The organism is Halalkalibacter oceani (assembly GCF_023715605.1).
In the GTDB taxonomy this organism is placed as follows: Bacteria; Bacillota; Bacilli; order Bacillales; family Bacillaceae_D; genus Halalkalibacter; species Halalkalibacter oceani.
The window spans coordinates 1-57,671 of record NZ_JAMBOL010000008.1; the positions used below are offsets into that span (position 1 = coordinate 1).

Here is a 57,671-nt window from a genome sequence, read left to right on the forward strand (position 1 = left end):
TACGAGTCCTCCTTGGTTACTAATTTAAGGGTCCATTTTTGCTTCGAAGCTTTGGACACCTCGTATAATACCAAGAGGGCTCTTTTTTGTTCAATCCTCAAATTTCTTCATTACAGGAATGCTCCTTATCAGAAGTTATTGTTATGGTGCCCTTTCATCGTTTTACGATGCCGTCACACGAGAAAAAAGAGCTGGGGCCACAGGTAACATCAACCTGCTTATCCCAGCTCCATTAGCTTTCTTTTAGTCCTCTGAAATCATTTCCTTGTATTGCTCCGCTGTCATCAGCTTGTCAATTTCTGAAGAATCGCTTGGCTCGACAACGATCATCCACGCTTTTTCATAAGGGGATTCATTGACAAATTCAGGAGAATCATCAAGCTCTTCATTCACTTCAACAACCTTGCCGCTTATAGGAGCATAAAGCTCAGAAACCGTTTTGACCGATTCTACGCTGCCAAAAGGCTCGTCCGCTTCGATGTCGTCCCCGACTTCCGGAAGCTCGACAAACACGATGTCGCCAAGCTCGGATTGAGCGAAGTCCGTAATCCCGATACGAACTTTATCTCCTTCAACTTTTACCCACTCATGCTCTTCAGAATACTTTAACTCATTTGGTAAATTGCTCATAAAAAATCCCTCCATCATGATCCACTGTTTTTTCTAATTATACCTACTTTTTCAATAAAACAAAATGAATTATTGCCAAACCTGTTCAAATTGTTCTTCCTTAAATCCAACGGTTACGTTCTCTCCGTCGGTTGTGAGCGGGCGCTTGATCAGCATCCCGTCAGAGGCCAGAAGTTCCAGAGCCTCATCCTCTGACATTCCCGCAAGCTTGTCCTTTAAACCTAATTCGCGATACTTTTGCCCGCTTGTGTTAAAGAACTTCTTTAATTCCAATCCACTCTTCTTCCACATTGTTTCCAGTTCATTTTTTGTCGGCGGATGATCGACAATATGTATGTCTTTCACGGCAATCCCATGCTCGTCCAGCCATTTTTTGGCTTTTCGGCAAGTCCCACATTTTGGATAGTGGTAGAAGCTAATCGTCATCATACCCCTCCTTTCCATACGCCTGCTTTCATTATTGCCGATCTGCTTTTTTTGTACAATGATTTTGCCTATCATTTTCTTTCAATCTTATGACAACTCTTTTTCGCCACATCCTCATTGTCCCACTTTCCTGCTATTTCATACTTTGGAACTGTCTTTTAAAAAAACTGAAGGGGGAGCGGGAAGGTTGATTTGTCACCTTTTGCCCAGCCCCACCCTCTTTTCAAATCTCCTAGCTGATATAGCCGCTCTCCTCGAGAACCGCAGCGGCAATCAGCCGTTTTTTCTTTACCACATCAATCGCTTCGTGCCGTGTCAGCTTGCGCAAAATACCGAGCAGCATCCGCCGCTGATCGCCCTCCTCCATCATAATCAGAGATTCCTTTGCGTTGGCCTCAATCCGCTGAAACGCTTCCTGGCAGAAGATTTGCGTCATGATAAGCTTCCGGTCCCCTTTGTCGTTCGCCCCGCTTCGTGCCTTTTCCGTCCGTAAAATAGCTGACTCCATCTGATAAATATCATTGACAATATCGGCGACATTGGCAAGCAGCTCCTGCTCCTGCTGCAATGCTTCGCCGTATGTTCGAACGCCCAGACCCGCAACAAAAAGAAAGATCTTCTTCGCCATTGAAAGCAGCTGCTTTTCCTGTTCGAGCGGCCCTGACCCGACCTCGGCCGGAAGCAGCTGAACAAGCTCCTCTTGCAGCGCTCCCGCTTTTTCCAAAAGGGGAAGCTCGCCTTTCATCGCTTTGCGCAGCAATGTGCCGGGGACGATCAGCCGGTTGATTTCATTCGTCCCTTCAAAAATCCGGTTAATTCGTGAATCACGATACATCCGTTCCACTTCATATTCCGCCATATACCCATAGCCGCCATGGATTTGCACCGCCTCATCGACAACAAAATCAAGCAGCTCTGAGCCGGCAATTTTATTCAGTGAGCACTCAATCGCATATTCGGCGATCGCCCCTGCGACAGCGCGCCCGCTTTTCTGCTCCTCCTCTGTTAAGCTGCCGAAGCGTTGCTCGATTAATCCCCCGGTCCGATAGACCGCGCTTTCTGTCGCGTATGTCGCGACCGCCATTTCCGCCAGCTTCTCCTGAATTAAGCGAAATTGTCCGATCGGCGTGTTGAATTGTTTACGCTCATTTGCATAGCCGGCCGCCAGCTCAATCGCCCGTTTGGCGCTGCCTACACAGCCGACTCCAAGCTTAAATCGTCCAATGTTCAAAATGTTGAAGGCGATCAGATGACCTTTCCCCGCTTCTCCAAGCAAATTCTCCTTCGGCACCTGGGCATTTTCCAAAATAACAGTCCGAGTCGAAGAGCCTTTAATGCCCATCTTCTTCTCTTCTATCCCTGTCTTCACACCTTCGAAATCCCGCTCAACGATAAAGGCGGAGAATGCCTTGCCATCGATTTGCGCATAAACAATAAAAAGATCCGCAAAAGCTGAATTGGTAATCCATTGCTTTTCCCCGTTTACTACATAATGTGTCCCCGCTTCATTCAACACCGCCGTCGTTTTCGCACTGAGCGCATCCGATCCCGAGCTCGGTTCAGTTAATGCGTAAGCGGCAATCCGTTCTCCTGTCGCCAAGGAAGGGAGATACTTTTTCTTTTGCTGTTCATTTCCGAAAAAGACAATCGGCAAAGAGCCGATGCCGACATGCGCGCCATGGCTTAAGGCAAAGGAGCCTCCACGCGCCAGTTTTTCGGCGATCAAGGTCGAGCTGATTTTATCAAGCCCGAGGCCGCCATATTCCTCAGGAATGTCAGCGCCGAGCAGGCCAAGCTCGCCTGCCTGTTTCAGGAGCTGAATGGTATGCGAGAATTCATGCTGCTCAATCTTATCGAGCAGCGGTACGACTTCATTGACGGTAAAATCAGCCGTCAGCTTGGCGATCATTTTTTGTTCATCAGTGAAATCCTCCGGAGTGAAACTATCTGCTGCCGCATCCTCAATTAAAAAGCTGCCGCCTTTCACGGTCCGATCCGACGTTTGCCCCATCGTTTTCTCCTCCTTTTTTCGCTACCAGTTAGCCGATTAATTCAAATACGCCGGCTGCTCCCATCCCGCCGCCAATACACATCGTCACAACACCAAACTGCTGCCCGCGCCGCTTCATCTCATGCATTAACGTCAGCGTCAGCTTTGTTCCCGTACAACCGAGCGGATGGCCGAGAGCAATCGCCCCGCCGTTGACATTGACCTTTTCTTCATCAAGCTTCAGCTCGCGAATGACTTGAAGTGCCTGAGCGGCAAACGCCTCGTTCAACTCGAACAGCCCAATGTCCTCCAGCTGCAAACCGGCCATTCTTACCGCCTTCGGAATTGCCTCTACCGGGCCAATGCCCATGATTTCCGGGGCAACACCCGCCACGGCAAAGGAACGAAACTTTACGACAGGACTCAGCCCTCTGGCAACGGCCTGATTTTTCTCCATCACCAGGACCGCCGCCGCTCCATCACTCATTTGCGAAGCATTGCCGGCTGTTACAGTCCCTTTTGGATGAAATACCGGTTTGAGCTGCTTGAGCACCTCAACAGTCGTCTCCCGCCTTACCCCTTCATCAACCGCAAAGGTAAACGGTTCCTCGACGAGCTGCTCCTGATCAACGGCTCGTTTAACACCCTCAACGGCGATGATTTCCTCGTTAAACCGCCCCGCTTCCTGGGCAGCGCCGGCGCGTTTATGACTTTCAGCAGCAAACGCATCCTGATCCTCGCGCGAAACACCAAAGCGGCGCGCGACTTCTTCCGCCGTATGTCCCATTGTCATATAATACTCAGGCTGTTCGCTGATCAGACGGGGGTTGGCGGCAATCACATGACCGCCCATCGGAATCATGCTCATCGACTCGACTCCTCCCGCGATGATCGCATTCGCCTGACCGAGCATAATTTTTTCCGCCGCAAACGCAATGCTTTGCAGGCCGGATGAGCAATAACGATTCACGGTGATCGCCGGCACGCGATGCGGCATTCCGGCCAGCATCGCGATCGTGCGCGCGACATTCATCCCCTGCTCGGCCTCAGGCATCGCGCAGCCGATGATCAGATCATCAATGTCAGCGGCATCGAAATGATTTGCCCGCTTTAACGTCTCCTCGACGGTTAAGGCGCCTAAGTCATCGGGCCGTACAGCGGCAAGGCTCCCGCGCTTTGCTTTTCCGACCGGCGTCCGTGCACCGGCAACAATAACTGCCTCTTTCATATGCCATCCTTCCTTTCTCCTTTAATTGCGAAGCGGTTTTCTTTTCAGTAGCATATGCTGCATCCGCTGCTGTGTCTTCGGTTCTCCGATCAGGCTTAGGAAAGCCTCGCGTTCAAGGTCAAGCAAATATTGTTCATCGACATACGCGCCTTTTGCCACCCGTCCTCCGGCGATGACAAAGGCAAGCTTATCGGCAATTTTTACATCATGCTCAGAAATTCTCCCGCCGGTTTTCAGCGCTTTGGCACCGAGCAGCATCGTCGCGTAGCCGGTTTCCCCGACGACGGGGATCGGCCGCTTTTGCGGAGGGCGGTAGCCTTTTTCAGCCAGATGAATGGCCTGCCGCTTCGCTTCGGCAATGATGAAGGCCTGATTGGCAATCCAATCATCACGTTCGCTGAAAAATCCGATCTCTCTTGCTTCCTCGGCCGAGGTGGATACTTTCGCCATCGCGACCGTTTCAAAAACAGCATTGGCGATTGGCTGCAGATCGAGCTTCACTCCTGACGGGAGCCGTTCCAGCTGACGAAGATACAGCTCCTTATTTCCACCGCCTCCCGGAATCAGGCCGACACCGACTTCGACTAAGCCGATATACGTTTCCAATGCGGCTTGAATGCTCGCTGACGGAAGGCATATTTCAGCACCACCGCCAAGCGTCATCCCGTACGGCGCCGTCACAACTGGAACAGCGGCATAGCGAATCGCCGCGGATGCCTGCTGAAATTGCCGGACGACATAATCAATCTCCGGATAGTTGTCATCCTGTGCTTCCATCAGCAGCAGCATCAAATTCGCGCCAACACAAAAGTTTTTGCCGTAATTGCCGATCACAAGCCCCTGATAGTTCTGTTCTACCTCGACAATCGACTTGCGGATCATCTGAATGGCATCAAGCCCGATTGAATTGGTCTCAGAGTGAAATTCCAGCAAGGCGACCCCGTCGCCAATATCATGAAGCGACGCTCCGGCATTTTTCATAATCAGCTTATCCGCTTTTGACAGATGAATGATTTTTTCTGATACAGCCGGTAGCTCATACTGTCCCTGATTGTAAAAGCTGTCCTCATGATAAAAACGATCAAAACCTTTATCGAGCATCTCCTTGATCCAATCGGGTACCGTTTCGCCTTCCTTCTCCATCCGCGTCACAGTTTCGGCGACACCGAGGGCATCCCAAATCTCAAAAGGACCCAGCTCCCAGCCGAACCCCCATTTCATCGCCTGATCAATTGATTGAATCTCATTGGCGATTTCATCAACCTTTTCCGCCGAAAATAACAGCAAAGGCTTGAGAATGGCCCAGACGAGCCGTCCGGCGCGATCCTCGGCAGCCGCCATCATCTTTATCTTTTCCCGTGCGTTTTTTGCTTTCTTTGCCTGCTCAACAGACGGAGCCTGCAGCTTTTTTCGTCGTTCGTATTCAAGCGTATGAGGGTTAATTTCAAGAATGCCGTCCGGCTGTTTTTTGTAAAAGCCTTGCCCAGCCTTAGCGCCGATCCAGCCCTTGTCAACCATCTCCCGGATAAAAGCGGGCGGTGTCATAACTTCGCGTTCTCTGCCGCTGGCGACCTTTGTAACGTTTTGCGCCACATGCAAAAACGTATCGAGGCCGACAACATCGAGCGTGCGAAAGGTCGCGCTTTTCGGTCTACCAAGCAGAGGCCCGGTAACAGAATCGACTTCCCCAATCGAATATCCATTGGCAAGCATCTCGTTGACGGTGCTGAGCAGTGAAAATGTCCCGATCCGGTTAGCGATAAAATTGGGCGTATCTTTACATAACACAACCCCTTTTCCGAGTGTCGTTTCAGCAAACGCTTTCATAAAAGTCGTGATTTCGTCATTTGTGCGTGATGTTGGAATGAGTTCTAGTAAAGGTAAGTATCTGGGGGGATTGAAAAAATGAGCACCAAGAAAATGGGCAGAAAACTCGTCAGAACAGCCGGCTGCTATTTCCTCAATTGAAATTCCGGATGTATTCGAGGTAACAATTGCATCTTGCTTCCGCACCGGCTCAATCATCCGCATGATCTCTTTTTTAACATCAATATTTTCGACGACGGCTTCAATAATCCAGTCAACGGTTTTCAGCTTATGCAAATCATCTTCGAGGTTCCCTGGTTCGATGTAGGATAGACGTTGTTTACTGACAAGAGGGGCCGGTTTTTGTCCTTGCAGTTTGTTGATTGCTTCAAGGCTGTAGCGATTACGCACGCTTTGATCAGCAAGTGTGGCGCCATGCTTCTTCTCCATTGGTGTCAGTTCTTCTGGAACAATATCGAGCAGAATCGACGGAATTCCAATGTTGGCTAAATGGGCGGCAATTCCCGAGCCCATAACACCAGAGCCGATCACTGCGGCTTTACGAATACGACGCATCATCATATCCTCCTTTTGAGCAGGCTAGATCGGATTGAATGAATATTCATTCAGTTTAGTTTAGGATACCGGAATGCTGCCCGTTTTGCAAGGAAGATTCTGAAAAAAATGTAATCTCCTGTTTCCTCGCTAATAACTGGAACTTACTCCTCGTACTGACTGGATAAATGTCACTCGTTTTTTTCACACTATAACATGTATCCGTCCAACGGATATGTCTTTGACAACAAAGGGGGATTCTCATGCAACAGCAGCAAATGAATCAATTTCAAGCCAATCAGCAGCAACCGATTATGCCTGAGCCGCCGGCTGTTATTTCAACGAAGGATCAGCTTTATCTTACAGATATGCTGTCTTGGAACTTACTTGCGATGAAAAAAGCCCACTTCTTTGCTGAACAATGTCAGGACCAGGAAATTAAGCAGGTCCTTGATCAAGCAGGTCAAATGCACCAGCGTCATTACACAAAGATCTTGAACCATCTGCAGGCGACAAATCAGCAAGCTGCATCGCTTCAATAATTTTTCACTATTCGTGAGGAGGCTATTCCATGAATCAACAGCAAAAGATTCAAAATCCGGAAATGCAAGTTCCAAAAACCCCGCAAATGTCAGAGCGCGACTTTCTCAACGACCAACTGTCGACTGAGAAATATATGACTTCCGGCTACGGCATTTTTTTAAATGAAGCCAGCCATCAACAGCTGTATCAGGATATTGCAGGCATTTTCCAGGAAACCCAGGACTGCCAGCGCCAGCTCTATACTACGATGTTCCGTAAAGGGTTCTATGCGCTTGAAGCAGCCGACCAGCAAAAGCTGTCTCAGGAGTACCAACAGTTTTCTGGATATAGCAACCAATTTCCTTATCAGCAGTAGAGAAAAGGACTAAGATGAAAAGCCTGGGTCAGAAAGGTGAAAATCAGCCTTTCTGGCCCAGGCTCATGCTATACTAAGGGCAAAAAGATGAACGCTACGAAAGGAATGTGACACATTGCGCTTAGACTTTTCCCATAAAGATGAACATATCGATGAGCATATGATCAAGCTGGAAGTTAATCTTGATGATATGTCGCCCGAATGGCTTGGTCATTTGCTTGATAAACTGCTCGAAAAAGGGGCAAACGATGTCTTTTACATACCGATCTACATGAAAAAAAACCGGCCGGGTGTGATGCTGCAGCTTCTTTGTGCCGCGAATAAGCTGGACGAGCTTAAGACGCTTATTTTCGCCGAAACGACGACGCTCGGCGTCCGCTACTACCCGCTCCACGTTCACCGGCTTGAACGGCGCTTTCGCCAGGTCGAGACTCCCTGGGGCGCTGTGACGATCAAGGAAGGACTCCATAACGGCCAGGTCGTCCAGGCCGCGCCGGAGTATGACGATTGCAAGCGTCTGGCCGAAGAAGCGGCGATTCCGCTCAAGCATGTGTTTCAGGCTGTTTGGAAGGAGTTACCGCGCTATCAGCGCGATTGACCTAATACGACACGAAGGACATTTGGGTGGTGCGGGAAATCCTTTTCTCCCGCCCCATAACCGATTTTTTCCACGGTCATGCTCGGCATCGGCCCAAATTCTGAGACAATCCCTTTTAAAATTCCCGCGCCTGTCGGTGTCGTCAGTTCGCCACGGATCGTCGTGCTTTCGACAGGGATCTCCGTCAGCATTTCCAATGTGGCCGGTGCAGGAATCGGATAGACGCCATGATCGATATGGATCGTCCCGGAACCGACAACGACCGGCGCGGCGACTATTTTTTCGACCTCCAGCTGTTCCAGCGCGAGTGCCGTCCCGACAATATCGACAATGGAGTCAACCGCGCCGACTTCATGAAAGTGAACCTTTTCCAACGAAGAATGATGAATCTTCGCTTCCGCCTCGGCGATCGGTTGAAAAATTTGCAGGCTCAGCTGCTTGACATTGTCAGAAAGCGCTTCACATTCTTCGATCATTTTTTTAATCGTAGAGAAGTGACGATGATTTGTCGCGCGCTCGTCTTCCTTTTCAATCACTTTAAATTGCTGGGCGTAGATGCCTTTTTTGATGACGCCCTCAGCCTTTATCGTAAATGGCTCAATCGGCAGGCTCGACAGCTTTGCTTCAATCTCGGCCACATCGGCGCCAAGATCGATTAACGCTCCCATCGTCATATCCCCGCTAATGCCGGACAGGCTGCAATCGATATATAACGTTTTCATTTGCTGTACTCCTATTCTTTTTTTATTCGTGAAATGAGCGCAGCCTGATACGCCGCACCAAATCCATTATCTATGTTCACAACCGAGACGCCGGACGCGCATGAATTAAGCATCGTCAAAAGAGCGGCGACCCCATGAAAGCTCGCCCCGTAGCCAATGCTTGTCGGCACTGCTAAGATCGGCTGCTGGACAAGTCCGCCGACTACGCTGACCAGCGCTCCTTCCATTCCGGCAACGACAATTAATACATCACATGTGCGAATTTGCTCAAGCTGATCAAAAAGACGGTGGATGCCAGCGACGCCGATATCATAAAAGCGGGCGATTTCAAGCCCCATTGCCTGGGCCGTTATCGCCGCTTCTTCGGCGACAGGCAGATCACTCGTCCCGGCGCAAAGCACGCCAACTTTGCCATAGCTGCGGAAGCTTTTTCGCTCGTCATAGAGCAGCGTTCGGGAACATTCATCATAGGTCACATGGACAAGCTGTGGCACTAATTGTTCAGCCTTCTCCTTTGATATTCTCGTCGCTAAAACGGTTTCATGATGGGTCATTAAACGGGAGAAGATCGCTTGAATTTGCTCCGCTGTTTTTCCTTCCCCATAAATCACCTCGGGAAAGCCTTTACGCTTTACCCGCTGGACATCGATCTTGGCAAAGCCGTCAATATCCTCATAGCCTTTTATTTGTTCATAGGCTTCCTCTGCCCGAAGCTCTCCAGCTTCGACCTTTTTCAGCCATTCCTTGATTTCATTGCTCATGCATTCTGCTCCTTACTACCTGCTGCCAGTACTTCATTCATGCTTCCGGTACGATACCCTTGAAGGTCAAGTGTCACATACTGAAAGCCGATTTCTTTAAAACGTTTATGAATCGTTTCATGATAATCAATCACTTTTTGCAATTCATTCGGCATCACTTCAATTCTCGCCAGCTTCTCATGATGGCGGACACGCACCTGATAAAAGCCAAGCTTTAATAAAAAGTCTTCCGCGAGGTCGAGCTGATCAATCGCTTCCTGTGTAATTCGTTTACCGTAAGGGATTCGCGAAGACAGGCAGGCGAATGACGGTTTGTTCCACGTTCGCAGATTCATTTCTTTTGAAAGATCTCTAATCTCCTGCTTCGTTAACCCGGCTTCAAGCAACGGGCTTCTCACCCCTTGCGAGCGGGCCGCCTTCATCCCCGGACGATAGTCACCGACATCATCACGGTTTGCGCCGTCAAGAATAAATGGATACCCTTCCTTTTGCGCCAGCTCATTTAAATGCTGATACAAGCCGTCTTTGCAGTGGAAGCAGCGGTCCGGTTCGTTTTTCACAAAGTTCTCGTTCGCCAGCTCACTTACCTCGGTTTTCATATATTTAACGCCCATCTCTTGCGCAAGGGCAATCGCTTCATTGAATTCACGTGTCGGGAACGTTTCTGAAGCTGCTGTTACAGCAATAACTTGATCCCCCAATACTTCTTTGGCACGCGCTAATAAAAACGTACTATCTACTCCTCCGGAAAAGGCCACCAGCACGCGCTCCATGGAACGTAAAATGTCATCGAGATGCGCAAGCTTTTCTGCTGTTGAATGGGTTTGTTCCATCTATCCTACACTCTCCTTTTTCACTCTCTTATGTTTGTATAGGCAAGAGCCTCTTTATACCAAAGAGGCTCTTATCATACGTTATCTTTATTTTAACATAAGTACGGGATAGAACGGGAATTGAAAGATTGCTTATTTACCATTTCCATAGATCTCATCATTCACAATATGAGTCAGCCGCTCCCCCGCCAAGCCTTTTTCAATATTTTCGATCGCCAGGGTGGCCATTTTCATTCTTGTTTCGACATTCGCACTTCCAATATGAGGAAGAGCGATCACATTGTGAAGCGTCAGCAAAGGATGATCGTTTGAAATTGGTTCTGTTTCAAAAACATCCAGACCGGCAGCAAAGATTTTTTCTTCTTTTAACGCCTGATACAATGCTTCTTCGTCAACATTCGTGCCGCGTGATGTATTAATAAAAACAGCGGTCTTCTTCATCATCTCAAATTGCTCATGAGAAATCATGTTTTTCGTTTCCGGAGTCGACGGGGCCAGCAGTACGACGTAATCCGACTGTCGCAGCAGCTCCTCAATGGAACAATACACAGCGCCCAATTCAGCCTCGGCCTCCGGCTTGCGCGAACGGTTATGGTAAAGAATGTTCATATCGAACCCTTTGGCGCGTCTTGCCACACCTTGTCCGATTCTTCCCATGCCGATGATGCCGATTGTCGCTTTGTAAAGGCTTTGCCCTGTTAGCAAAAACGGGCCCCAGCTCTGCCACTCATTGCGCCGGATTACATCCATTCCTTCCACAATTCGCCGGCTCGTCGCGACCAAAAGGGTAAAGGTTAAATCGGCTGTCGCTTCCGTTAACACACCGGGAGTGTGTCCGACCGCAATGCCGCGCGCCGTCGCCGCTTCCATATCAATATTGTCATAGCCAACCGCCATTGTACTGATCACTTTCAACGAAGGTGACTGCTCAATAAGCTGCTTATCAATACGGTCGGCAACATTTGTAAACACCGCGTCAGCATCCTTCATCTCCTGAAGCAGGCGTTCATAAGGCATCGGCTCATTTTCCCGATCCCACATGAAAATATCATATTTTTCTTTCAGAGGCTCTACTAATTCAGTCGGAATCTTTCTCGTAAATACAATCTTCACAGCTCCAGTTCCTCCTTCGTCCCTTACCCGCGTTTTGGCGCTAAATCAATTGCTTGACGCATCGCTTCGATCAAGCTTTGTTCGCTCGCAATTCCTTTTCCGGCAATATCAAAGGCAGTTCCGTGATCGACACTTGTACGAATGATCGGCAGCCCAACTGTAATGTTGACGCCAGCTTCTAAGCCAAGCACTTTGATCGGTCCGTGTCCTTGGTCATGATACATCGCAACCACAATATCAAAGTCGCCACGGTTCGCGCGGAAGAACAGTGTATCAGCCGGAAGTGGACCGACAACGTCGATTCCTTCCTCTTGCGCTTTTTCCACAGCCGGTACAATCTTTTCTTCCTCTTCTCCGTAGCCGAAAAGCCCGTTTTCGCCAGCGTGAGGGTTGATTCCACAGACGGCGATCTTAGGCGCCTTAATTCCGGCACGCTTCAATGTTTCATCGGCAAGCTTAATCACTTTATACGTTCGTTCTGGATTGATCAGCTTCACTGCATCAAGCAGCCCGACATGTGTCGTAACATGAATCACTCGCAATGTCGGCGAGGAAAGCATCATCGCAAAGTCCTTTGTTCCCGTCAGCTCAGCCAAAATTTCCGTATGGCCGGGGAAAATATGTCCCCCTTTATGAAGAGCCTCCTTGTTTAAAGGCGCGGTACAAATTCCTTCAATCTCTCCATTGTTAGCCAGGGCAATCGCCTTTTCCAAGAAACGGAAGGAACCATCACCGGCAACAGCGGAAATTTCACCAAACGGCAAATCAGCAGGGAGTAAATCTAAATCGATACAATCGACTGTGCCATATTCAAATGCAGCCTCTTCGACTGATTGAATCGAACGAACCGTCAAGTTTGTCTTAACGACCTCATTCGCCCGCTTGAGGATTTTCGCATCTCCTACGACGAAAGGAGCACAGCTCTCATAGAGCGATTGATCGGCCAGGGATCTCATAATGATTTCAGGTCCGACCCCCGCTCCATCCCCCATCGTAATGGCAATTCTTGGTTTTTCACTCATGTCCATTCCACCTTCACACTATTAATAAGCTTGCTTTAACAATTCAACCAGGCTGGCTTGATTCGGAACGCGTGGGTTGTTACGCACTAAACGCTCGATTGGCAATGCTTTTTCAGCAATGCTTTCAAGATCTTCTTCTTTCACGCCGATCTCGGACAGCTTCGTCGGAAGGTTAATATCTTTTAGAAGCTGAAGAACCGCTTCTGAGGCTGCTTCTGCGTATTCTCTTGTTGTTTTTGAGCCTTGTTCGATACCGAATGCCTGAGCAATTTTGACCATTTTGTCTTGCTCTGTAGCTGTATTATACTTCATTACATAAGGAAGTAGTAGTCCTGTCAGCTCACCATGAGGGGATTTTGCTTTTCCGCCAATCGGGTACGCAAGGGCGTGCGCTAAAGCTGTTCCGGCATTCGAGAACGCTAAACCGGCAAGCAGGCTTCCAAGCAGCATATTGCCGCGCGCTTCTAAATTACTTCCCTGTTGAACCGCGACCGCCAAGTTACCGGCAATAAGCTCGATCGCTTGAAGCGCAAGCGCATCTGTAATTGGCAAAGAGCCTTGGAACAGAAGCTTTTCTTTTGATTGAATATAACGGAAATCTTTTGCTGTATATGCTTCTACAGCGTGAGAAAGCGCGTCGATTCCTGAACATGCCGTTACATAAGGAGGCAATCCTACCGTTAATTCCGGATCAAGCAAGGCGACTGCCGGACGAAGGAAGTTATCGGAAATCCCTACTTTGATATTGTTTTCCGTATCGGTAACAACCGCTACTGACGTTACTTCCGAACCAGTACCAGCCGTTGTTGGGATCGCGATTAACGGCGCAATCGGTCCAGGTACGAGGTTTTCGCCGCCGAAATAATCTGTCGGGTGTCCGCCGTATTCCATTAACAGGGCCACAACCTTCGCCAAGTCGATACTGCTTCCCCCGCCAAGTCCAATGATGACATCTGTCTTCATTTGTGATTTTGCAAATTCATACGCTTCGACAACACTTTCAATCGGCGGCTCCGGAATCGCTTTATCATACACAACCGTCTGGTAACCATGCAAATCCAATTGCTCAGTCACTTTCGCTAAAATGCCCGCCTGAGCAACTCCTCTGTCTGTGATGACGAAAACATTTTTAGCCTTTAATCGCTTTAACGCTCCATCAAGTCGAGTAATGGCTCCATTTCCAAAAATAATATTCTCAGTTGAAAAATATTCCCATGTGTTTCTCATTCTCGCTCATCCCTTCAGGTTTGTTTGTCTTTTCCTTTTCTATCGAAGCTGTATGTAGGTTTGATCCGGAAGGCATTCCTCCCCTCCGGATCAGAAAGAAAGCGACAGCTCCAACCTACCACGCTCTTAAAGCTGGATTGTAATTAACTTCTCGTCTGTCATTTCTTCCACCGCGCTGCGTGGACCTTCTTTGCCGACACCGCTGTCCTTCACGCCGCCATATGGCAAAATATCAACGCGGAAAGTGGAGACATCATTGATGTTAACACCACCGAATTCAAGCACTTGAGCAGCCTTCATCGCAAGCTCCAGATTTGACGTGAAGAAGCCGGCCTGCAAGCCGAATTTCGAATCGTTCGCCGCAGCGAATGTTTCATAAATATCATCATAAGGAATGATGCTGACAATCGGCGCAAAGACCTCTTCACACATAACCTTCATTTCTTCTTTTACATCCGTCAATACAGTCGGCTGGAATAACGCTCCATCGCGCTTGCCGCCCGTAATGATGCGCGCTCCATGCTCAGCCGCTTCCTGCACCCATTTCTCGGCACGTTCTGCTTCGTTGATACTGATCATTGGTCCGATGTTCGTTGCTTCGTCCTCCGGATTACCAACGACAAATGCTTCTGCGACTTTTTTCGCTTTTTCGAGTACCTCTTCGTAAATATCACGGTGAACATAAATGCGCTGAACTGAAATACAAGCTTGCCCGGAGTTTACATACCCTCGTGATACACAAAGCTCGACAGCACGGTCAAGATCAGCAACATCATGATGAATAATATTCGGGGAGTTATTTCCTAATTCAAGAGTCACCTTACGAATCCCTGTCTGACTCTTAATCATTTTTCCAACAGTCGGACTGCCGGTGAACGTGTACATCGCAATGCGCTCGTCTTCAAGCAAAAGTGGCCCTACTTCATGACCGAAACCATTGACGACATTTAAGAAGCCTTTAGGCAAGCCGGCTTCCAGGAGGATTTCTGCCATCTTGATTGCGGATACCGGCGTTTTTTCAGCAGGCTTCAACACAACCGTATTGCCAGCTGCGATCGCAGGAGCAACTTTGTGAGCAGTTAAATTAAAAGGGAAGTTAAATGGGGTAATCGCACAGACAACACCAACAGGAACGCGGATAGAAAACGCCATTTTCTCTTCGTTGCCCGGTTGACCGTGAATCGGCATTCCTTGACCGGTAATCCGTTTTGCTTCCTCGGCGGATGCGATAAATGTCGCGATTCCGCGATCTACTTCACCGCGTGCATCTTTAATCGTCTTACCTACTTCGCGCGTAATCGCCAGGGCAATATCCTCTTTCCGCTCTTCGAAAAGCTGAGCCGCCTTCATTAAAATTTCGTAGCGCTTTGTCGCAGGAAGCTTGACAGAGTTAAATGTCTCTTTCGCATTCGCGACCGCTTTATCAACTAATGCTTTATCTGCTTTTGCAATTTCTGCATAAGGCTCATGAGTGTATTTGTTTTCGACCGTAAATGTCTCAGTTCCTTCGATCCATTGACCATCTACCAGGTTTCCGTAGGTAACCACCTTGTCTGTTTGTGTATTCATTTGTTCGTCCTCCTCATGATTTGGTTTAAGAAAACCGCGTAGCGGCTTTTCTTAGAAGCGGCGTGCGAAGCGTTACATCTTTTAAGAATGGCTGAAAACGAGCTTGTTTCCAGCCATCCGCGTAACGTGCGAAGCCGACGCCCTTCCTCGAATCTACCCGCAAGGTAGACTTTCTTATGAACTCTCCTGTCGGTTGACATGATAAGCCCGAAATCAATTAAAATCCGTTAAAATAACCTTCTCCGTCAAATTCCATCTCTTTCAATTGCCCGATTACTTCTACATTATCAAGCTTCTCAACTTCAGGCAATAACGATTCTGAAACATAAAGCTCTTCGAGATGAAGGGTATTCGGAATTCTCATAAAACGGATTTCCTCCGCCTTCTTTCCCCAGCTTCCCCGCAGAGCCGTTTCGATTGCTGCGCGATCGCTTTCCAGAACAATCGGCACGCTTGCCCGCTTCAAAAATGTGCTCGTAATGACATTCTCGTTCATCTTCTTGTAATCAATTTTGTCGAAGAAGCGTTTTGTCGTCAAATCGGCGAGCCCGATTCCGAGTGCATTTCCGTGCGAAGCCTCGCTCAAATCCGAAGTAATAATATAGTCGATTTGCGGTGTTTCAGGCTCCTTCGTATTCAAAATGCGAAGGCGGCCGATCACATTCGTATCCATCCCGGTTCCACTATAGTTTTTGCCGATCTCATCAACGAAAAGAACGTCAATCTTATCGACTGGAAGCTTCGGCATTAACGACTTCGAAAAATTCAATAACGCTTCTTCGCGCTCCTTGATCTTTTCCACCGGAATGACTTCAATTTCAGCCGTATCTTCAAAAGCATTCTCGACGATTCCAATTCCCATCAGAATCTTGCCACTTTTGAAAACTTCCTCGGCGACAAGCGGCATATGATCGCGGATTCCGACGACACCAAGCGTGTGGATCGCCTGCGCCTGCTTATGATTACCAAGACCGATTGAAGCTACTTTCATCAAGCCGCTCTCAATGTTCGCAGAGAAATCAGTATGAGCTTTAATCCGGTTGACGAGGATTACGCCGTCCGACTCGTAGGCGATTTTGTCCATGTACACTTTGATGCCAGCTTCTGTCACGCCAATTTCCTCTACTTCCATCGAAGAGCGGATTTCAGCACCACAATATTCTTCCGTCACACCAAGACTTTCCAAGACTTCAATTTGTCCTTCAGCCGTCGCCCCGCCATGGCTTCCCATGGACGGCACAATAAAGGGATGACCGCCGCGCTTTTTCACTTCATCAGCTGCCGCACGAATAATCTTCGCGATATTGGCAATTCCTCGGCTGCCTGCCGTAATGGCAATGCTCATTCCTGGCTTTACTCGCTCAGCAATTTCCATTTTTGCAAACTCTTCCGCTACTTTCTCATCAATATTCGCAACGGACGGTCCGGTAAAATGCTGTTTGATCTTGACGATTTTAGGTAAACTCATTCACCTTCACTCCATTCTTTTTCTTTCATCTTGAACTATTTAAAGACATCCAGCAAGATTGTAGAAATTTTCGGAATAAAGCTGATCATCAGAACGTTAATAATCAACAACGCGATAAATGGCAGCACAGCCCGCGATATCTTCTCTAACGAAGTACCGGCTATCGGCGCAGCAACGAACAAGTTAACCCCAACTGGTGGCGTTACCATCCCAATCGCCAGGTTCACGACCATAATAATCCCGAAATGCACCGGATCAATTCCAACCATAACGGCAATCGGCGCTAAAATTGGCGCAAGAATAATAATCGCCGCTGATGTTTCAAATATCATACCGACAAATAAAAGCAACAGATTAATGAGCAGCAGGAAAATAATCGGGCTTTCTGTGTAGTTCAAAAATGATTCTGCCACCATTTGCGGCACACGCTCGCGGGTAAGCAGCCAACCGAACACGCCAGCATTAGCAATAATAATCATAATAATGGAAGTCGTGACAGCGGATTGGGAAAAGATTCCCATTACACTTTTCCACGTAATTTCACGATAAACGAATTTTCCAACGACAAAGGCATAGACAACTGCGACAACTGCTGCCTCTGTCGGTGTAAAGATTCCTCCGTAAATACCCCCAAGTATAATAACTGGCATAAGTAGAGCAAGTAAGGCTTCTCTAAACGCAACTAGCTTCTGCTTTGTTGTACTGGATTCTGTACCCTGATAGCCTTTCTTTCGCGAAAGGAAATACACCAAAATTAGTAAAGATAAGGATACAAGAAGTCCCGGTACAATCCCGGCAATAAAAAGATCACCGACAGATACCTCTGCTGTGACACCATAAAGAATAATCGGAATACTTGGCGGAATGATGACTCCAAGTCCACCGGATGTCGCTTGCACAGCCGCGGCAAAATCACGGTGATAGCCACGGGCGACCATCGCCGGGATCAAAATTGAACCAATCGCGGCAACTGTAGCTGGACTTGAACCAGAAATAGCAGCAAAAAACATGGAGGTAACAACCGCAACAGCCGCAAGGCCGCCTTTCATTTCCCCAACGAGCGCACTGGCAAAGTTAATCAGACGCTTGGAAATTCCCCCTGTTTCCATGAGACTCCCTGCTAAAATAAAGAATGGAATCGCCATGAGCGGGAACATGTCGACTGAGTTAAACATCCGCTGGACAATCGCCAAAACAGGCATTTCACCAGTCCAGATAACAGCAAGCGCTGTCGCTGACCCGAGCGCAATTGCGATCGGTGTACTAATTGCAAAAAGGATTACAAGCGAAATAAGTAAAATCCAAATCATTTTTCTCCATCCTTTCTAAATAACTCGATAGCTACTACGATGGAGTTTAGCGCCATTAGAACCCCACTTACCGGTATGGAAGCATAGACATATGTCATCGGAATGCGCATAGCAGGAGAACGTTGATTTTCTACCACCTGAACCATTTCAATTCCTTTAACAATTAAAAAAATGCTGAACGCGATGCATACGATGCATACGAGCAATTTCAACACTTTTTTAATGCTGTCAGATGAAAGATCGACAATTGCTTCTACTCCGATTAATTCACCTTTTCGGATTGCAAGGGCAGCACCCATAAACACAACCCAAGCCATTAAATACCGAGCGAGTTCCTCTGACCATGACAACGATGCACCTAGCGTGAAGCGCGAAAATACTTGATACGCAATCGTAGCCGACATCACAATCAACATGATTCCAATGAAATAAAAAATTACTTTGTTTAAACGGTCGATGTTTTTAATTAACGTGAGCATAGTTGTTCTCCCTTCCTATGAGGAGGAGGGTGACTCTAAAAGCTGGCTGGACACTGGTCTATTCCGAGCGGAAACACCAATTTCAGAAGCTTTTGTTAGATTAGCCACCCTCAACATTGTTTCAAATTACTGGTTTTTAATTGAATCAATTAACTCTTGTCCAAATACTTCACTATATTGGTCATAAACTGGTTGAACTGCTTCAATAAATGGTTCTACATCAATTTCACGAATAACTTCCATCCCTTGTTCTTCTAATTCATTAAGGTATTCTTCATCCATACGTTGAACGACTTCACGCTCAAAGATTCCAGCTTCAACGGCTGCTTCTTGAAGAGCTGTTTGCAGTTCAGGCTCAAGATTGTTAAAGAAGCTGTTTGATGTTAGCAAGATTGACGGGTTATAGAAATGACGAGTCATTGTCAAATAATCCTGTACTTCGTAAAAACGTGAGCTGTAGATGACCGGAATAGGATTTTCGTTACCATCTACTACCCCTTGTTGCATCGCTGTGAAAAGCTCAGTAAATGCCATTGGTGTCGGATCTGCTCCCAGCTCGCGGAAAGCAGCCATGTGAATGTCATTTTCCATTGTACGAAGCTTTAATCCTTGAAGATCTTCCGGCTTTTCAACAGGACGAGTATTGTTCGTTACGTTACGGAAGCCGTTTTCCCACCAAGCAAGACCTTTCAAATCAATACCTTCCAATTTAGCAAGAAGATCCTGCCCAACTTCTCCATCAAGAACAGTGTGAGCATGTTCTGCATCACGGAACAAGAACGGTAAATCAACAACTGTAATTTCTTCAACGAAACCACTCATTGGACCAGTTGACGTTAGAACTAAATCAACACTTCCAATTTGCAGACCTTCCACCATATCACGTTCTCCGCCAAGAGATCCGTTCGGGAAGATTTCAACATCCATACGGCCATCTGTTTTCTCAGCAAGAATTTCCTTGAAATATTCAAGTCCTTCTTGATAGTGAGATGTGTCAGCCAATGTGTGACCTACTTTTAGCGTAATTGTTTCTCCGCTGCTTTCTTCACCTGATGTGTCAGTGCCTTCTGAGTCTGAGCCGCCACCGCATGCTGCTACGATCGCAACCATCATTGCCAGCATTGCTAGCATAAGTAACTTCTTCATGATAGTTCCCCCTATATATGTGTGTTTTTTATAATATCCATTGCATGATGCAATGAAGATTCCTGACCAAATGCGCCTGCCTTTGTGACGATAGCTGTGTCAGCATAAGGACCTCCGACGACTTTCGAGAGTGGAATACCCTCTTCAATTTCTTTCATGACTTCAAGCGCATGAATATCAAGCTTGAGACAGGTTTGATAGGCAATATCGCCACCGGTTAGGATCAGCCCGCTTACTTTCACTTCTTTAATCAGCCTGCTCGCAAATGCGCCAAGCGTCGAAGCAATCTGATTGCCAAGCTCAAGCTTATCGATTCCCGCTTCAGCGATATACGCTTCCAATTCAACCGCTACCTCCGGCGTGAAAACAGTCGTGATCACAAGATCCTTTTTGTTTCCAATGATCCGCTTTGCTTCGTCAAACCAGGTGTTTAATACTTCTTGATCGTTTTTCAGCAAATGAAGCGGATGAATCGCTTGCACAAAAGCACCCTTTTCCTTTTGAAAGGCAATCTGCTTCCTCGTGACAGTGCTTACACTTCCGGCAACAGTTAATGTCGGCAATGGTTTTTCAACTTGCTCCTCAGCATCAGAAGTAAGCTTTTGTGCCTGTTCACTTGTAAATGCTTGCGCCAATCCGGCAGACCCGACCCATAATACCTTTTCTTGGGTTTTCAGGAAATCAGTAACCGTTTTCAAATCGGCATCAATAGCGCTGTCAAAAACAATTACCTCTACCCCGCGAGCAAGAAGTGCATCGACTTCTTCTGCCAGCTTGCCCCTACGCAATGTTTTCACACCGATCAACCCCACACTGCGCTTAGTCTGCCCAGCCAATAGATCAGGTATGAAAGATTCCGTCATCGGGAATTTTACATCGTTTGCAAGTTCACTGTCCTCAAGTAATGTGCCGTGAACTAAATGATAGCCTCCAATCGTCAACCTTCCATTTTGCGGATATGCAGGCACCACCGCACAAAACGAAAACGACAATTCATCCATCAGGCCATCAATTTCTTGACCGATATTTCCTCTTAAAGTGGAATCAACCTTTTTATAAATAAAAGGTTGCTGATCACCCTTCATCTTCTTCGCAAGCTCTCGGTTGCGTTTATATGCTTCATCTGGAGACAAGGAACGGGAATCGGTGTTGATAACGTTTACTTTCTCAGTCTCCGTAAGTGATTCAATGAAAGAAGTCAAATGAACAATCGTCGGCTTTCCTTGTTTCACAAACTGAACACCCGTATCATTAGCTCCCGTTAAATCATCTGCGATGACTATCATTTTTATTCACCTCAAGCCTAATTGATAATTGTGATCATTTTTCAACATTTCCTACTTGATTATAGACCATGACTGTTTAAAAATACAATACAATAAGAAACAGAAAATGTCGCATTTTGCAACGTTTTCTGTTTCTACTCCGAAATATGTTTAATTTTCCGCCATAATGTCGAACGATTGATTCCAAGTCTTCTTGCCGCCTTCGATTGATTGTATTCCTCCTGCTTCAAAACAGCCAAAATCACTTCCTGCTCAATCTCATGCAATGTTTTATTGGCAAGCTGCAGCCCAGTCGGTTCCCGCACTTTTTCGGTTTCTTGTTCTCTCAGCTTATGCAGAAGAGCCTGAACTTCTTTTTTCTCGATAAAAGGTCCGTCACTCATCAAACACATTTGCTCAATAACATGCTTCAACTGCCGGATGTTCCCAGGCCACATAAATGTCTTCAATTCATTCAAGACGTTCTCGCGCAGCCCGGAGATTTGTTTCCCCATCGTCGTATTACAGGCAGCGATGAAGATTCTGATCAAATCGTCAAGATCATCCATCCGCTCTCGTAATGGCGGTACTTTCAACGTAAAGCCGTTTAAAGCATGATAGAAATCATCGCGAAAACGTCCGTCACGCAAATAGGTTTCCAATGGCTGGCGGTGGGCTGCGATAAAGCGGATATCAACTGGAAACGATTCTGTCTCCTGGAAACGATTCATCCGCCCGGAAATTAAGACAAGCAGCAGCTTGCTTTGAATGCTAGGCGGCATCGAACCAATCGCATCGATAAAGATCGTTCCTTTGTGCGCCGTTTCGAGCGCCCCTTTATGGCCGTTTACTCCTGAGGTACCAAAGAGCTCTCTTTCCAGCTGTCCTTCCGAATATGCCTCACAATTAATGAACACATATGGCGCCTGCGCGCGCTCACTATTATTATGAATCGCCTGGGCAAGACTATCCTTTCCGACCCCCGGTTCCCCGTAAATAATAACCGGCAAGTCAGAGCGACTGATTTTCTTCGCTACTGTAATCAACTGATGCATACTTTCCGAACGGGCAACGAGAGAGCTGAAATGAAAGTATGCTGAATGGTCTTGCTTCTGTTCGGTCAGCTTCCGTTTTTCTTCCTTCATAAGTAACGCGAATCCATCAGAAGGACCTTCGGTGGGCAACTCAACCTTTTTCCACTTGATCCAACTATTTTCGAATTCCTCATATACTTCATTAACCGCTTCATCATTTGTCTCCATAAGCTCCTTCAGCTTCGGCACAAGCCCACTTAACGTGTTCACATCCAACAGGCCCGGCTCCTCCACCAGTCGAAAGCGCTTTCTGGCAATTTCATTTAAAAAGATACATTGCCCCTCTTCATCAAACACAAGAACTCCATCATCAAGGTAATGAAAAATCTGTTCGATCTTTTTCAATTTTTCTTTTTGCTTTTCCATATAGTAAACGGTTTGCTCCGCATTCGTAATCGTTTCGAGCACGGCTTCTTTCCCGGAGGAGATTAAAATGCCTTGTATGCCAAATTTTGCAGCAGTTGTTGTCGAAATGACATCGCCAATAATAACTTGTACCCCTTCGTTGGAAGCCCTTTCAATTTCCCCTTCAATTTCTCCTTCTTCCAGAATCGGATAAAAGGTTAAATCCATATTAAGCAGCTTCCCGATCATATTCGCGCCAGGAATTTTGTTTAAATAGGTCATCATCCCGATTTTTCCAGCATAGCCATTCAGCAATGTGAGCGTTCGCAAAATATCATAGCCCGTCATCTGCACTTCCAACACAGGGATGGAAAAATGCTTGCGCAAAAGCTTCGCTGTCGCTCCCCGGCTAATAATCGCATCATACTGGCGGTGTTCAACCGAACGGGCAATCGCCAGACCATCATATAAATTCCCGACGAACACGTCTAAATCTTTTTTCAGCTCCTTATTTACTTCAAGAAAGAGATCCTTCAATCCGCCATATGGTGAAATCACTAAGATTTTACACAACCTAACTCCCCCAATCTTGTTGCAATATTAATCAGATTGTATAGAATAATTTCATTTATTGCAACACTATCTGGGAAATTTCTCTCAAGTAAGCGCCGGTAGAAGGAAAGGAGCACGGGCAAAAGGTTATCTAATCCCGTTTGCCCGGCCCCTATGCATTCTCACATTCTTCTGCGTGCTGCAACTTGAAATGAACATGCCAAGTTCCTCACTGAACCTTTTTTCTAGCGATTTTCCCAGTTCCAAAATGCGACTTCATCTATTTCTAATTCTGTGATCCATGCTTCATCCCGCAGCTGTAATATCTCCTTTGTCGGCCCCGTGATAACCGCTCCATAGTGATGAAATCCATTTTCATTTAGATACTCAATCCGTTCAGCCAGTCGAAGCCTGTCAAACACTAAATTGTTTGCTTTACGCTCATGCCGCTCCAGAAAAGCTAATGTCTTCATAAATTGCTGCTGGAGCACGCTTTGATCCCCAGCCTCATACTCTGGTGAAGACGCACTTTCTGATACAATGCTTCCTCCGAACCATCCACCTGCTTCTTCTTTTCTCTCCGTGACAATAAAATCATCATCATGCCAGATCGGAAATTTCGGAAAACCAATCGGCTCAAAAATAACTCCTTCAGTAAGTTCATTTAATTCAATTCCGGTATCAACTGCAAGCCATAGCAGATCCATGTTTCTCCCTTCAAATGAATCGAGTACTTCTTTTGTTTCCAGCAGCTCGGAAAAAGAGACATAAGCAGAAATGACAGTTCCTTCAGGCAGCTCCTCCAGCTGTGCCCAATCGGACATCCCTCTGGAGCCTGTACCGGGATAAGTAAATGCCGGCCAATCCTGCGATACTCTTCCGTACTTCTGCTCCTCCGGCATAGCCATTAATGAAAAGAGGAAATTCACTTTCATTTCTCCGACAATCATTCGATCATGACCTACCATTTTATTTAGATCTCTTGTCGCCTCTAAGCCAAAGTAAGCCTTTGTGCTCGTACTTGTTCTTCCGAGATAGCCATACGGATTTGTAACCGTAAGCGTGTGATCAATAATATTACGGAACACATCAATTCGGTCGGGCTTTCCCCACGAGTAATAAACCGACGTGAAAATTCCAGACAAGATAGTGAACACGATAAACAATGAGAGCGCCACTAACGCTGTTTGAATTCTCGCTTTCCATTTTCCACGTCTTAAAATTTTCTTTTGCCTTTTATCATGTGCGGCATCGGTTTTTGTGCCTATTTGCTCGTCAGTCGCCTGCAAAAATTCCTGGTATGTTTCCAGCTTATCCAATTCACTTTCAAATTCGTCCACTTCCGCTTCAGGTAATTCTCCTTTTTCATATGCTTCAAGCTTTCGTTTAAATTCATCGTTCATGGTCTCCCGCCTTTCTGCGCCTGATCGCCTGTCTTCCTCTGAATAACAATACTTTGAAATGACTTTTTTGAATGTGCATAATCTCCGCAGCCTCAGCTTGTGATAACCCGTGGAAATCGTGGAGGAGCACCGAGGTTTTATGCTTCTCCGGTAAGCTGTCCAGCAGCGTAATGATCTCATTCATTTCTTCTTTCGTAATGATAGACTCCAATAAGGCTTTTTTAGAATCAAAGACGGTTGAGAAAAAACCTTGCTCCTTGATCACCACTCGTTTCTGTTTCCGGTAATAGTCGATATAGGCTCGATAAGCAACAGAAAACAACCAGGATTTAACAGTTTCCCCATCATAATGCTCAAGATGAAGATAAGCCCGGAAAAAAGTTTCCTGCACCAGATCTTCTGCTGTGTAATGATCATAGCTAAGGGAGAACAGAAATCGGTAAATATCTTGAAAATAATGTTGATAAAGACGATCGATAGATTCTTTCATTGTCTCCCCCTTCATCATTAAAACGAATAAAAGACCAAACGGTAACAGGAAATATAAAAAAGCCATCCAATACTCTTCTCATCATAACGGATCACATGTCTTTATTTTCATTTCTGCCATGATCGAGCTTTGCACATAAAAAAGAAGCCGGCCGCGAAAGGTGCTTCTCTCACCTTCGCGACCGACTTGCAATTTATTCATTCACATATGGAATCGTTAATGGGCCGAGCGGGAGGACGGCGACCGTCATCTGCTCTCCGTATTTTTGCTTTAGTTGCTCGAGCGTTTGTTCAATGCTATTGGTCGGCGTGAGCATCGCGTCGGCCACATCCTGCTCGGACAGCGTCGAATAGACATAAACATCGGCCCATACTTGGATCACGGCCTGCTTTTGCACTTGCCATTGGTCAAACATTTTAAACTCGGGATCATTAATCATATCAAGAATTTCCTGCGGGCTTTTGCGCATCTTCAAAATCTCGCCGAAGTTGCCGTGATTCGGCAGCCCGTCCGCGCATTCCGACGCGCAAATAATCGTCCCGCCTTTCTTGACAATTTTATGAGCAGCACTCATCCCTTTTACAGCCTGATAAAGATTCTGATCGAGCGGATAGCCGGAATTTGAGGTAATGACTACATCAAAACGCTCCGGACATTCAATCATCGTATGCTCCTTCACGTACGCACATCCGGCGTCATGGGCTTCATACAATTCACCGGCAAACACATTCGTAATTTCCTTTTCTTTATTTAACGTGACATTAAGCATAAAGTCAGGCTTACAGAAGCTGTTCACCTCGCGCGTCATATCCTGGACAGGGTTATTTGTCATGTTCCCCCATGTTGAAAGCGGATCACCGATCATTCTCGCGTTATGGAAGGTCATGATCGTTTCAATTCCGGCGATACCCGGCATAATCCCTTTTGGTCCACCTGAGAAACCGGCAAAAAAGTGCGGCTCAATAAAGCCGGTGACAATTTTGAAATCAGCCTCGACGTATTCCTTGTTTAAATACACATCACAGCCAAAGCGGCTTTCTCCGACCTTTTTCAAGCTCTCTTTATCATGACAATGGTTGTTAATGATCCGGATGTTATCAACGACCCATTGCCCAAGCATTTGGACGAACTCTTCCTCTGTTTGGTCGCGGTGCGTGCCTGTGCCATTAATCACAACAAAGTTCTCAAGCGGCACATGGGACAGCTCTTTAATCAGCCACGGGACGAGCTTCTCATTAGGTGTCGGGCGTGTAATATCGCTAATGACGATCGCCACTTTATCCGTTTCTTTGACCATCTCACGAAGCGGCGCCGTCCCGATCGGATTGCGTAAGGCTGACAAAACAGCGGCCTCATCATCCTCGAGCTTAGGTATATCCTTCGGCTCCACGATTGTTGCTTCATCGGGCACAGTGATAGTCAACCCTTGTTTTCCGTACAATAATGTCGTTTCCATGAAAAAACCCCTCGCTTTTCATTACTTTGTTCGTTTCTTCCTTCATATGGCGAAATCCCCTGAAGTCGCCTACACCTCAGGGGTCGCTCATGTAAAGAGACCGTCATCCATTACCTTGCCATTCTACTTCTCATTATACTCTATTTTAGCATCAATACCTTTTCTCCGTTGATATTTATCCATGAGGATTACAGCAATCGGACAAAGAATCGCAGTTGTCAACGTTGATAAGGAAATTTGCGCCGTCGCAATGTTGACGATGTCATGATAGCTTTGCGCTTCCTCCGCCGTCATCATGCCGGAATTGGCCGCGACCGTCGCTGCAGCCGCAATCGCCGCCGGTGTCGCTGCGGCATTCCCCGATGTCGAGGCTTCCGCCACCGGAGCAATTTGGCTCTTCTCTTTAAACAATTTAAAGACGAGTATGCCGACTCCCCCTGTGAGGACGACCGTCATCAAACCAAGCAGGACTCCCGCGCCGACAACATCCGGATTAAAGAAGTTTGCCAGATTCATCCCTGCTCCTAAAGCAAAAGCAAAGAATGGGACCGGCAGCAATTCTCCCGGACGTAAGAAATCACGAATTTCAGAATCAAGGTTCCCAAGCAGCATGCCAATCCCGATTGGCAATAACACGGCGATGAAAGCGATAACAGGGAAGCTTGAGCCCATCAATCCAAGCGCGATTAATGTCAGGAACGGTCCATCATTTAAGGAAAGAACAGAAACTGCACCGACGTCTGAACGGTTTCCGTATTGGCCTGCCAAAGCGGCATACATTCCACCATTCCCGTTTGTCATCGCCGCGATAATCGCGATCGTCGATAAGCCGAGCAGCCCATCCATCGGATCAAAGAAATAGCCAAAGGTCAGACCGACGGCAAGACCCGTTAAATACTTTGACAGCATGAGCAATGTCCCTTTTTTCAATGCTCTTCCGCCGACGCGCAAGTCCATTTGGCTTCCGGCGCAGAACAGGAAGAGACCGATCAGCGTCAGCGCCCCAGTTTTAAACAGTTCTTCGGCAAAGCCGCCGATCATCAGCATTTCATAGTTACCATCCGCATTCGGCGCAGCGCCCAATGCTTGAAGAATATTCATGATAAACGGGATATGCATCTGGTCAATTGTATTAATGAGTGCTCCGAGCATGAGTGGAACAACCATCAGCCCACCCGGTACTTTTTCAATCGATTGTTTAATTCTCATCTTTCTCACTCCTGTCTTCTTATTATTGATTGAGATACATCGTCCGTATCACTTGCTCCGCTTTTTGCTGGAGCAGCTGTTCAGCCTTGTTCATCGCATCAGCCAGTGACATCGGTCCATTGACGATACTGTGCACGCTTTGAATCCCGTACTGGTAAAGCTCCTCGATGCCTTTTCCAATTGAACCGGCAAAGGCAACTGTCGGAATCCCGTGCTTCTGCGCCGCCTGGGCGACCCCCATCGGTGTTTTCCCTGAGGCTGTCTGATAATCAATCTGCCCTTCGCCAGTTATCACGACATCGGCTCCGGCAAGCGCTTCCTCTAGTCCGGTATATTCAATGACAATGTCGATTCCCCGTCTCATTTCCGCGGAAAAGAACGCCTGAAACGCTCCGCCAATCCCGCCTGCCGCTCCTGCACCGGCCTTGTTATGAAGGGCGATCCCTGTTTGGGCTTCGACAAGATCAGCCCAGTGAGACAGCTTTTTATCGAGAATCTCCACCATCTCAGGTGTCGCTCCTTTTTGCGGGCCAAATATGTGAGACGCTCCCGTTGGACCAATGAGCGGATTCTGAACATCACAGGCCAGCAGAAAAGTTGAATCTGTAATTCGCCCGTCAAACTCCCGGTCGTCTATCGTAGCAATTTGATCAAGCTCGCCACCGCCAAAACCGACCTCATGACCATCCTTCGTTAAAAGCTTCATCCCGAGCGCCTGCAGCATGCCACTACCGCCATCATTCGTCGCGCTTCCTCCCACTGCTAAAATAAATTCACGGCAGCCGGCATCGAGCGCAGCTTTAATGAGCTGACCCGTGCCGAATGTAGTCGCTTTCATCGGATCCCTTCGTTCGGGAGGGATAAGATATAAACCGGACGCATCGGCCATTTCAATGACACATGTCCTTCCGTCCCCAAGCTGACCGTACGCGGCGCGGACTGGATCTCCTAAAGGCCCTGTTACTTCAAGCTCAACTTTTTTTCCACCTGTGGCCGCGACAAGGCTGTCCATCGTGCCCTCTCCTCCATCGGCGACAGGAATTAATACAGTTTCCGCCTCCGGGAGATACTGTTTAATGCCTTTTTCAATTGCTTTGGCGGCTCCCATCGCGGAAACGCTGCCTTTAAATGAATCCGGCGCGACAATGACTTTCATCTCTCCACCCCCACAGAAGATAACGCTTTCAAAGATTTGACTTTATATTCAAATTACTTTCCTCTTGATTAGTTTTCATTATACAGCGTTTACATGAATAAATCTTCGTGTTCTATGCACAAAAAAAAGTCGTTTTTTGTTGTCTTTTTTAGGCGAAACACCTAAAATGAAATGGCTAGAAACATCCGAGGCCATAGAAAAACTTCCTTTTTCGCAATTTAAAGAAGAGTAATGGCTCCGCGTTGCGCCTTGCTTCGACAAACCCATTCGTAGCCAGGCTTTCAAAATCAGGCAACGGCTACGCTCATTACGAAAAAACTGCTGCAAAAGTGAAAATCGTACTTTTTCAGCAGCTTTGAAACATCCGAGGTGGTTACTGTGCTAACAAAGGAAATCGCAGAAGAAATCGTTAAAGAAACGATGAATCGTTTAAAGCGGAACATTAACATCATTGATCCTGATGGTATCATTATCGCTTCGGGAGACCCAAGCCGGGTTGGTCTTTTCCACGCCGGCGGTCTACAGGTGATTAAAACCGGACAGCCATTGGTCATTACAGCGGAAAATGAAAAAAACCTTCCCGGCAGTAAAACCGGCATTAATCTCCCGATCGAATTCCAGCACGCTATCGTCGGGGCGATCGGCATTACCGGGCAAAAAGAGGATGTCGAGGAATTTGGTGATTTAGTAAAAATGACAACCGAGCTGATGATCAAACAGGCTTCGATGGCCTCAAAACAGGAATGGCAGCAGCGCTTGAAGGAAGACACCTTCACCGCCCTGCTCAATCCTCCAATAAATGCGGAGCAGATCGAGCAACAGCTTAAGCAATTAGCGATTCAGCTTCACGCGCCGTACCATGTTTTTTTGATTGACTTGCAGCAGGAGAAGCTGGCTGATACAACTATTTTGAAGCAGATTGAGCAAATCATCTATCCGGATCGTTCACTCGTCGGCTTCCATGAGGGGAGCAAAATATTCGCGCTTACCTCGGGCTATACGCCGCAGCGCTTACGAAAAAAGCTGCAAGCCGTGAAGGAGATGCTGACAAAAGCCAATGTACGCTGCCAGATCGGCTACGGCACACCTGCTGAGCAACTTGAAGCGGTCGCAATTTCCTTCAAAGAAGCAGAGCTTGCCCTCCGGATTCGCACGGGCTCCAAAACATTCGTCTCCTATGAGGACATTGAAACAGAGGCGCTGATCTACCAGCTCGATCAGCTGACAAAATCCCGTTTTCTGACGCGGGTGTTTCCGCAACTCACGCCAAAAACGAAGGAAACATTGCAAACGTTCTTTCAATACAATATGAATATAACCGAAACAGCGCAAGCCCTCTTCGTTCACCGCAACACGCTGATGTATCGGCTAAAGCGAATAAAAGAAAAAACAGACTACGATCCACAGCTATTTGCCGATGCCGTTACGCTGCAAATCGCGATTTGGATCGCCGCTCATCTCGAAGAAGAAAAGATGTAACGATGCGAATACGAGTGGATAGCCAAACGGCGACCCACTCGTTATTTTATGCTTTCTTCCCCCGCTTCAAAATGAGGCTGATGAGATAAAGAACAGGCGGAAGAAAAAAGAGTTTGAATATCGCTCCGTTCCCCACCAGCAAAATGTAAAGACAAAGCGGTAAAGAAAGCAAGAACGCCGCCAGCATCAGGTTTCCATTCCCTTTTATCGTTCCATACAACCCGCCAAAGCCTGGCAATAACAGAAACAACACGACATTTCTAACAAAGCTTCCATCATCATGCCGCAGCCCGCTGACCAGCAAGAACAGTGAAAGACCTATCAAAACGAGCGAAGCGACAACGCCAAACCGTTTAAACATTATTCTCCCCCTTGCTTTCATCTTCAGGCTCTCATTTTCACTTTCCCGTTTAACCGGATGGGAATACGGGCATGTAAATACTAATTTCCGAGAGAAGGAGTGTCGATCAAATGCTGGCCTTAACAAATCAGGGAAAAGGGAAAGTTGATGTAAAAAAAGTAGATGATCCTGCTATTGAAAAGCCGGATGATATGATTATTAAAATAACGTCAACGTCGATTTGTGGATCTGATCTTCATTTATATCATAGCACGATTCCATTGAGCAAAGATTATATTATCGGTCATGAACCGATGGGAATTGTCGAAGAAGTCGGACCGGACGTGAAGAACGTTAAAAAAGGGGATCGGGTCGTGATCCCGTTTAATGTAAGCTGCGGCGAATGTCATTTTTGCCAAAATCAAATGGAAAGTCAATGTGATCATTCGAATCCGCACAAAGATAGCGGCGCCTACTTCGGCTATTCCGAGATATTTGGAAATTATCCGGGCGGGCAGGCGGAATACATGCGCGTTCCTTATGCCGACTTTACTTCATTTGTTGTGCCGGAGAGCAGTGAGCTCGAAGATGAAAGCCTGCTTTTTATCTCGGACGTGATGCCTACCGCCTATTGGAGCGTCGAGGATGTCAAGCCCGGAGACACGGTGATTATCCTCGGAAGCGGGCCGATTGGCCTGATGACCCAGAAGTTCGCCTGGCTGAAAGGAGCGAAGCGGGTCATTGCCGTCGACCATGTTTCCTACCGGCTTGAGCACGCCAAACGAACAAACAATGTCGAGACTTATAACTTCAAAGACTATAAAGATATCGGCAAGCACCTGCACGAGATCACGAAAGGGGGAGCCGAAGTCGTGATCGACTGTGTCGGGATGGACGGCGATGTTTCGCTGAAGGAACATTTAAAAACGCTTACCGGACAGGTCGGTTCGATTGATCCGATTATTACCGCCGCCCACTCGGTGAAAAAATTCGGTACGATCCAACTGACCGGCGTTTACGGGGCTCCGGCCACAGCATATCCGCTGCACTCGATCTTTTCACGCAATATTACAGTAAAAGCAGGGCAGGCCCCGGTGATCCATTACATGCCGGAGCTCTATCAAATGGTTGAAAAAGGCACAATCGATCCGACCGACATTATTACCCATAAAGAAAGCCTAAAAGATGCCGCTGCTGCTTACGACATCTTCGATAAGAAAAAAGATAACTGTATTAAAGTTGTGTTAAAGCCTTAATTCACTCACAAAAAACCTGTCTCAAAAGGGCGAACCGCCATGAGACAGGTTTTTTTGTGCTGGATAAAATCCGCCAAGTTGAAAAAAATAGTAGTAACACTTTTTTAGGAGGATCAAAGCGATGGAAGAACAATGCTTTTATTGTGATGATACATTTGAAGACAGCTATCATCATGGCTTATTCATTTACCAGAACGAGCATGTCGACAAAGCTCTTTGCCCCCACTGCTACAGCGAATGGCTGGAAGGAATCAAGGAGTAACCAACTCGATACGATGAGTAGCCGCTTTTCCTTTTTAAACGATGAAATCAAATCCTTTTTTCCGGACTTCATCAATGATATCCGGTAACACGGCAGCTGTTTGCGGCAGTTCATGGAGTAAAATGATCGAGCCATCCTTTATATGGCTGACGACGTTGTCGATTATCTTCTTAGGCTGCTCCTTAAGCTGCCAGTCATAGGAGCTGATTTCCCACATGACTGGAAGCAAGCTAAGCTCCTCAAGGATGTCCATCATATCTTCGTTAAACTGTCCGAATGGCGGGCGAAAATGCCTGATTTTTTCCCCGGTGACCGCTTCAAGCTGATTGACGCTCGTTTTGATTTGCTTGTATTGCTGCTCTCTCGTTAATTTGCACAGGTTCTGATGCTTATGCGAATGGGAGCCGATGATGTGACCTTCTTCGATTACCCTCCTCCACGGTCTAGCCTCGTAGAACGTCCGCGTTAGCCAAAAGAACATCGCCGGAGCTTGCCGTTCCGCTAAAATATCCAATATTCTTATGAGATGGCGACCTGGACCGTCATCAAAGGTCAGAACCACTTTTTTCCTTGTCGGAGTCAGTTGATTTCGATTTGTCAGCCACCTGTCATCCTGCAGATCGTACACGACCTGATCTGTCACTACTCATGGTGTACACATCGTTTACCACCTCTCGTCTTTTCTCTTTATTATACAGCAAGTATCCCTTAATCATCCTGCCTTCCCCCTTTTTATCCGGCGTTATTTTTGCTTAAATAAAGAGAAAGAAACAGTAGAGAGAAAGGATGAAGAAGATGCAAGCCACATTTCAACTGAAGACAACAGCCCGCGATCAAATGATTGATATCACTGACCGAATCAGTGAATGGCTGCGTGACAACAATGTAAAGGAAGGAATCGTCGTCGTCTCCTCGCTCCACACGACAGCCGGAATCACCGTCAACGAGAATGCCGATCCCGATGTCAAAACAGATATGCTGCGCCGCTTTGACGAAATCTACCCGTGGCACCACCCCAAGGATCGCCACGCCGAAGGAAACACCGCCGCCCACCTAAAAACGAGCACGGTCGGTCACGCCCAAACATTGATTCTCTCCCAAGGCCGGCTCCTCCTCGGCACATGGCAGGGCGTCTACTTCTGCGAATTCGACGGACCAAGAACGCGCTCCTTTGTCGTTAAGGTGATTGCTGGATAAATGCGGAGCGGAGACATCTTTACAATTTTTCTAAAGAATGAATTCCACCCTTTTATTTGATTTATCAAGAGTACGCGAGTAAGACGTTCAAAAATCAATAAGAGAGGCAACCTTCCGTAGGCTCCTCTCTTATTTTCGGCTATTGTCTTATACCGTCAGCATCTTCTCTAAATGCTTAATTGTCGGCGTCAAATTAATCAGGAAATAGGCTTCCCGCAGACGGCGGGCCTCCGGACTGTTGCTCAGGTAGGCCGCTCCACCGCCATGAAGCATCGCTGTATGAACCGCCTCGATCGTTAAAGTGGCGGTTCGTTTGCGGAGCGGGAGCAGCGCCTCCCAGCTTAGACCGCGGGAAGCCAAGTGGGTGACCTCCGTTTGCAGCTCTTCCAGCTCGACCCGAATCGCTTCCGGCTGCAGCGGCAAAAACTGATTGCAGCCTCCCTGCCGGGTCCGGTAGCGCTCAATCGAAGCAAGAGCGGCCTTCGTTACGCCGAAGCCAAGCGGAATTTGATAGGCGAGAAAGTCCGGCCGAATCTGTTTAATAAACGAATCGGCGTCCTCTGCGAGAACATCCTCCTCCGAAATAAACACGTCATCAAAGTGGCAGGCATAGGTACCGCTGCCGTTAATGCCGAGATAATTTGTTTTCGCTTTTCGTGTCAGACCATCAGCCGCACATGAGACAAACAGCATCACCCTTTGATCCGCGTTCACTTCAGCAATCGCCCCGAACCAATGCGTCTGATCGAGATTGGAAACCGATGGCAACGTTCCATTGACGACATAGCCGCCCTCAACCTTTGCCGCCTGCAAATGCAGCGTCTCCAGCCCGGCATAATATTTCATCGGATTGGAAAGTCCCGTGCCGGCAAGCGTGCTGCCATTTTCCAGACGCGACAGCATTCTCTTTTTCAGCTTATCATTTTCGCTCTTTCGCATATAGGTGAGCGCAGCTAAATGGCACCAAATCAGAAAGCCTGTCGTCATGCAAAAGCGCGATGCTTCGGCTACGACGTCAAGCTCTCGCTGAAGATAAGCGGAGGAAGCTGCTCCTTCCGAAGAAAAATACCCCTCCTCACCCAATCGCGTTAACAGCTCCTTTGGATAAAAACCGGCATCAATTGACCGGACCTGAGGTTTAAGCTCCTTCTCGAACAAATCGGTAAGGCGTTGCTGAATGTTTGTCATCACGGCTTCCTGGTCCTCCTTTAATTTTACTGATCTGAGGCGATTTCCGTTATCGCGTCAATCGGTGCCTTAACGGCTTGACGCGCTCTTTTTACAGCCTCATCATCCGGTGCATCATAGAAGCAAAGGCATTTTGTCATATCCTCGCATACATACGTTCTTGAAAAGGACACCTCCGGAACTTCCGCATAATGAACGGAATTCGCTTTTTTACGGGCCAAATACCCTTCCATTGTCAAGTTCTCCGGCAAGTTCCATTCCACTAAATAATTGATTTTGTCCTTTTGCTTTTTCACTTCTTCCAAGTCCTGGCCGACGATTCGCACTTCTTTGACAAGTGACGGAACGATGCCGGCATCGCTCAAGTTTTTTGTAAGCGCACCTTCCTCCGCCGCTTCAAAAATAAAGAATGCTCTGTTGAAGTCCTTGGCGACTTGAACTTCAATTAGCTCCTGCCCGCTATCGTCTTCTCTCAATGCCTCTACTTTCCCTTCAAAAGCCGCCTTATTTTGCAGCTCCTCACTCAACTGTGATTCCACTAAATATAACGCCATCATCCAGTCCTCCCTTGAAAGATTGATAGTCATTCGATCGCATCGAACGCTAATGTAATTTTATTATACTAAGTACTAAAAAACAACTTACTTGATTGTGTGGTATACTAGGACTGCTTCTCATAAGAAAAACGTCCAAGATGTCAACTTTAGCAAAGGAGTCTGATGAAAGTGAAAGAGCGTTATAAATTACCTTGCAACATCGCGCAAACATTAAATATTGTCGGCGACCGCTGGACACTGCTTGTCATTCATGAGATCCTCATCGGTCATTCCACCTTTAATGAAATCAAGAAAAACCTTGAAGGCATCTCCTCCAACCTCCTGTCAGACCGGCTGAAGCATTTAGAGGAGGTCGGCCTAATTGAGTCAACCGTCTATTCCAAGCATCCGCCCCGTTACCAGTATACCTTGACTGAAAGCGGACAGGATTTGGAGGATGTCTTTCACGCTTTCGTCCTCTGGGGCAGCAAGCATCTTGAAACCTGTTATAAAAAACTGGTTCACACACGCTGCCAGCATGAAGTCGAACTGCTTTATTACTGTCCTTCATGCAAGCAGCATGTCGACAAAGACGAACTCCAGGCAGTGCCAATTGAACCGGAAAGCCAGGCAAATCAGGCTTAGCCTTGTACGCCCCATTGTCTGCCAACCCAGCGTTCAAACAAGCCAATCGCTTTATCAAGCAGCAGACCGAGCACGCCGATGAAAATAATCCCGGCGAGCACGAGGTCAAGATCAAGCGCATTGCGTGAATCAATGATGAGGTAGCCAAGCCCTGACTGCGCGCCGATCATTTCTCCAGCGACAAGAAAAATCCACGCCGTCCCAACGGCGATATGCAGTCCATTGGCAATGTACGGAAATGCCGCCGGAAAAATGATTTTAAACAGCTGGGCCGGCTGCTTCATCTCCAAATTCTCGGCAATCTTTAAATAAGTCGGGTCGATTTTTTTCACGGCGGACACCGTTGAAAGCAGCACCGGAAAGAAGGCGGCGATAAAAATAATGACAATCGCCGGCATATTCCCAATCCCGAACCAGAGCACGATGAACGGCGCCCAGGCAACCGGAGCGACAGGACGGAGCACCTGGATGACCGGATCGACAATCGCCCACACCTTTGGTGAACGGCCAAGGATTAATCCGAGAACGACAGCGACCACGACCGCCGTCAAATACCCGCTCAAAAAGCGGAACATGCTGATTTGGACATGGGTGAATAATGTTCCATCGCTAACCAAGGCGACGATCCCTTTGCCGACTGCCAGTGGCGGTGGCAATAATGCTTCAGGGTAGCCACCGATCCAAATGACCAGCTGCCAAACGACAAGCACGAGAATAAACGCTATCGTAAAATGCTTCACCGTCTTCATCGCTCTCACCTTCTCTCCAACGCTTCTTCAAAAAATGACTGATCAACAAACTCCTCATATGCCGGCGGGTTCTCAGACAGTCCCATCTCAACTAAACGCTGGCGCAAATACTCGTAATCTTCCTGTTCGATTCGCAGATTATCATAAGAAATCCAGCCAAGTGACAGCGTCAATACGTCCTCATCGACATTTAAAAACTGCTTAAACGGGTCTTCATGCTCGTCATGGGTATGCACATCATAAGCTTCTGCTTTCTTCCCGGCTTCAATGTAGCCTGTCACAAAGGTTTGCGCAAATTCAGGCTGCTGTTCGATAAAGTCACTGCGAAGCACAAGCACGCAGCACAACGAATTGGCCCGGATTTCATTTGACTGAAAAAGCACCTTCCCTGTGTTCAGACTGACGCCAAGCGCGCCGAACGGCTCAGCGACAATATAGCTCTGGATTCGCCCTTCCGATAGAGCTGCCGGCATCTCGGCCGGCGGCATTTCAACCGGATTCACATCCTCATACGTTAAGCCGGCGTTTTGCAGCATTTCATCAAGCAAGAGATTATGAGCGGACAGCGTATGAGGAATCGCGACCGTAGCCCCTTTCAAATCAGCGACCTCCTCGACATCGTGCGAGACCACAACAGCGTTCCCGTCACGATGACCGAGCGCGACAGCCTTTAAATCAATCCCTTTTTCACGCGCCTTCATCGCCAGCTCGAACAAAACCGAAGCGCCGTCAATCCGTCCGGTATTTAAAGCGTCCATCAATTCAATCCACGAACCGAAGCGAATCAGCTCAATTCGCCCGCCGTTCAAATACTGATCCTCAAACTGCTTTTCAAAATAAAGAGGTGCCGCATGCGTAATCGGCAAATAGCCGATCCGGATCACCTTCTCCTCAGGCGGTGCTCCGCCCCCGCAAGAGGAAAGGATCACAGTCAAAGCGAGCATCAGGCTCGCCCACGTTCTTCTCTCCCGATTCATGTTCTCACACTCCACATTTAAATATTAAATTCCAAGGTTGCCCCGTCCTTTGAAAAATGAAAGGAATCCAAAATCAGCTTGCGGTAATACTGAAAGTCACTATGACTCCGGTCACGCGGGGAAGGCAGATTAATTTCAAGGGTTTGCTTAATTCGGCCGGGATGAGCATCCATAATCAGAATGCGGTCCGACAAATAAATCGCTTCATCAATGTCATGTGTAACAAGCACAATATTGTTTTTCTCCTGCTCACGGATATGCAGCAGCTCATCCTGCAAATAATAGCGGTTAAACGTATCCAAAGCGGCAAACGGCTCATCCATCAGGATCAGCTCCGGCCGGATCGCCAACGCCCTGGCAATTGCCACGCGCTGCTGCATCCCGCCGGACAGCTGCGCCGGAAAACGATCCTTGCTCTCCTCAAGACCTACGAGCTTAATAGAATCAAGGGCGCGCTCCCTTCTTTCTGCCGTTGAAAGAGACTTTTCCGGCTCCAGCCCAAGCTCGACATTTTTCAGAACCGTGCGCCACGGCAAAAGTCCATAGTGCTGAAAAAGCATGATCGCCCTGCGGCTCGGCTTTTTCACCTCTTCCCCGTCAAAATAGACACTGCCTTCAGACGGGCTGTCAAAGCCGCCGATCAAGTTAAGCAATGTACTTTTTCCGCACCCGCTTTTCCCGAGTACAGATACAAATTCGCCTTTCTTCATCGTAAAGGAGATATTTGAGAGCACTCTGATCGTCTTTCCCTGAGCAGAAAATTCCTTCCCAACCTCGTTAAGCTCGACAAACGCCTCTGCCTTCACTGTCACTAACCCCTCTCTTCACGCTATATAGGTTAATTCCTATAAAAATAATATGAATAATAAGTTTATTTTAGTATACAAAGTGGAAAAAATCAATCTAATTATCAAAAAGAAAAAAGCTTGTTTCGCCAATAAAAAAGCCGCTGCCATGCCGGCTGCGGCGTGAGTTATTTTTATCTTTTAAGACTTTACGTCGACTTAAATAAAAAGAAGGGCCGTAGATAAAACAGATCACCTGTCTTTATTTGAGGAGAAGCAAGCTCCCTTTTTCCCACTAGAAAAAGCGGACGGGAGGGGCGGGAAGCGCAGGTTGACATCCACCGGCGCAGCCGGTTAGTTCAACGCCCGCCTGCGGAAAGCGTTTCCCCATCCCACAAGCGAGGTCGAAGAGTAAAAAAAACCTATTCGACGTAAAATCGTACAGTTTCTCCCTCTTCTGCTTTAAAAGTCGGTCACGTCCATTTTTCATTCCACTATTTTTTCAAACTTACTAAATCCCGCTTGCCCCGGATCACTATATAAAACTCTCCCGTCTTTGAACCATACCCTAAGATGTTGATTTACGTTTATCTCTTCGATTGGAAAATTTGAAACCCAGACCGCAGCGTCACGATTTTCGATTAAAATTGAACCACTCGTGTTATCTCTCTTTACATAATTAAAACAAGCTTAATATCAGCATAATTATCGAACCGATTTTCCTCATGCGCTGTCATTGAAAAAGTCAAAACACCTTATTTATCGAAGCTGCTGAAAAAGGACGATTTACACTTTTTCAGCAGCTTTTTCGTAATGAGCGTAGCCGTTGCCTGATTTTGAAAGCCTTGATACGAGCGGGTTTCTCGAAGTGAGGCGTGCAACGCGCGGAGCCATTACTCTTCTTCGAGTTACGAAAAAGGACGGTTTTCAGTGGGCTCTATTTATCAGTATTTCTTCTCACTTTTACGTTCCTTCACTTTAATTTAACACCACCTTAACCAACTTTATATGAAACTAGTTTAATATAAGCCCCAAGGAGTGATGCACATGGTGACGATGAATGATGTTGCCAAACAAGCTGGTGTCTCCAAGAGCACAGTATCCAATGTTTTCAGTAAAAAACGACCGATCAGCAAGGAGGTGAGCGAACACGTTTTACAAGTAGCCAGACAGTTGAACTATAAGCCGAATTATTTCGCGAGGAGCTTAACGACACGGGAAACAAGAATTATCGGTTTAAATATGCGCGGCGAAAAGGCGAAATTCAGCCAATTCCATTTATCCCTGATCAACGGCGTGCTGCGCCAGTGCTACGAGCGCGGCTACCGGCTGTTAATCAACACGTTGGCGGAAAAATATGCAAACCGGGTCGAATTTCAATCATCCGACCCCGTTGACGGCGAGATTTTGCTTGATCCGATTGAGAAGGACCCAAGAATTGAGGAATGCCTTGAAAAAAACCTTCCGATGGTCGTCATCGGCCGGACAGCACGGGAATACAGCGCCAAAGTAGCGACCGTCGATAACGATAATGTCGAAGCGGCCGCACTCGTGACCGAGCATTTAGTGGGTCTCGGTCATCGCCATATTCTGTTTCTGAATGCCGCCAAAAAACGCACGGTTTCGATTGACCGTGAAGCCGGCTTCCAAAAAATTATCCGCGCTACATATCAGGACATCGACCAGCCTTTCATCGCCTACAAGGCGGAAGAGGAGACGGCAATCGACTACGGCTACGAGCGGACGTTGGACATGCTGCGGCATAACCCGGCGATCTCGGCCGTGATCGCCGATACTGACAAAGTCGCGCTCGGGGTGTATAAAGCGGCAGCTGAATTAGGGCGAGTGATTCCCGACGATTTATCGGTGATGGCCTTCAGTGATGAGCCTGTCTTCTTATCGGAGTTTTCCCCGGCGCTTTCAAGCATGAAGCTCAATTCCGAGTTACTGGGAATGGAAGCGGCCAATACGTTGATTGACCAAATTGAAGCCGACTCTCCTTCCGTTAAAAGGACGACGATTGCAACTGATCTGATCCTGCGCGCTTCCACCGAAAAAAATAAACGATAACACGATAGGAGGACCCTATGAAAAAGTTAATGGTAAAACTATTGCTTGCCGCATTGTTAATGACGTTGCTGGCGGCATGTCAGCAAACGTCGACTGCCGATGAGTCAGGAGAAGAAACGGACGCCGACCAGGAAGAAAAAACATTACGCATCCTGACGAGTGTCGTTGGCGGAAAAACGCCTGAGGAACACGCTGAATTTGAAAAGGAAATTGAACGTTTGACAGGGATTAGCGTCACCATTGAAAAAGTACCGACTGATTACGACCAGCGTCTGCTTACCTCGATGTCGGCCGGTGAACAATATGACCTTGTGTATATGACAAAGCCAATGATGGATGTGCTCGTTGACCAAGGGGCGCTGACAGAGCTCACTCAATCGATCCAGGATTCCGAGATTCTCTCCGACCCGGCGGTCATTCCAACGGAAGAATGGGAGCTAATTACGTACGACGACGGTAAAATCTATAGTGTTTTCAACAAGTTTGAAGGCGGAACGATGCCGCTTATCCGCCAGGACTGGCTGGAAGCTTTGGGGCTTGAGGAGCCGTCAACGCTTGATGACTACTATCACGTGCTGAAGGCTTTTGCCGAGCAGGATCCGAACGGGACCGGACAGGACGACACGTATGGCTTAACGACGGCCGGCCTTTACGACATTCAAGGGTTTATGAGCGCGGCGGGCGTGAAGGCGCGTTATGTGATCGAGGATGACGGATCGCGGACAATTCCGTACGCAACGGAGGCGGCGATTCCGGTGTATGAATGGTTTGCCAAGCTTTACGCGGAAGGAATTCTCGACCCGAACTTCGCGACAAATGACAGTGGTAACATGCAGGAGCTGTTCCTCTCCGACCGTGTTGGCGTCGTCACATATTGGGATGCCTGGGTCGGGCTCTTTAACAACATCCGTTTGAACGATGACCCGAATACGAGCTTTATGGCCAAAGGACTGCCTGGTGTGCCTGATGAAAATGGGGAATTTATGCTGCGCCGTGGTGACCCGAGTGTATGGGCGATCCCAGTTAACGCCGAGCATCCGGAAACAGCACTTGAGTTTCTTGAGTTCTGGCATACTCCAGAGGGTAATACGGTCAGTACGTTGGGCGTTAAAGACCTGCATTACACAGTCGATGAAAACGGGGAATATGAATTAACTGAATTAGGCGAGATCGCCAATATGGATCACGGGGTTGTCTTCCCGAATAACACGAATTGGGAAAACCCGTTCGGCACACTGCCCGGCGTTGAAGAGGCGCAGGCGGTCATTATCGAGCATGCCCAGCCGGAAGTCTCAACTGCCGATTGGCCGCAGGCCGAGAAAATCGTCGAGCGCTACGTGTTTGCAGCGATTACCGGCGACATGCCGGCCGCAGAAGCAGTGGAAAGAATGCATGGCGAGCTGCTCGCTGCTGATCTGATTGACAACTAAACAGCTATGAAATGAAACGAACCAAACAGCAGTACGGCCCTGTCGTAAATGAGCAGCCGGAAGTGCTTTTCATCATGCCGCTTCCGGCTGCTGTTCCTGCTGTTATTCAAATGCAGGAGGACGATTGGCATGCTTTTTAAACGTCATTTTACTCTTTATATCATGATGATTCCGATCTTTATCTATTTTCTTTTATTTGCATATTACCCGCTGGTTCGCGGATTTTTGATCAGCTTGCAGGATTTCAGGCTGATCGGCGACCGACCCTTTATCGGCTTCCAGAATTACGTCACCGTGCTGCAGGACCCACAATTCTGGCTCGTAATGAAAAACACCGTTCTGATCGGCGGTGGCATCTTAATCATCGGCTTTGCGTTCCCAATCATTGTCGCGATCGCGATTAATGAACTGACGAAACAATTCCTGAAAAAGTTTACGCAAACGATCATCTATCTCCCCCATTTGTTTTCCTGGGTCATCGTCGGCGGCATTTGGATCTTTATCCTTTCACCGGACGGGGGGCTTGTCAATGAATTATTAAAATGGTTTCAGCTGGAGCCGGTGCAGTTTTTAACCCAGGAGCAATACGCCCGTCCAGTGATGATCTTCACCGCCATCTGGAAGGAAATGGGCTACATCTGCATCATCTATTTAGCGGCGATCGTCGGCATCAATCCGTCGCTTTATGAATCAGCGCGAATCGACGGGGCTAATTTCTGGCATGAAACCCGCTATATTACGCTGCCGCAGCTTATACCGACGATGAAAATCGTCCTGATGCTGAACATTATGTCCGTGCTGAAAATCTTTGATCAAATTTTTATGATGAGCAATCCGGCGATTGCCCACAAGGTGGATGTCATTATGATGTACACCTATGAAAAAGGAATTTTGCAATTTCAAATGGGTGTCGCCTCGGCTGCTGCTTATTTAGTCATCTTAGCAACATTTCTACTAACGATTGTCACGCGTATTCTCATTCGCTATGACAAGGAGGATTGAGCTTCTTGAATCGAGGAATAGCTTTTCGACTTATCAATGGAATTTTTTTAACCGTGCTTGTCCTGACGATGCTGCTGCCGGTCCTGAATACGCTGGCGATTTCGCTGTCCACCAGCCTGGCATCGATGTCCCCCGGCGTGAAGCTCTGGCCGCGCGAGTTCAGCCTTGAAGGCTATACGACCGTCTGGAGCCGAATCGAGCTGTGGCGCCCTTTTCTAAACAACTCGATTGTGACAATTTTCGGTACGTTTTTTCACGTCTTCTTGGCGGCGATTGCCGGCTATGTCCTGATTCAGCATGACTTGCCGGGAAGAAAGCTGATGACGACCTTCATTATTGTGACGATGATTATCCCGGCTGAGGCGATTATGATTCCGCTGTATATCGTCAATCGTGACCTCGGCCTTTTAAATACACTGGCCTCCCTCGTGATCTCTGGTCTCGTTTCCGGTTTCAGCATTCTTTTAATGAGAAATTACTTCCTCAGTGTGCCGAAATCGTTGGCGGAAGCGGCCAATATTGATGGAGCCGGTCATATTCGCATCCTGTTTTTGATTTACTTGCCTTTGTCCTTACCGGGACTGGCGACGGTGACCTTGTTTGAATTCGTGAGCAGATGGAATCAATTTCTTCCGGCGCTCCTTTATATTACGGACTCAAGCAAATATACATTGCAGGTTGCCTTGCGTTCGCTCATTTTGCAAGCGGACTCCTCATCAAGCAGCTATTTTTTAACGCCGAATATTCGCATGGCCGGAATTATGATCGCGCTCATTCCGTTGCTGATCATCTACCCGTTCATCCAGAAATATTTCGTCAAAGGGATTATGTCAGGTTCAACGAAAGAATAGGAGGACGACGCGTTGAAACAAAAACAACTCACACTTACGAGAATGATTATGCCCGAAGAACAACATCAGTACATTGAGCTTTCCTTCCCCGTCCCGCCCCGGACAGCAAGCATTCAGGCCGACTTTCACGTTGAGGAAAATGAGTGCGTAATCGACCTCGGTGTCCGGGACACGGAACAGGTTCGCGGCTGGAGCGGCGGCGCCCGCTCGTCTTTTACAATTGAGGAAACGACGGCGACTCCGGGCTATCGGGCCGGCAGCATCCCCGCGGGAGAATGGGCGATCATCCTCGGTGCCTACCGCGTGCCAAAGCCGTGCAACGTCACGGTAACAGTGATACTTACCGAAATGGAATCCGTCTGGCTAAAGGGCGATCTTCATATGCATTCCGTTCACAGCGACGGCTCGTACACGCTTGATGAAATCGTGGAGCTTTGCGAGCAAAAGGGCTTGGATTTTATCGCGACGACCGACCATAATACAACAAGCCAAAATCAGTTTATTCATAAAGAAAGCCCGCTTACGATCATACCGGGGATGGAATTAACGACCAACTTCGGTCATTGTAATTTTTTCGGCGTCGCTGACCCGGTGCGTGATTTCCGGGCGATCACCGGCGACCAGGTCAGAGAACGGCTTACCGAGGCGAAGTCGGCCGGCGCTACAATAAGCCTCAACCACCCCCATTGTCCGCAGTGCGGCTGGCACTGGGCTTGGGATCTCGACTATGACTTTGTCGAGGTCTGGAACGGCCCTTGGCGCGAGGCAAATGCAAAAACAGTTGACTGGTGGCATCAGCAGCTTTGCCAGGGGAAACGAATTCCTGCCATTGGCGGCAGTGATACGCACCGGCCGCACCGCTATATCCAGCACGGTTCGCCGACAGTGTGGGTGTACAGCGACTCCCGCTCCGGCGAAAGCATCTTACGGGCGATCGAACAGCGGAGAGTGTCGTTAAGCTATTTACCGGAGGGACCGTTTGTCAGCCTGTCGTGCGAGCACTATACAACGGGCGATGTCGTCTCGCTTCCGTCTCCTGCACAGACCACCGTTCGGTTTGAGAGGCTGTCGCGCGGGGACCGAATCAAGATTATTTCCAATGATCAGGTGGAAAGCGAATCGATTCATCAGTCTGACGAGGGGCAGCTGCAAATTCCAGTCGAAGTGAACGGGCAATTATTTGTCAGAGTTGAGGTATGGCGGTATATGGAAGAGGCGGGACAGGAGATGATGGCGGCGATGAGCAACCCACTGTACTTTGAAGGAAAGCCGGGCCGTTGAACGAACTCTCCTTGCAGCATGAAGCAGTCCTTCCCCGGGAGACGAAGCTGCTTCTGGCCATTATCAGCATCAATGCTCTGGCAAACAGTTTATCGAATGTGTTTGTGAATGTCTTTCTCTTTCGTCTGTCTGACAATATTTACGAGGTGGCTCTCTTTAATTTCATCGCCTATGTCACCTGGCTGCCGGCCTTCGTCTTTGCCGGCTGGCTCTGTAAAAAGAAGGATCGGAAAATCGGCCTGATCATCGGCGGCTGCTTGCAGCTGCTGTTTTATCTCGCTATTTTAGCGTTAGCAGAGCAGGCGATCGACTGGGTGCCGTTGCTAGGTTTTGTTTTCGGAGTCGGCTCAGGCTTTTACTGGCTTTCGATTAATGTTCTCTCCGTTGATTTAACGAGTGAGCATAACCGGCTTTGGTTTAACGGAGTCAACGGGTTGTTCGGCTCTCTTTCGCAAATGCTCGGTCCTTTTATCGCCGGGCTGATCGTGACTTTCCTGCCTGATTTTTACGGCTATCAGCTGATTTTTTTCCTGTCTCTCCTCTTGTTCGCCAATACAATCTGGCTCACAACGCTATTGCCGGCCTACAAGCTGGAAGAACGGTTTCGCTGGCGAAAAATCATCGACGTTCATCGCAACCGTGAATGGAAACTGCTCTCCCTCGCCTTTGTCGGGCTATCTTTCCGGGACGGGGTAATCTCCTTTGTGATTGTCGTCTGGGTGTTCATGGTAACCGGCAGTGAATCGGTGTTGGGTAATTTCGTCTTCGTCACGACGCTTCTGTCGGTCATCACTTATTACGTCGTCGGAAAATGCAAAATGAGTCTCTCGCAGCAGGCATTGCTCATTACAGGCAATCTTGGTTTAAGCAGCGCGCTCAGCCTGTTCCTTTTCGATGTCAACTGGGTGATTCTCATCGCGTACGGGATTGTGGCGGCGATCAGCATTCCGCTGTTTGAGGTGCCGTTTAACACAATGTCGCTGAATAATATTGCCGAGCTGGATGACCAAGGGGCTACAAGAGTTGAATTGGTCATCTCTCGTGAAATCGCCTTAAGCGCCGGACGGGTGACAAGTGTCGGATTACTCGCGGCCGTTTACAGCTCCAGCTTGACGGAATCCTACCTCCCGGCCTTTTTAGCATTGCTGATCGCCGTTGGCATGACCCCGCTTCTTCTCGTAAGGAAGTTGAAGCTGGCGGGAAAAGTGTGAGTAGATAACATGAAGCTGCTAAAAAAGTGAAAATCGTACTTTTTCAGCAGCTTTTTCGTAATGAGCGTAGCCGTTGCCTGATTTTGAAAGCCTTGCTACGAGTGGGTTTCTCGAAGCAAGGCGCGCAACGTGCGGAGTCATTACTCTTCTTCGAGTTACGAAAAAGGACGGGATCGTGGCGGTTACGCTCATGGCTTCGGACTTGTATAGGTCATGAGGAAGTGGAGGACGGTTATTTCTGAGGTGGGATTTTGGTAGGCGTGCACTTTGTCTCCGTTGAAGGTGATCGAGTCATATTGGTTTAACTCGTAGTGCTCCTCTTCGATTTGTATTCTTAAACGGCCTGACATCACTGTGACGTATTCTGTCACGCCCTGCTGATGCGCGCCGGGACGATACTCGCTATGCGGTTGAAGAAACGCCCGATGAATCTCGCTAGATCCGTAGCTGGACACTTCAAACATCGGTTCGAGCGTGCACGCTTCATTGGCGCTGACTACTTTATTTCCTTCATGGCAGCGCGAAATTTGAATATCCTTTTGTTCATTTAGCAGAACGGAAAGCGGCACTGCCAGCCCATTCGCGATTTTCCAAATGACGGCCAGCGACGGATTCGCTTCCCCCCGCTCGATATTGCCAAGAGTCAGCTTGCTGACGGTGGTGATCTCCGCTAGCTCCTGCAGGCTCATTTTCCGCTCCTGTCTTAGCTTCCGCAATGTCGCACCAAGATGTTTAGCCAATGCTTCTGCATCGTTCATATGCGAATTCATCAGCAGACCTCCTTTTTTAGTAGTTTTTTCACTCGAAAGGTAGTATATTATAGTTTATCAACAGTATATTTTAATATACAAAATGAAAAAGGTGAGTCGATGAAAGAAATTCTTATCGGAATCATTGCATCCATGTTTTTTGCCGTGACCTTTATTTTAAACCGTTCGATGGAAGTAACGGGGGGAAGCTGGATTTGGAGCTCGTCGTTGCGCTTTATTTTCATGTTTCCTTTTTTTCTTCTTATTGTACTTGCAAGAAAGAATATGAAACAAGTTTTATTTGAAATAAAGAGCCGTCCGCTGCCGTGGATTGGCTGGAGCTTTGTCGGCTTCGTGCTCTTTTACGCGCCGATCACCTATGCCGCCGCCTATGGACCGGGCTGGCTCGTCGCCGGCACCTGGCAGCTGACGATTGTCGCCGGCGTACTGCTGACCCCTTTCTTTTTCCATGAAGTAAAAACTACGACGGGTCCGAAGCGAATAAAAAACAGCTTGCCGCTCAAGTCACTGGCGATCTCTTTTATCATCCTTGCGGGTGTCATGCTGATCCAGCTCCAGCACGCGACGACGGTTTCAATTCAAGTTGTGCTGTTCAGTACACTCCCTGTCATTGTCGCGGCGTTTGCTTACCCTTTAGGCAACCGCAAAATGATGGAGCTGTGCGGCGGGCGGCTCGATACATTCCAACGGGTGTTTGGCATGACAGTGGCCAGCCTTCCGTTTTGGCTTGTACTGGCAAGCTATGGCTTGATCACAGTTGGTCCTCCCTCTTCAAGCCAGCTGCTGCAAGCGTTTATCGTTGCCGTCAGCTCCGGCGTCATTGCCACGACGCTGTTTTTTATCGCGACCGACCGCGTTCATGAAAACCCTGATCGTTTAGCTGGCGTGGAAGCGACCCAGTCAGCCCAGGTTTTATTCGTCCTGCTCGGTGAAATGTGGCTGCTCTCAAGTCCATTCCCTTCTGCCGCGGCGATCATTGGCCTGCTGATCATTATGGGCGGCATGCTAGCCCACAGCTATTTAACCAAGAAACCACAAAAACAAAGGACAGCCCCGTCACAGGGATAAAAAATCCACGTGGCGGCTTTTTCTTTGCAAACGATGTGCGGAGCTAAGGTCTTCCTCAATTCCTGTACTGCCTCACCATCAAAAAAACTATTTTTTCAGATAAGTTAGAAATTCGTTTTCAAATTGCGTTTTTCGGAGTATGATAGAAGTAAGCTTACAAGAAGGAGGAAACGGCTGTGAAACGATTTTGTGCTTTGACAATCTTGACTGCGTTTCTTCTTTCCATCTATGTCTACTTTCATGATCAGTCCAGCTATTCGACGATGCATCCGCTGGAGACAGCCGACATCACTCACTTCTATGATCATGGCAGCGGTCATGCTTTTTATGACCTTGGAGACGGTAAGCTGAAAGTGGTCGTATCGTGGGCTCTCCCGGTTGAGCAGCTCCTGCCGATACTGCTTCTTGTCTTCGCCGTACCGGTATGGTATTACTTACGGGTCTTTCTTTTATTAAGGCCGATTATGTACCAAAGTAATTACGTTATCTCATCCCCTTCCTATAAACGTTAAAAAACTAACTTACTAGGGAGGTCGTTTGATTATGATGTGGATGAGATTGGTTGTAGTTGGCATGCTGTCTGTTACTGCGGTTAGTATTTTTGCCTTTCAATTCGTGGAAAGCTTCAATGCATTTTTTGACATGTTTAAAAACAAATAAAACTGTTATGTAAAAAAAGGATGTCTCTCTCGTTCAAAACGTGCTGAGACATCCTTTCCTTTTTACCCAATCACATCTTTTTCAATTTCCTTCATTTGATAAAAGTAGCCGTTCGCTTTCATTAACTCCTCAAAGCTGCCCGCTTCAACTATACGGCCATCTTCCATCACAATAATTTGATCCATCCGTTCCAAACCGGTTAGACGATGACTGACCAGCACGACAGTCGCCTCCTCAGCCTGCCGGAAAAGCTCCTGATAAAGGCGCTCTTCCGTTAAAGCATCAACAGAGGAAGTCGGCTCATCGAGCAGCCAGACACGCGCCTGTTTCAGCATCGCCCGAGCCAGCGCCAGCCGTTGTTTCTCCCCGCCGGAGAGGTTCTCTCCCTTTTCAAGCACTTGATCATCTAATGACAGATGCTCCAACGCTACCCGCTTTAGCACAGCCTTCATCTCTTGATCGTTGGCCTCAGAAGAAGCAAGCTGCAAATTGTCACGAATCGTTCCGTAAAAGAAATGATTTTCCTGAAGAACCACATTCGCCTGCTCCCATATTTTTTCTTTCGATAGCTGCCGCAGCTCACTTCCGTTCCAACGGACGACGCCCTGCTCAGGCCCGACGATTCCGAGAAGCAATTGGAGTACCGTCGACTTGCCGGAGCCGCTCGCCCCGACGATCGCCGTTTTCGAGCCTCGCTTTAGTTCAAGGTTGATGTTCGTTAGCGCCCGTCGCCCTTCCCCTGGATAGGTGTAGCTGACACGCTCAAACCGAATCTCCGGCACTTCATTCCCCGGCGACTGTAGCTCCGCTTCTGTCTCTGTCTGCGCTGGCTGCTCCACGACGGAAGCCAGGCGCCGCGCCGCACTTCGGCTATCTTCAAAATAGCTCGGGAAAGCAGCCATCGGTGTCGCGTTCTCAAAGACCGTGAGCGAGATCATGACAAGCATCGCTAAAAACAAACCGTCAAGCTCTCCTGTCGTCACCAAATAGGCGCCGAGAGCAAGCACAACCCATGAAACGAGCAGCGAGGCAGCCGTATTGACCGCTCGGCTCGCCAGAATCTGCCGTCCTTCCCTCTCCTGCTCACCAACATATTCAGCAGCGGCCCGCGACAGCTCAGCTTCTTTATTCGCCTGCTGCTGGTAAAGCGTAAGATCTTTAAAACCGTAAAGGAACTCCGTCACTTCCGTTGACAGCTCGCCCCGCTTGTCACGCAGATTACTATTCAGCCTGCGCTGGCGCAAAGCGAACCATGCCGGAATGAGGACACCAGTCAAAAAAAGACCGGTCAGCAGGACGAGCGCAATCGCCACTGAATAAAAAGCGGTGAAGACAATCGTCGCGAAAAAAACGAGCAACAGGACAACGAGCGGATAAAAGACCCGTAAAAAGAAATGCTGCAGGCTTTCAACATCGCCAACAATCCGCGCCAGCAGATCACCACTGCGATACGTTTGAAAAAGCGACGGCGCCAACGGTTCAAGCTTTTCATAAAAGGAAAGGCGCAGCCGGCTCAACATCGTAAACGTAGCGCGATGCGAATAGTACCGTTCGACATAGCGTCCGAGCGCCCGCAAAAAGCCAAAGAGCTTGACGAAAGCAATCGTCACCGTCAAGGCGTACAATGGCGGCATTAGCGCCCCCTTGGAGATCAGGTAGCCGCTTGAAGCAAACAGGCCGACAGCGGCGATCCCGGCCAAAAATCCGGCGATAACCGAGTAGACAATGTCCCTTTTTTCATGAAGCATCAGTTTCATAACCGCGGCAAGTTCCTTCATCCATCTCTCCCTCCCCTCTGTATCGAGATCATCTTACGGTAGTCCTCAACACGCTCCAGCAGCTGCTCATGTGTGCCGGCTCCAATCACCTTCCCGCCCTTTAGAAAAAGGATGTGGTCAGCATGCTTAATCGTGTGCAAACGGTGCGCAACCGTGATCACTGTCGATGATTGGGCCAGCTCGGCTAGCCCCTCTGAGAGAACCCGTTCTGTGTGCAAATCAAGACCGGTCGTCGGCTCATCAAAGACAATCACCGCCGGCCGCTTTAGAAAAGCGCGTGCGAGAGCGATCCGTTGCCGTTCTCCACCTGAAAGGCCACGGCCTCCCTCGCCGATTTGCGTTTGATAACCGTCTTTCAAATTTGCGATTACCTCGGCCATCCCAGCCTGCCGGGCCGCCTCTTCAATTTCTTGCCTGCTTACATCACGGGTGCTGCCAATCGCAATATTCTCAGCGATCGTTCCGCTGAATAAGTAAGGCTGCTGGGAAATATAGCTTACCTTGGCGAACCATGCTGTTTCGTCATAGGAAGAGAGCGGCTTTCCATCCACCAGCAATTCACCTTGGGAAAGCGGCAGCAGACCACTCAGCACATTGAGAAGTGTCGTTTTCCCCGATCCACTTGGACCAACAATCGCCACTTGCGCGTACGGGGGAATATCTACGGTCACATCCGTTAAAGCAAACCCTTTTTCTTCATAACGAAAGCCGGCATTTCGTAAGGCGATCGCCGGAGGCTGATCATCCGGCAGCGTCAGACCTCCCCATTCCAGCCTCTGTCCTTCTTTCGTCAGCTCTGCTGAAATTTTTGCCGCGGCGCCCTTGCTGCTGCGGCCGGTATGAAAGGCGCTTCCCAGTTCCTTTAACGCCAAATAAAATTCAGGAGCGAGCACGAGGACAAAGAAGGCGGAGAAAAAGCTGATCCCCTGAAAGATAATAAGCTGCAAGCTTACTTCGAGCGCGATAATCCCCATGCTGAGCATCGAAATAAATTCAAGCATCAATGAGGAAATGAAGGCAATTTTCAGTACTTCCATCGTCGCCTCGCGAAAGCCGAGACTGCTCGCGCGGATTACTTCCTTCTGGCGCTTCGCCTGGCCAAAAAGCTTAAGGGTCACGAGCCCTTGAATCGTATCAAGAAATCTACCCGAGAAGGCGGCGAGCTTCTCCAGCTGCTCCTCCGACTTTGCCTGTGTCTTCATCCCGATAATCGCCATAAAGAGCGGGATAAACGGCGCTGTCACGATCATAATAATCCCAGTCGGAATATGCTGGGAAAAGACCGCGCCGAGAATGACGAGCGGCACGACCGCTGTTTGTATCAGCTGCGGAAGATAGGTGCTGTAATAGCTGTCCAGTTCATCGACCGCATCCATCATCATGCTCACCTTCTCTCCCGACTGACGCTGAAGCGCGGCCTGAAGCGGATCATCCCGGTATTTTTCGAGCAAGGCCCGACGGACCCGCTGTTTCACGCGGGTGGCGATCCCCACGCCGATTCGGCCGTTGATGTACGTGAGAAGCGCTCTTGCTCCAAGGACGGCGAGCAGCCCGTATAAAAATGGCAGAACTTCGGCAAAAGACTGCCCCGCTAAAAAGACCCGCTCGACAACCGTCACGAAGAAATAAGCCTGAGCGACAATCGTCGCCGCCGTCAGCACCGCAATGATGACGAGCCAAATCCGGCTCATTTTATATTCATTTGCAAATTGCTTGAGTTCCTTCATAGTAAGAATCTCCTCACTGCAAATTATTGTTTCAATTTAGTGAAACATTTCACATATCAACTGAAGCAAATACACCTTCGGAACATCAGAAAGACTTTGCTTCTCCTATTAGTATAGTGGAAACAGGAGAACAATGCCCGCTTTGAGAGTGACTGTTTTATGACAAAAAAAAGCCTGTCCCCCCCTGGAACAAAGCGATTAAAGAGCTTACAACGGTCCGTACTTCAGAAAACCAAGCCCATTCCAGTTCCCTTCACTCATAAACCATTTCTTTCAGTAAATAAATCGCAAGAAAACTACTGTATATGATTCCATCATAGACTTGTGAATTCATCATAATCAAGCTCACGATCCCAATAAAGAAAAAAAGCTTTATCACCAATGAAGAAGAAAAGGAAAATTTCTTATTAATAAAGCTGAGAATTGCTTGAAAGATCAACAAGATAATCAGAAAATACACAGAAAATACCACTATACCCAAAACCAGATCTTGCTTTGAAAAATGGAGAAGGGTTTCTCTACTTTCACTAATAGAGATAAACATGACGGAAGTAATGAAACTATAAAAACATATAAATATGAAATTTTTAACACTGACAAACTCTCTCTCATTCTCCATCAGCTTATCACACCCATATCATTACTTAGAAGTAAAGTGAACTACTTTTGACCGTCGCAAGTGGAATTAATATCGACTTATTAGTACTTATATTATCTTTTTTTGGTAATATATTCAATGTTTTTCATTCTTGGCAATGGCTTCACACGCCACAAGCCCGTTGTGAGAAATCCACTCACAACGGGCTTTTAAAAAAATCGTGACGGTTCCGCTCATTGCTTAGAGGATGGGGCAAAAGGTAAAAAACAACCTTTTATCCCGGCCTTTACTAATGTTACGGTGTTTTGCTGTTATTGATTTCCTTTTTTCAGCGACTCGGCTACTTGAACGGTGCGTTTCGCTTGGTACTTTGCCGCTTCTTCTACATTTTCCTGCATATTGCCTTCCTGGTCGACGGTTACACTTGTTCCGTATGGGTTTCCGCCGGAAGCAAACAGCAATGGATCTGTATAGCCAGGAGCGGCGACAATCGCACCCCAGTGATACATTGTCGTATAGATGGAAAGAATTGTTGCTTCCTGACCGCCGTGGGCATTGCTCGCTGAAGACATCGCGCTGACAACTTTATTCGCTAATTTGCCTGTCGCCCATAATCCGCCAGTCGTGTCAAGAAACTGCTTTACTTGCGCAGGTACGTTACCAAAGCGTGTCGGTGCGCTGAAAATAATTGCGTCCGCCCATTCAAGATCGTCAAGCGTTACTTCCGGGACGTCTGAAGTTGCCTCAAGATGAGCCTTCCACGCCGGGTTTGAGGCAATCGCCGCTTCCGGGGCAAGCTCAGGAACTTTCAGCACTTTCACTTCAGCACCCGCTGCTTTTCCACCTTCTTCAGCCCACTTTGCCATTTGATAATTGGTTCCTGTCGAACTGTAGTAAATCACCGCTAATTTGATTGACACATGCTCCAACTCCTTTTGATTAGATTGACCAAATAATTTCGCAAAGAAACCCATTGCTATTCACCTACTTTTCCCCATTTGGGCCGTGGGTAACCTTCAATAAACGAAAAAACCGGCTCGTTTATCTCTGCTTTATATAGTACCATGTAATATATTCTCAATTCAAGATATTTTACTTTAATTTTGTAAGTGAATTTAGATTTCTATACTTGGTCTTTCTACATCACTAGGTTGCACATTTCGGCACTATCTATCCCTCGTCTTTCGCATCGCGCAGCTTATCGACACCTTGAGCGTAATAGCCTAACTTCTTTAACAATTCAATCAAGCTCGTTTTCTCTTCTGACTCCAGCCCGGCAAAAATCGTCATCAGCGCTTCCTTATGGAGAGGGAAAATTTCGTCCATCCGCTCTTTACCTTTCTCTGTAATCGAGGCATGGATGATCCGGCGGTCTGTCGGACAGGGCTTTCGTCTGATCAGCTGTTTTTTTTCTAATTTATCGACGACATAAGTGATACTGCTGCTGGCAATTAACACCTTTTCGCCGATCTTCTGAATGGGCTGGTCCCCTTTATGGTAAATAAGCTCCAGCACAGCAAACTCGGTCGGATTCAACCCATAAGACCGGATATCTTCTTCCACCTTTTTTCTTACCGTCTGCACAGCACGGGATAATACGATAAATAACTTTAACGATAGTTCCTCACCCGTTGACTCAATCTTCTCTAAAGTCACTTACTATCCCTCCTTTGAACGTAATCTTTTCTCTTTGATGTTCAACATTCCCCACAATCAAAAATCACTCCCTTGATCCGCCATTACCATCTTCTTCGACTACATATTTAAGAGCCGTCATCTTATTATCCCAAAATTGCTCATAAAAGGAAAGCCACTCCTTCACCTCAAGCAGGGCCTGCGCTTCAAGCTGATAACGCCTTTCACGTCCTACCTTTTTAGCAGACACAAGCTTTGATTCTTCAAGGACGCGCAAATGCTTAGAGACCGCAACACGGCTTATTTGGAAATGCTGACTGAGCATCGTCACCGACTGGCGTTCTCCAGCAAGCAATCGCAATAATTTCCTTCTTGTCGGATCAGCAATCGCCTGAAAAATATCAAGCTTTTCAGCTCCCATTATGCTTCCACCACTTGTCGCAGTCTTTCTTGAACGATAGCCTCCCAACCTTGATTCATCCGCTCGCGAATCTCTTTATTCGTTTGTCCAGGTCCTCCCGGATGAATCTCATCAGCGGCTCCCCAGCCTGAGTGAATGAGGGTAAATTCAGTTTCATCGCCTGTCTCTTTTAAAAGAAAAGTGACTTGCCAGCCCTCTTCTCCCCAGGAAAACGCCAGGCGGTTCGGGGGATCGAGTTCAAGCACTTTACACGCTGTCGGTCCAAAAGGAGAATGGATCGTAAACGAATAGCCCATCTCCGGCTTGAAATCATTTGGCATAAACCAAGCTTCCATTCCCTCCCGTGTTGCGACTGTCTTCCATACTTTCTCAATTGAAGCGCGAAACGTCGCCTGCTTGCGAATTTCAGGTACTTCCATTTTGCTCATCTGCCCCCTCCTGTTTCAGTTGCTTTTGCATTCATCATACGAAACCTTTTGGTTACATGTCAACAAAAAAACCACAGTGCGGCTTTTTCTTATCGTCCCTTACATTTCCACTATAATTTTGCAACATAAGGCTACACTATATGTACGAACTCAAATGAGAGGTGATAAAAATGGCAAAGAAGGAAGAGGAATATACGGACTTTTCAAATGTCGAGACACAGCGCTCGTTTCTAACAGCGGAGGAATTTCCGGAAGGGTCTTACGGTACGCCGAAAGGGAAGGACGTACCCGTGGAGAATAAAAATACCCCGTGGCGAGAGCATCAAACATACTACAATAGCTACGGCTATGAATTTCGCAATTTGCATCAGGACCTTCCCCGCCAGTTTCCCGAGGCTCATCATACGCATGATGAAGCCGATAAAAATGAAGAAGAGCCTTACACATAACAAAGCTGCTGAAAATGTGAAAGTCGGACGTTTTCAGCAGCGGCCTTTTTCCCTTTTTTGAAAAGGAATAACGTTTGAAAACTGGTAGAAGGCCTGTCGTTCTTTTTCATGTGGAATGAGGCGGTGGACATCTTCGAGCTGCGCAACTCGCCTTAATTCCGTCAGCAGAACATCATGAAGTGACCTCGTCTCCAATTCAGCAAGCAAAACTGCGTTTAAGCTAAACCACTCGATGCTTTTCGTTTGAAACTGTTCTAGTTCATTCCAGCGTAAATAGCGGTAGGCAATCGGCGGCAATGCCGCCTCGCATGTCGGTTCCAGCAGACTTTCGCAGCATTTCTTTACAGTTTGTTGATGTTGGTTCATGAGCGCACAATCCTTTTTCCAGTCTTCCTTTCATTATATAGAGGAGCCGCCCGCATCCTCTACAATAAAATACAGGCTCCGCTTGAAGATATTAGCATTGAAAAAAAGGATAGGCCGGACGTAAGGTAAAAGAATCTTTGTCCAGCCTCTTTGCTCATACTCCGATTCGGCAATAGCCCGTCACAGGTTTATTAGGAGGGGGGCTTCCCAATAACCCTTGTGCCTGAAGAAGCTGCTGAAAAAGGATGATTTTCACTTTTTTCAGCTTTCAGCGGGCCCCTGCCCGAACGGCTTATTGCTGGAACTGCACTTCTTCGGTAGAGCCCGTTAAGGCAGTCGTCGAAGCTGTCCCGCCTGATACGACCTGTGCCACCTCGTCAAAATAGCCCGTGCCAACCTCACGCTGATGGCGCGTCGCGGTATACCCGTGCTCCTCCGCCGCAAATTCAGCCTGCTGAAGCTCCGTGTACGCGCCCATTCCACGCTTTTTATAGTCTCTGGCCAACTCAAACATACTGTAATTTAAAGAGTGGAAGCCGGCTAATGTGACAAACTGGAATTTGTAGCCCATTTTACTCAATTCGATTTGATACGTTTCAATCGCCTCGCGGTCGAGATTGGCTTGCCAGTTGAAGGAAGGAGAGCAATTATAGGCCAGCATTTTTCCAGGAAAACGAGCATGAATCGCTTCAGCGAACTGCCGTGCCTCCTCCAGACTTGGCTTCGAAGTTTCGCACCAGAGCAAATCAGCATACGGCGCATAGGCGAGACCGCGAGCAATCGCCTGATCAATTCCAGCCTTTGTCCGGTAAAAGCCCTCTGCTGTTCGCCCCCCGGTAATGAACGGGGCATCCGCCGGATCGATGTCACTCGTAATCAGGTCGGCTGCGTCGGCATCCGTCCGGGCAATAATGACAGTCGGCACACCAGAAACATCGGCCGCCAGCCGGGCGGAGACGAGGTTGCGAACCGCCGTTTGTGTTGGAATAAGAACCTTCCCACCCAGGTGGCCGCATTTCTTTTCCGAAGCGAGCTGGTCTTCAAAATGAACGCCCGCCGCCCCGGCTTCAATCATCGCTTTCATCAGCTCAAAGACATTAAGCTGTCCGCCAAAGCCGGCCTCCGCGTCAGCGACGATCGGGGCGAAATAATCAACATCCCCCTCCCCTTCCATATGCTGAATCTGATCAGCCCGGGCAAGGGCATTATTCATTCGCTTCACAACCTGAGGGACAGAGTTCGCCGGATACAAGCTTTGATCGGGATACATCTGACCGGCAAGATTGGCATCCGCCGCGACCTGCCAGCCGCTTAAGTAAATCGCTTTCAAACCGGCCTTCACCTGCTGGACGGCCTGATTTCCTGTCAGGGCGCCAAGTGATTGAACAAAAGGTTCTTCTCTTAACAGCTTCCACAGCTTCTCCGCTCCTGCCCTCGCAAGTGTATGCTCAATCTGAATCGAGCCTCTTAGACGCATCACGTCGTCTGCTGTATACGGCCGCTCGATCCCCTGCCAGCGCGCCTCTGTTTCCCATTGCTCCTGCAGCCTTTCCGCTTCCAATCGTCCATTTTGCTTCATCATACTCTCCTCATCTCCTGTCTTTATAATGTTTTGCAAAATATCTGTCGTCCCCATTTCATACTAGCAATGTACTATAACAGAATATATTTTGCATTTTTATAATATAACAGAAACGACATAAAAACAATCACTTATTTTAAAATTTTTTGACTATTTTTATGATTTGTCTTATAAATCCT

The 57,671-nt window shown here is 47.8% G+C and carries 57 protein-coding genes; 18 read left to right on the plus strand and 39 right to left on the minus strand.

Annotated elements, in window-relative coordinates; genetic code table 11:
• Positions 1-243 precede the first annotated feature (243 nt).
• The 5 genes from gcvH to M3202_RS10415 form a co-directional block, all read right to left on the minus strand.
• Entirely contained in the window at positions 244-630 is a 387-nt protein-coding gene (gene gcvH, locus M3202_RS10395; protein WP_251223280.1) for a glycine cleavage system protein GcvH, read from the minus strand.
• A gap of 69 nt (positions 631-699) precedes the next feature.
• Positions 700-1,056: an arsenate reductase family protein gene (locus M3202_RS10400; protein WP_251223281.1), complete on the minus strand. Its 357-nt coding sequence runs from the start codon at positions 1,054-1,056 to the stop codon at positions 700-702.
• A 232-nt stretch (positions 1,057-1,288) separates the two neighbouring features.
• Positions 1,289-3,067 carry an acyl-CoA dehydrogenase FadE gene (locus M3202_RS10405; protein ID WP_251223282.1) on the minus strand — a complete coding sequence of 593 codons (1,779 nt, stop codon included), beginning with the start codon at positions 3,065-3,067 and terminating at the stop codon, positions 1,289-1,291.
• Between the two features lie 28 nt (positions 3,068-3,095).
• Positions 3,096-4,274, minus strand: a complete 1,179-nt coding sequence (locus M3202_RS10410; protein WP_251223283.1) for an acetyl-CoA C-acetyltransferase — start codon at positions 4,272-4,274, stop codon at positions 3,096-3,098.
• 21 nt (positions 4,275-4,295) lie between these two features.
• Positions 4,296-6,659: a 3-hydroxyacyl-CoA dehydrogenase/enoyl-CoA hydratase family protein gene (locus M3202_RS10415; protein ID WP_251223284.1), complete on the minus strand. Its 2,364-nt coding sequence runs from the start codon at positions 6,657-6,659 to the stop codon at positions 4,296-4,298.
• Positions 6,660-6,898: 239 nt separating this feature from the next.
• Between M3202_RS10415 and M3202_RS10420 the strand changes: the two genes are divergently transcribed.
• From M3202_RS10420 to larC2, 3 genes are all read left to right on the plus strand, one after another.
• The gene (locus tag M3202_RS10420; protein WP_251193232.1) at positions 6,899-7,177 is read left to right on the plus strand and encodes a hypothetical protein; all 279 of its coding nucleotides are present in this window, start codon (positions 6,899-6,901) and stop codon (positions 7,175-7,177) included.
• A gap of 29 nt (positions 7,178-7,206) precedes the next feature.
• Positions 7,207-7,533, plus strand: a complete 327-nt coding sequence (locus M3202_RS10425) for a spore coat protein (protein ID WP_251193233.1) — start codon at positions 7,207-7,209, stop codon at positions 7,531-7,533.
• 115 nt (positions 7,534-7,648) lie between these two features.
• Positions 7,649-8,131, plus strand: coding sequence for a nickel pincer cofactor biosynthesis protein LarC2 (gene larC2, locus M3202_RS10430; protein WP_285890397.1), 483 nt, complete (start codon positions 7,649-7,651; stop codon positions 8,129-8,131).
• On the opposite strand, the gene larC is transcribed toward larC2, so the two are convergent.
• The 18 genes from larC to M3202_RS10520 all read right to left on the minus strand — a co-directional run bounded on the left by larC (position 8,119) and on the right by M3202_RS10520 (position 28,751).
• Positions 8,119-8,853, minus strand: a complete 735-nt coding sequence (gene larC, locus M3202_RS10435) for a nickel pincer cofactor biosynthesis protein LarC (RefSeq protein WP_251223285.1) — start codon at positions 8,851-8,853, stop codon at positions 8,119-8,121. The two genes, larC2 and larC, sit on opposite strands and share 13 nt — an antisense overlap.
• Positions 8,854-8,864: 11 nt before the next feature.
• A complete protein-coding gene (gene larB, locus M3202_RS10440) occupies positions 8,865-9,614 on the minus strand; it encodes a nickel pincer cofactor biosynthesis protein LarB (RefSeq protein WP_251223286.1) in 750 nt (249 codons plus the stop codon).
• Positions 9,611-10,447, minus strand: coding sequence for an ATP-dependent sacrificial sulfur transferase LarE (larE, locus tag M3202_RS10445; protein WP_251223287.1), 837 nt, complete (start codon positions 10,445-10,447; stop codon positions 9,611-9,613). The genes larB and larE overlap by 4 nt, the downstream gene beginning before the upstream one ends.
• A gap of 132 nt (positions 10,448-10,579) precedes the next feature.
• On the minus strand, positions 10,580-11,560 hold the full coding sequence (locus tag M3202_RS10450) for a 2-hydroxyacid dehydrogenase (RefSeq protein ID WP_251223288.1): 981 nt from the start codon (positions 11,558-11,560) through the stop codon (positions 10,580-10,582).
• A 23-nt stretch (positions 11,561-11,583) separates the two neighbouring features.
• Entirely contained in the window at positions 11,584-12,582 is a 999-nt protein-coding gene (gene pdxA, locus M3202_RS10455; RefSeq protein ID WP_251223289.1) for a 4-hydroxythreonine-4-phosphate dehydrogenase PdxA, read from the minus strand.
• Between the two features lie 21 nt (positions 12,583-12,603).
• Positions 12,604-13,809, minus strand: a complete 1,206-nt coding sequence (locus M3202_RS10460; protein ID WP_251223290.1) for a hydroxyacid-oxoacid transhydrogenase — start codon at positions 13,807-13,809, stop codon at positions 12,604-12,606.
• Between the two features lie 126 nt (positions 13,810-13,935).
• Positions 13,936-15,378, minus strand: a complete 1,443-nt coding sequence (locus M3202_RS10465) for an aldehyde dehydrogenase family protein (protein WP_251223291.1) — start codon at positions 15,376-15,378, stop codon at positions 13,936-13,938.
• A gap of 217 nt (positions 15,379-15,595) precedes the next feature.
• Positions 15,596-16,846, minus strand: a complete 1,251-nt coding sequence (locus M3202_RS10470; protein WP_251223292.1) for a nickel pincer cofactor-dependent isomerase, group 22 — start codon at positions 16,844-16,846, stop codon at positions 15,596-15,598.
• 35 nt (positions 16,847-16,881) lie between these two features.
• A complete protein-coding gene (locus tag M3202_RS10475) occupies positions 16,882-18,156 on the minus strand; it encodes a TRAP transporter large permease (protein WP_251223293.1) in 1,275 nt (424 codons plus the stop codon).
• On the minus strand, positions 18,153-18,635 hold the full coding sequence (locus M3202_RS10480; RefSeq protein WP_251223294.1) for a TRAP transporter small permease: 483 nt from the start codon (positions 18,633-18,635) through the stop codon (positions 18,153-18,155). Before M3202_RS10480 ends, M3202_RS10475 begins: the two co-directional genes overlap by 4 nt.
• A gap of 126 nt (positions 18,636-18,761) precedes the next feature.
• Positions 18,762-19,781 (minus strand): TRAP transporter substrate-binding protein, encoded by a 1,020-nt coding sequence (locus tag M3202_RS10485; RefSeq protein WP_251223295.1) that lies wholly within the window; start codon positions 19,779-19,781, stop codon positions 18,762-18,764.
• A gap of 11 nt (positions 19,782-19,792) precedes the next feature.
• Entirely contained in the window at positions 19,793-21,067 is a 1,275-nt protein-coding gene (locus M3202_RS10490) for a four-carbon acid sugar kinase family protein (protein ID WP_251223296.1), read from the minus strand.
• A 134-nt stretch (positions 21,068-21,201) separates the two neighbouring features.
• Positions 21,202-23,058 carry a sigma-54-dependent Fis family transcriptional regulator gene (locus tag M3202_RS10495; RefSeq protein ID WP_251223297.1) on the minus strand — a complete coding sequence of 619 codons (1,857 nt, stop codon included), beginning with the start codon at positions 23,056-23,058 and terminating at the stop codon, positions 21,202-21,204.
• 224 nt (positions 23,059-23,282) lie between these two features.
• On the minus strand, positions 23,283-24,440 hold the full coding sequence (locus M3202_RS10500; RefSeq protein WP_251223298.1) for an anti-sigma factor: 1,158 nt from the start codon (positions 24,438-24,440) through the stop codon (positions 23,283-23,285).
• Entirely contained in the window at positions 24,430-24,930 is a 501-nt protein-coding gene (locus M3202_RS10505) for an RNA polymerase sigma factor (protein WP_251223299.1), read from the minus strand. Before M3202_RS10505 ends, M3202_RS10500 begins: the two co-directional genes overlap by 11 nt.
• A gap of 193 nt (positions 24,931-25,123) precedes the next feature.
• Positions 25,124-26,386 (minus strand): nickel-dependent lactate racemase, encoded by a 1,263-nt coding sequence (larA, locus tag M3202_RS10510; protein WP_251223300.1) that lies wholly within the window; start codon positions 26,384-26,386, stop codon positions 25,124-25,126.
• Positions 26,387-26,509: 123 nt separating this feature from the next.
• Entirely contained in the window at positions 26,510-27,595 is a 1,086-nt protein-coding gene (locus tag M3202_RS10515; protein ID WP_251223301.1) for a 2-keto-3-deoxygluconate permease, read from the minus strand.
• Positions 27,596-27,617: 22 nt separating this feature from the next.
• The gene (locus M3202_RS10520; RefSeq protein ID WP_251223302.1) at positions 27,618-28,751 is read right to left on the minus strand and encodes a glycerate kinase; all 1,134 of its coding nucleotides are present in this window, start codon (positions 28,749-28,751) and stop codon (positions 27,618-27,620) included.
• A 378-nt stretch (positions 28,752-29,129) separates the two neighbouring features.
• Here M3202_RS10520 and M3202_RS10525 point away from each other — a divergent pair, with 378 nt between their 5' ends.
• Positions 29,130-30,230, plus strand: a complete 1,101-nt coding sequence (locus M3202_RS10525; RefSeq protein WP_251223303.1) for a CdaR family transcriptional regulator — start codon at positions 29,130-29,132, stop codon at positions 30,228-30,230.
• 46 nt (positions 30,231-30,276) lie between these two features.
• On the opposite strand, the gene M3202_RS10530 is transcribed toward M3202_RS10525, so the two are convergent.
• On the minus strand, positions 30,277-30,591 hold the full coding sequence (locus M3202_RS10530; protein ID WP_251193253.1) for a hypothetical protein: 315 nt from the start codon (positions 30,589-30,591) through the stop codon (positions 30,277-30,279).
• Between the two features lie 110 nt (positions 30,592-30,701).
• Here M3202_RS10530 and M3202_RS10535 point away from each other — a divergent pair, with 110 nt between their 5' ends.
• Together M3202_RS10535 and M3202_RS10540 are read left to right on the plus strand one after the other, a co-directional pair.
• A complete protein-coding gene (locus M3202_RS10535) occupies positions 30,702-31,826 on the plus strand; it encodes a zinc-dependent alcohol dehydrogenase (RefSeq protein ID WP_251223304.1) in 1,125 nt (374 codons plus the stop codon).
• Between the two features lie 121 nt (positions 31,827-31,947).
• Positions 31,948-32,088, plus strand: coding sequence for a hypothetical protein (locus tag M3202_RS10540; protein ID WP_251193254.1), 141 nt, complete (start codon positions 31,948-31,950; stop codon positions 32,086-32,088).
• 34 nt (positions 32,089-32,122) lie between these two features.
• On the opposite strand, the gene M3202_RS10545 is transcribed toward M3202_RS10540, so the two are convergent.
• Complete coding sequence (locus M3202_RS10545) at positions 32,123-32,731, minus strand: polysaccharide deacetylase family protein (RefSeq protein WP_251223305.1); 609 nt, start codon at positions 32,729-32,731, stop codon at positions 32,123-32,125.
• A gap of 152 nt (positions 32,732-32,883) precedes the next feature.
• On the opposite strand from M3202_RS10545, the gene M3202_RS10550 reads away from it, so the two are divergent.
• Entirely contained in the window at positions 32,884-33,285 is a 402-nt protein-coding gene (locus M3202_RS10550; protein ID WP_251223306.1) for a secondary thiamine-phosphate synthase enzyme YjbQ, read from the plus strand.
• Between the two features lie 147 nt (positions 33,286-33,432).
• Here M3202_RS10550 and M3202_RS10555 read toward each other — a convergent pair whose 3' ends face one another.
• Positions 33,433-34,473, minus strand: a complete 1,041-nt coding sequence (locus tag M3202_RS10555) for an acyl-CoA dehydrogenase family protein (protein WP_251223429.1) — start codon at positions 34,471-34,473, stop codon at positions 33,433-33,435.
• 26 nt (positions 34,474-34,499) lie between these two features.
• Positions 34,500-35,027, minus strand: coding sequence for a DUF4242 domain-containing protein (locus M3202_RS10560; protein WP_251223430.1), 528 nt, complete (start codon positions 35,025-35,027; stop codon positions 34,500-34,502).
• A gap of 171 nt (positions 35,028-35,198) precedes the next feature.
• Between M3202_RS10560 and M3202_RS10565 the strand changes: the two genes are divergently transcribed.
• On the plus strand, positions 35,199-35,654 hold the full coding sequence (locus tag M3202_RS10565; protein WP_251193257.1) for a winged helix-turn-helix transcriptional regulator: 456 nt from the start codon (positions 35,199-35,201) through the stop codon (positions 35,652-35,654).
• On the opposite strand, the gene M3202_RS10570 is transcribed toward M3202_RS10565, so the two are convergent.
• The 3 genes from M3202_RS10570 to M3202_RS10580 are packed head-to-tail and all read right to left on the minus strand — an operon-like array spanning position 35,651 to position 38,186.
• Positions 35,651-36,403, minus strand: coding sequence for an ABC transporter permease (locus M3202_RS10570; protein ID WP_251223307.1), 753 nt, complete (start codon positions 36,401-36,403; stop codon positions 35,651-35,653). The two genes, M3202_RS10565 and M3202_RS10570, sit on opposite strands and share 4 nt — an antisense overlap.
• A 5-nt stretch (positions 36,404-36,408) precedes the next feature.
• Positions 36,409-37,380 carry an ABC transporter substrate-binding protein gene (locus M3202_RS10575; RefSeq protein ID WP_251223308.1) on the minus strand — a complete coding sequence of 324 codons (972 nt, stop codon included), beginning with the start codon at positions 37,378-37,380 and terminating at the stop codon, positions 36,409-36,411.
• Between the two features lie 17 nt (positions 37,381-37,397).
• Positions 37,398-38,186 (minus strand): ABC transporter ATP-binding protein, encoded by a 789-nt coding sequence (locus M3202_RS10580; RefSeq protein ID WP_251223431.1) that lies wholly within the window; start codon positions 38,184-38,186, stop codon positions 37,398-37,400.
• 1,026 nt (positions 38,187-39,212) lie between these two features.
• Between M3202_RS10580 and M3202_RS10585 the strand changes: the two genes are divergently transcribed.
• Genes M3202_RS10585 through M3202_RS10610 form a run of 7 tightly spaced genes read left to right on the plus strand, consistent with a single transcriptional unit; the run spans position 39,213 to position 46,010 of the window.
• The gene (locus M3202_RS10585) at positions 39,213-40,235 is read left to right on the plus strand and encodes a LacI family DNA-binding transcriptional regulator (RefSeq protein ID WP_251223309.1); all 1,023 of its coding nucleotides are present in this window, start codon (positions 39,213-39,215) and stop codon (positions 40,233-40,235) included.
• A gap of 17 nt (positions 40,236-40,252) precedes the next feature.
• Positions 40,253-41,665 carry an extracellular solute-binding protein gene (locus tag M3202_RS10590; protein ID WP_251223310.1) on the plus strand — a complete coding sequence of 471 codons (1,413 nt, stop codon included), beginning with the start codon at positions 40,253-40,255 and terminating at the stop codon, positions 41,663-41,665.
• Positions 41,666-41,676: 11 nt separating this feature from the next.
• Entirely contained in the window at positions 41,677-41,805 is a 129-nt protein-coding gene (locus M3202_RS22355) for a hypothetical protein (RefSeq protein ID WP_285890399.1), read from the plus strand.
• Positions 41,795-42,667: an ABC transporter permease subunit gene (locus M3202_RS10595; RefSeq protein ID WP_251193262.1), complete on the plus strand. Its 873-nt coding sequence runs from the start codon at positions 41,795-41,797 to the stop codon at positions 42,665-42,667. Before M3202_RS22355 ends, M3202_RS10595 begins: the two co-directional genes overlap by 11 nt.
• A 5-nt stretch (positions 42,668-42,672) precedes the next feature.
• Positions 42,673-43,518: a carbohydrate ABC transporter permease gene (locus M3202_RS10600; RefSeq protein ID WP_251223311.1), complete on the plus strand. Its 846-nt coding sequence runs from the start codon at positions 42,673-42,675 to the stop codon at positions 43,516-43,518.
• A 12-nt stretch (positions 43,519-43,530) separates the two neighbouring features.
• A complete protein-coding gene (locus tag M3202_RS10605; RefSeq protein WP_251223312.1) occupies positions 43,531-44,799 on the plus strand; it encodes a CehA/McbA family metallohydrolase in 1,269 nt (422 codons plus the stop codon).
• Positions 44,796-46,010 (plus strand): MFS transporter, encoded by a 1,215-nt coding sequence (locus tag M3202_RS10610; RefSeq protein WP_251223313.1) that lies wholly within the window; start codon positions 44,796-44,798, stop codon positions 46,008-46,010. The genes M3202_RS10605 and M3202_RS10610 overlap by 4 nt, the downstream gene beginning before the upstream one ends.
• A gap of 188 nt (positions 46,011-46,198) precedes the next feature.
• Here M3202_RS10610 and M3202_RS10615 read toward each other — a convergent pair whose 3' ends face one another.
• On the minus strand, positions 46,199-46,780 hold the full coding sequence (locus M3202_RS10615) for a helix-turn-helix domain-containing protein (protein WP_251223314.1): 582 nt from the start codon (positions 46,778-46,780) through the stop codon (positions 46,199-46,201).
• 99 nt (positions 46,781-46,879) lie between these two features.
• Here M3202_RS10615 and M3202_RS10620 point away from each other — a divergent pair, with 99 nt between their 5' ends.
• Together M3202_RS10620 and M3202_RS10625 are read left to right on the plus strand one after the other, a co-directional pair.
• Positions 46,880-47,848 (plus strand): DMT family transporter, encoded by a 969-nt coding sequence (locus M3202_RS10620; protein WP_251223315.1) that lies wholly within the window; start codon positions 46,880-46,882, stop codon positions 47,846-47,848.
• A gap of 176 nt (positions 47,849-48,024) precedes the next feature.
• Complete coding sequence (locus M3202_RS10625) at positions 48,025-48,360, plus strand: hypothetical protein (protein ID WP_251223316.1); 336 nt, start codon at positions 48,025-48,027, stop codon at positions 48,358-48,360.
• A gap of 210 nt (positions 48,361-48,570) precedes the next feature.
• Here the strand turns inward: M3202_RS10625 and cydC are convergent, their stop codons facing one another.
• The 6 genes from cydC to M3202_RS10655 all read right to left on the minus strand — a co-directional run bounded on the left by cydC (position 48,571) and on the right by M3202_RS10655 (position 55,095).
• A complete protein-coding gene (cydC, locus tag M3202_RS10630; protein WP_251223317.1) occupies positions 48,571-50,286 on the minus strand; it encodes a thiol reductant ABC exporter subunit CydC in 1,716 nt (571 codons plus the stop codon).
• Positions 50,283-52,013 (minus strand): thiol reductant ABC exporter subunit CydD, encoded by a 1,731-nt coding sequence (cydD, locus tag M3202_RS10635; protein ID WP_251223318.1) that lies wholly within the window; start codon positions 52,011-52,013, stop codon positions 50,283-50,285. The genes cydC and cydD overlap by 4 nt, the downstream gene beginning before the upstream one ends.
• 909 nt (positions 52,014-52,922) lie before the next feature.
• Complete coding sequence (gene wrbA, locus M3202_RS10640) at positions 52,923-53,585, minus strand: NAD(P)H:quinone oxidoreductase (RefSeq protein WP_251223319.1); 663 nt, start codon at positions 53,583-53,585, stop codon at positions 52,923-52,925.
• A 196-nt stretch (positions 53,586-53,781) separates the two neighbouring features.
• Complete coding sequence (locus M3202_RS10645) at positions 53,782-54,267, minus strand: MarR family winged helix-turn-helix transcriptional regulator (RefSeq protein ID WP_251223320.1); 486 nt, start codon at positions 54,265-54,267, stop codon at positions 53,782-53,784.
• A gap of 64 nt (positions 54,268-54,331) precedes the next feature.
• Positions 54,332-54,667, minus strand: a complete 336-nt coding sequence (locus tag M3202_RS10650; protein ID WP_251223321.1) for an ArsR/SmtB family transcription factor — start codon at positions 54,665-54,667, stop codon at positions 54,332-54,334.
• Positions 54,667-55,095: an SRPBCC family protein gene (locus M3202_RS10655; RefSeq protein ID WP_251223322.1), complete on the minus strand. Its 429-nt coding sequence runs from the start codon at positions 55,093-55,095 to the stop codon at positions 54,667-54,669. Before M3202_RS10655 ends, M3202_RS10650 begins: the two co-directional genes overlap by 1 nt.
• Positions 55,096-55,265: 170 nt before the next feature.
• Here M3202_RS10655 and M3202_RS10660 point away from each other — a divergent pair, with 170 nt between their 5' ends.
• Positions 55,266-55,544, plus strand: a complete 279-nt coding sequence (locus M3202_RS10660; RefSeq protein ID WP_251223323.1) for a cytosolic protein — start codon at positions 55,266-55,268, stop codon at positions 55,542-55,544.
• A 33-nt stretch (positions 55,545-55,577) separates the two neighbouring features.
• Here M3202_RS10660 and M3202_RS10665 read toward each other — a convergent pair whose 3' ends face one another.
• On the minus strand, positions 55,578-55,910 hold the full coding sequence (locus M3202_RS10665; RefSeq protein WP_251223324.1) for a hypothetical protein: 333 nt from the start codon (positions 55,908-55,910) through the stop codon (positions 55,578-55,580).
• A 292-nt stretch (positions 55,911-56,202) separates the two neighbouring features.
• Positions 56,203-57,492 carry an isocitrate lyase gene (aceA, locus tag M3202_RS10670; RefSeq protein ID WP_251223325.1) on the minus strand — a complete coding sequence of 430 codons (1,290 nt, stop codon included), beginning with the start codon at positions 57,490-57,492 and terminating at the stop codon, positions 56,203-56,205.
• Positions 57,493-57,671: the final 179 nt, after the last annotated feature.

Excerpts from the sequence above, each read along its gene's own strand:
- gcvH (WP_251223280.1), bottom strand. The coding sequence starts at position 630 with ATGAGCAATTTACCAAATGAGTTAAAGTATTCTGAAGAGCATGAGTGG.
- M3202_RS10400 (WP_251223281.1), bottom strand. The coding sequence starts at position 1,056 with ATGACGATTAGCTTCTACCACTATCCAAAATGTGGGACTTGCCGAAAA.
- M3202_RS10405 (WP_251223282.1), bottom strand. The coding sequence starts at position 3,067 with ATGGGGCAAACGTCGGATCGGACCGTGAAAGGCGGCAGCTTTTTAATT.
- M3202_RS10410 (WP_251223283.1), bottom strand. The coding sequence starts at position 4,274 with ATGAAAGAGGCAGTTATTGTTGCCGGTGCACGGACGCCGGTCGGAAAA.
- M3202_RS10415 (WP_251223284.1), bottom strand. The coding sequence starts at position 6,659 with ATGATGCGTCGTATTCGTAAAGCCGCAGTGATCGGCTCTGGTGTTATG.
- M3202_RS10420 (WP_251193232.1), top strand. The coding sequence starts at position 6,899 with ATGCAACAGCAGCAAATGAATCAATTTCAAGCCAATCAGCAGCAACCG.
- M3202_RS10425 (WP_251193233.1), top strand. The coding sequence starts at position 7,207 with ATGAATCAACAGCAAAAGATTCAAAATCCGGAAATGCAAGTTCCAAAA.
- larC (WP_251223285.1), bottom strand. The coding sequence starts at position 8,853 with ATGAAAACGTTATATATCGATTGCAGCCTGTCCGGCATTAGCGGGGAT.
- larB (WP_251223286.1), bottom strand. The coding sequence starts at position 9,614 with ATGAGCAATGAAATCAAGGAATGGCTGAAAAAGGTCGAAGCTGGAGAG.
- larE (WP_251223287.1), bottom strand. The coding sequence starts at position 10,447 with ATGGAACAAACCCATTCAACAGCAGAAAAGCTTGCGCATCTCGATGAC.
- pdxA (WP_251223289.1), bottom strand. The coding sequence starts at position 12,582 with ATGAGTGAAAAACCAAGAATTGCCATTACGATGGGGGATGGAGCGGGG.
- M3202_RS10460 (WP_251223290.1), bottom strand. The coding sequence starts at position 13,809 with ATGAGAAACACATGGGAATATTTTTCAACTGAGAATATTATTTTTGGA.
- M3202_RS10465 (WP_251223291.1), bottom strand. The coding sequence starts at position 15,378 with ATGAATACACAAACAGACAAGGTGGTTACCTACGGAAACCTGGTAGAT.
- M3202_RS10470 (WP_251223292.1), bottom strand. The coding sequence starts at position 16,846 with ATGAGTTTACCTAAAATCGTCAAGATCAAACAGCATTTTACCGGACCG.
- M3202_RS10475 (WP_251223293.1), bottom strand. The coding sequence starts at position 18,156 with ATGATTTGGATTTTACTTATTTCGCTTGTAATCCTTTTTGCAATTAGT.
- M3202_RS10480 (WP_251223294.1), bottom strand. The coding sequence starts at position 18,635 with ATGCTCACGTTAATTAAAAACATCGACCGTTTAAACAAAGTAATTTTT.
- M3202_RS10485 (WP_251223295.1), bottom strand. The coding sequence starts at position 19,781 with ATGAAGAAGTTACTTATGCTAGCAATGCTGGCAATGATGGTTGCGATC.
- M3202_RS10490 (WP_251223296.1), bottom strand. The coding sequence starts at position 21,067 with ATGATAGTCATCGCAGATGATTTAACGGGAGCTAATGATACGGGTGTT.
- M3202_RS10500 (WP_251223298.1), bottom strand. The coding sequence starts at position 24,440 with ATGAACGATGAATTTAAACGAAAGCTTGAAGCATATGAAAAAGGAGAA.
- M3202_RS10505 (WP_251223299.1), bottom strand. The coding sequence starts at position 24,930 with ATGAAAGAATCTATCGATCGTCTTTATCAACATTATTTTCAAGATATT.
- larA (WP_251223300.1), bottom strand. The coding sequence starts at position 26,386 with ATGGAAACGACATTATTGTACGGAAAACAAGGGTTGACTATCACTGTG.
- M3202_RS10515 (WP_251223301.1), bottom strand. The coding sequence starts at position 27,595 with ATGAGAATTAAACAATCGATTGAAAAAGTACCGGGTGGGCTGATGGTT.
- M3202_RS10520 (WP_251223302.1), bottom strand. The coding sequence starts at position 28,751 with ATGAAAGTCATTGTCGCGCCGGATTCATTTAAAGGCAGCGTTTCCGCG.
- M3202_RS10530 (WP_251193253.1), bottom strand. The coding sequence starts at position 30,591 with ATGTTTAAACGGTTTGGCGTTGTCGCTTCGCTCGTTTTGATAGGTCTT.
- M3202_RS10535 (WP_251223304.1), top strand. The coding sequence starts at position 30,702 with ATGCTGGCCTTAACAAATCAGGGAAAAGGGAAAGTTGATGTAAAAAAA.
- M3202_RS10540 (WP_251193254.1), top strand. The coding sequence starts at position 31,948 with ATGGAAGAACAATGCTTTTATTGTGATGATACATTTGAAGACAGCTAT.
- M3202_RS10550 (WP_251223306.1), top strand. The coding sequence starts at position 32,884 with ATGCAAGCCACATTTCAACTGAAGACAACAGCCCGCGATCAAATGATT.
- M3202_RS10555 (WP_251223429.1), bottom strand. The coding sequence starts at position 34,473 with ATGACAAACATTCAGCAACGCCTTACCGATTTGTTCGAGAAGGAGCTT.
- M3202_RS10560 (WP_251223430.1), bottom strand. The coding sequence starts at position 35,027 with ATGGCGTTATATTTAGTGGAATCACAGTTGAGTGAGGAGCTGCAAAAT.
- M3202_RS10570 (WP_251223307.1), bottom strand. The coding sequence starts at position 36,403 with ATGAAGACGGTGAAGCATTTTACGATAGCGTTTATTCTCGTGCTTGTC.
- M3202_RS10575 (WP_251223308.1), bottom strand. The coding sequence starts at position 37,380 with ATGAATCGGGAGAGAAGAACGTGGGCGAGCCTGATGCTCGCTTTGACT.
- M3202_RS10585 (WP_251223309.1), top strand. The coding sequence starts at position 39,213 with ATGGTGACGATGAATGATGTTGCCAAACAAGCTGGTGTCTCCAAGAGC.
- M3202_RS10590 (WP_251223310.1), top strand. The coding sequence starts at position 40,253 with ATGAAAAAGTTAATGGTAAAACTATTGCTTGCCGCATTGTTAATGACG.
- M3202_RS22355 (WP_285890399.1), top strand. The coding sequence starts at position 41,677 with ATGAAACGAACCAAACAGCAGTACGGCCCTGTCGTAAATGAGCAGCCG.
- M3202_RS10595 (WP_251193262.1), top strand. The coding sequence starts at position 41,795 with ATGCTTTTTAAACGTCATTTTACTCTTTATATCATGATGATTCCGATC.
- M3202_RS10615 (WP_251223314.1), bottom strand. The coding sequence starts at position 46,780 with ATGAATTCGCATATGAACGATGCAGAAGCATTGGCTAAACATCTTGGT.
- M3202_RS10620 (WP_251223315.1), top strand. The coding sequence starts at position 46,880 with ATGAAAGAAATTCTTATCGGAATCATTGCATCCATGTTTTTTGCCGTG.
- cydC (WP_251223317.1), bottom strand. The coding sequence starts at position 50,286 with ATGAAGGAACTTGCCGCGGTTATGAAACTGATGCTTCATGAAAAAAGG.
- cydD (WP_251223318.1), bottom strand. The coding sequence starts at position 52,013 with ATGAAGGAACTCAAGCAATTTGCAAATGAATATAAAATGAGCCGGATT.
- wrbA (WP_251223319.1), bottom strand. The coding sequence starts at position 53,585 with ATGGGTTTCTTTGCGAAATTATTTGGTCAATCTAATCAAAAGGAGTTG.
- M3202_RS10650 (WP_251223321.1), bottom strand. The coding sequence starts at position 54,667 with ATGGGAGCTGAAAAGCTTGATATTTTTCAGGCGATTGCTGATCCGACA.
- M3202_RS10655 (WP_251223322.1), bottom strand. The coding sequence starts at position 55,095 with ATGAGCAAAATGGAAGTACCTGAAATTCGCAAGCAGGCGACGTTTCGC.
- M3202_RS10660 (WP_251223323.1), top strand. The coding sequence starts at position 55,266 with ATGGCAAAGAAGGAAGAGGAATATACGGACTTTTCAAATGTCGAGACA.
- M3202_RS10665 (WP_251223324.1), bottom strand. The coding sequence starts at position 55,910 with ATGAACCAACATCAACAAACTGTAAAGAAATGCTGCGAAAGTCTGCTG.
- aceA (WP_251223325.1), bottom strand. The coding sequence starts at position 57,492 with ATGATGAAGCAAAATGGACGATTGGAAGCGGAAAGGCTGCAGGAGCAA.